The sequence below is a fragment of the Micromonospora tarensis genome (assembly GCF_016803395.1).
In the GTDB taxonomy this organism is placed as follows: Bacteria; Actinomycetota; Actinomycetes; order Mycobacteriales; family Micromonosporaceae; genus Micromonospora; species Micromonospora tarensis.
In genome coordinates, this window is record NZ_JAEVHL010000027.1 from 1 (window position 1) to 45,993 (window position 45,993).

Genomic DNA, 45,993 nt, shown 5'->3' on the forward strand with positions numbered 1-45,993 from the left:
CGCGTGCTGCTCGGCGTGGGGACCGTCGCCGCGCTGTTCAGCCGACGCAGCCGGGTCCTGGCCGCGGTCGCCGGGGCCGCGCTCGTCGCGTCGTCCGTCGCCACCCGCTTCGGCGTCTTCGAGGCCGGCATGGTGTCGGCGCGCGACCCGAAGTACACGGTCGTGCCGCAACGGACGCGACGCGAGCGCAGGGAGGGCCGGTCGCCGGCCGAGAGGGCGACGTGACTCGACCAGCAGGCGCCAGCCAGTGAGCCGGCAGACGGGGGACTCAGCTCATGGCACACACCGCAACTGATCCAGGACGATCCACACCGACGCGGGGGCGATGGAACCTCGTCGTCGCCGCCGTGCTCGTGCAACTCGCGCTCGGCGCGGTGTACGCGTGGAGCGTGTTCAACACGCCGTTGCAGCAGGAGTTCGGCTGGGCCAAGTGGCAGGCGGTCCTGCCGTTCGAGGTGGCGATCGGGACGATCTTCATCGGCAGCCTGATCGGCGGTCGCATCCAGGACCGGCGCGGGCCACGCCCGGTCGCGTTGGGCGGCGGTGTGCTCTACGCGGTCGGCAACATGCTGGCCGCGCTCACCTCGTCCAAGGACGACCTCTGGCTGCTCGTGCTCACCTACGGCGTGCTCGGGGGAATCGGCCTCGGGGCCGCCTACATCACCCCGATCGCGATGCTCTCCAAGTGGTTCCCGGACCGGCGTGGACTGATCACCGGCATCGCGGTGGCCGGGTTCGGCTTCGGCGCCGTGATCGTGGCGCCGGTGGCGAAGCGGCTGCTCAGCGGCACCGACGACCCGACGCACGTGTTCTTCCCGCTGGGCGTCGCCTACCTGATCGCGATCCTGCTCGGGGCGTCGCTGTTCCGGAACCCGCCGGCCGGCTACCAGGTGCCCGGGTTCACCCCGAAGACCGCCGGCCGGGCTCTCGCCGGCACCCGGGTCTACACGCTGCGGGAGGCGCTGCGGACCCGGCAGTGGTACATGCTCACCGGCATCCTCGCGCTCAACGTCGCCTGCGGCATCGCGCTGATCTCCCAGGCGTCGGACGCCACCCAGGTCATCACCGGGGCCAGCGCGGCGAGCGCGGCCACCCTGGTCGGCGTCCTCGGCCTGTTCAACGGCGCCGGGCGGGTGGCGTGGGCGTGGTTGTCCGACCGCACCGGGCGAATGCCCGCGTTCTTCGGGATGCTGCTGTTGCAGGCGATCTGCTTCTTCATCCTGCCGCACGCCGCGTCACTCGCCCTCTTCGCGATCCTCGCCGCGCTGGTCTACCTCGCCTACGGCGGTGGTTTCGGCACCATGCCCGCCACCGCGGCCGACTACTTCGGCACCCCCAACGGCGGTGCGATCTACGGCGCCATGATCGTGGCGTGGAGCATCGGGGGAGTGGTCGGCCCGCTGGTCACGGCGCTGCTCTACGAGGCGAGCGGGAAGAGTTACACGCTGCCGTTCACGGTCATCGCGATCGTCGCCCTGGTCGCCCTGGTGCTGCCGCCGATCACCCGGATGCCGTCCGAGCCGGGTCTGCCCCAGTCACAGGGCGGCGGCTCCGGCCGCTGAGCCGTCGACCGGTGCGGCGTGGGGTGCGGCCGGAGACCGGCACGCACCCCACGTCGACCGGACCAACTCACTTGTCGCGGGCGAAGCCACCCTTCGGCGCGATGATCTCCAGGTTCGTCCCGTGCCGTCAGGCGCGTTCGACCCGCGCGTTCTGGTGATCGGTCAGCCGCAGCCCGACACCGCGTACGACGTCGATGGCGGCGCCGGTGCCCAGGTCGTGCAGCTTGCGGCGTAGCCGCTTCACCAGCGACTGCACGTCCGCCTTGCGTTCGCGCCGCTCGTCACCCCAGACCGACCGGTGCAGCTCGGCGTAGCTCCACACCCGGGCCGGCTCGGTGATCAGACAGGTCAGCAGGTCGTGTTCCAGGCGGGTGAGGTCGACCTCCCGGTCCCCGCAGCGGGCGCTGGACCGGGTCGAGTCGATCACCAGGGTGGCCACCGGGGCCGTCTCGGGCGCGTTGGCGGCGACCTGCTGGGGGACGGCGATCAGCCGGCGTAGCTCGTCCAGGTCGGCCACCAGCAGCAGCGGGGCGATGCCGTCGAGGCGCTCCGCGAGGCGGATCCGCTCGGCCGGCGACGGGGTCACCGCGATCAGCAGCGGGAACGGCTCGTCGGCCGGATCACCGCCGTTCAACGTCGCCTCGTCAGCCTCGGCCACAGCCCCGCCCGGGATCGATGGACATCCCTGCCCAACTCTCGTCATGCTATTGACAATGATTGGCAAGCGCGCCGCCAGCAGGGCAACTCTTAGCGACAAGTTGCTCACGGCAAGTTCTTGATCGTCCGTTCTTCTCGATCATAGTGTCCACTCGGGCAACCGGCGTGACCCGCGCGGTGCATGGGGGAGGCAGAGGGTTCGTCCGCTCGTTCCGTCGAGGCGAACCTTCCACACCTTCACCATGGCCCATTACACCCTGGGTCGTTCTGAGGGAGGCGGCACCAATGTTCAGACGTCCACAATGGCGGCGCGCAGCCAGATCGCTGGTGAGCGCCGGAGCGGCGACGATCCTCGCCGCGACATGCTTGGCCACCATCGGCTCGGGCGCGCAGGCCGCGCCGAACGGCGCGATCGGGGCGGGCGCCCCGAGTGGGGACAAGATCCGACCGGAGCTCGCCAAGCAGCTCCAGGCCAAGAGTGAAGCGGACTTCTGGATCCGGTTCAAGGACCGGGCGGACTTCAGCAAGGCCAGCGCCATCAAGGACTGGTCGAAGCGCGGCACGGCGGTCGCGGACGCCCTGCGCCAGACCGCCGCGGCGAGCCAGGGCAAGATCCGAGCCGATCTCGACAGCTCGGGCGCGAAGTACCAGACCTTCTGGGCCACCAACGCGATCAAGGTGAGCAGCGGCTCGCTGGAGATGGCGCAGAAGTTCGCCGGGCACTCGGAGGTCGAGGGCCTGTACGCTCCGGTCGCCTACAAGGTGCCGGAGACCACCAAGGGCACCGACGAGAAGACGGTGAACGCCCTGGAGTGGGGCATCGCCAACATCAACGCCGACGACGTCTGGTCCCAGTACGGCGTCAAGGGCGAGGGCATCACCATCGCCAACATCGACACCGGCGTCCAGTTCGACCACCCGGCGCTGGTCAACTCGTACCGGGGCAACAACGGCGACGGGACGTTCGACCACAACTACAACTGGTTCAACGCGGCCGGCTCCACCGGCGCCTGCGCGACCGCCCCCTGTGACGGCGACGGCCACGGCACGCACACGATGGGCACCATGGCCGGCTCCGACGGGGCGAACCAGATCGGTGTCGCCCCCGGCGTCAAGTGGATCGCCGCGAACGGCTGCTGCCCCAGCGACGCCGCCCTGATCGAATCCGGTCAGTGGATGCTCGAACCGCTGGACCTCAACGGTCAGAACGCGGACGCGAGCAAGCGGCCGAACATCATCAACAACTCGTGGGGCACCCGGGACCCGTCCAACGAGCCGTTCATGGAGGACGTGACGAACGCCTGGGCCGCCTCCGGCATCTTCGGCACCTGGTCCAACGGCAACAGCGGACCGGCGTGCCAGACCAGTGGCTCACCGGGCAGCCTCGCCAGCAACTACTCGACCGGGGCGTACGACGTCAACAACAACGTCGCCGGCTTCTCCGCCCGTGGCGTCGGCCAGAACGGCGAGATCAAGCCCAACATCTCGGCGCCGGGCGTGAACGTCCGGTCGAGCATCCCGGGCAGCGCCTACGGCAGCATCAGCGGCACCTCGATGGCCGCACCGCACCTCGCGGGTGTGATCGCGCTGCTGTACTCGGCGGCCCCGTCCCTGGTCGGTGACGTCAACGCGACCCGGGCGCTGCTCAACGGCGCCGCCGTCGACAAGGCCGACGACCAGTGTGGTGGCACCGCGGCCGACAACAACGTCTACGGCGAAGGCCGACTGGACGCCCTCGCGTTGCTCAACGCCGCCCCGACCGGCGACATCGGCACGCTGACCGGCACGGTCACCGACGCGACCAGCGGCGCCCCGATCGCCGGCGCGACGGTGACGCTCACCGGGCCGTCCGAGCGTGAGCTGACCACCGGTGCCGACGGCAAGTTCTCGACCCAACTCCCCACCGGCGAGTACCAGGTCGTCGTCGCGGCGTTCGGCTACGGCAGCGTCACCAGGACGGCGACCGTCGCCAAGGGCGCCACCACGACGCTCAACGTCGCCCTCACCGCGGTGCCGAGTGTCAACGTCACCGGAGCGGTCACCGACGGCTCCGGCCACGGCTGGCCGTTGTACGCGAAGGTGACCGTGACGGGGGTGTCCGGCGTCTACGACTACACCACGCCGACGAACGGCCGCTACAGCATCAAGCTGCCGGCCGGGCAGACCTACACCCTGAAGTACGAGTCGCAGTACCCGGGTTACCAGACCGTCACCAAGGAGGTCGTGGTCGGCTCGGGCAACGCCACCGCCAACGTCGCCGTGCCGGTGGAGAGCACCACCTGCACCACCGCTCCCGGCTACACGTTCGGCTCGGACGGCGAGTACGAGACCTTCGACGGCACGACCACGCCGGCTGGGTGGACCGTGGTGGACAACGCGGGCAGCGGCCAGGTCTGGAAGTTCACCGACGACGGCGACCGGGGCAACCTGACCGGCGGCAGCGGCAACTTCGCGATGATCGACAGCGACGCCTACGGAGCGGGCGCCACCCAGGACACCGCCCTGGTCAGCCCGGTGGTCAACCTGACCAGCGTCACCGCCCCGGTCATCCGGTTCAACCAGGACTTCAACCAGCTCGACGAGGACAAAGCCGACGTCGACCTGAGCATCGACGGCGGCGCCACCTGGACCAACGTGCTCCGACAGGAGACCGACGTCCGGGGACCGAAGCTGACCGAGATCCCGATCCCGCAGGCGGCCGGCAAGGCACAGGTGCAGGTCCGCTTCCGCTACTACGACGCCTCGTACGAGTGGTGGTGGGAGGTCGACAACGTCCTCATCGGCAGCAAGGTCACCTGCGTGCCGGTCGACGGCGGTCTGGTCGTCGGTAACGTCCGCGACAAGAACGACGACAGCTACGTCAACGGCGCGACCGTCACCAGCAAGGACCGGCCCGCCGAGAAGGCGGTCACCGTGGCCACTCCGGACGACCCGGACTTGGCCGACGGCTTCTACTGGATCTACTCGTCGCTGACCGGTACGCACCCGTTCACCGCGACCGCCGGCAACTACGTCAGCCAGACCAAGCAGGTCGACGTCGAGGCCGACTGGGCCACCCCGGCGAACTTCCAGCTCGCGGCCGGCCGGCTGTCGGTGACCCCGACGCAGCTGGGCGCGACGCTCCAGATGCCCAACGGCAGGACCAGCAAGACGTTCACTGTCACCAACACCGGCGGCGCGCCGGTCGAGGTCAAGTTCAGTGAGCGGGACAACGGGTTCGAACTCCTGCGGGCGGACGGATCCACACTCACCCGGCAGCAGGTGCTCGGGGCCAGCGGCGCGCCGGAGCAGCGGCTCACCGTCCCGACGTCGTTCGCCGCCAGGGCGTCCGGCAAGGAGGTCAAGGCGGCAGCCGCCGCTGCCGGCCCGCAGGCGGCACCGTGGACGGACATCGCCAACTACCCGGCCAACATCATGGACAACCGGGTGGTGAACCTGGACGGCAAGGTGTATTCGCTCGGCGGCGGCGACGGTAGCGCCTCCACCGCCAAGAACTACGCCTACGACCCGGCCGCGCAGACCTGGACGGCGATCGCCGACCTCCCCGGCGCCCGTAACGCGGTGACGGCGGGCGTCGTGGGCGGGAAGATCATCGTCACCGGTGGCTGGGGCGACGAGGGCCCGGACGCGGCCACCTGGTCGTACGACCCCGGGGCCAACACCTGGACGGAGCTGGCCGACAACCCGACGCCACGGGCCGCGGCCGGCCAGGGCGTGGTCGACGGCAAGCTGTACGCGGTCGGTGGCTGCACCACGGCCAACTGCACGCCGATGTCGAACAGCGTCGTCCGGTTCGACCCGGCCACCAACAAGTGGGAGACGTTGGCCAACTACCCGAAGTCGGTGGCCTTCGCCTCCTGCGGCGGGATCGACGGCGTCCTCTACTGCACCGGCGGCAACGACGGCTCCGCCGCGCAGAAGTCCAGCTACGCCTTCGACCCGGGCAGCAACACCTGGACGGCGATCGCCGACGCCCCCGCCGACAACTGGGCCAGCTCGTACGCGGTCGCCAGCGGCAAGCTGCTCGTCGTCGGTGGCTCGCAGGGTGGGGCCATCAGCAACGCCGGCTTCGCCTTCGACCCGGCGGCCGGTTCGTGGTCCAACCTGCCGAACGCCAACACCGCCCGGTACCGGGGCGGCGCGGCGTGCGGTTTCTACAAGATCGGCGGCTCGTCCGGCAGCTTCAACGCGGCCGCCAACAGCGAGGTGCTGCCGGGCTTCGAGGGTTGCGCCGAGGCGGCGGCCGACGTCAGCTGGATGACCATCGACAAGTCGGCGGTCACCCTCGCGCCGGGCGCGAAGGTCACCGTCACCGTCGGCATGACGGCGAACGTGGACCAGCCGGGGACCTACTCCGGCGCGGTCGGGATCACCGAGAACACCCCGTACTCGGTGCCGCCGGTCGCGGTGACCATGACCGCGAACCCCCCGAAGACCTGGGGCAAGCTCATGGGTACGGTCACCGGCACCACCTGCCAGGGCGCGACCTCGCCGCTCACCGGCGCGGTCGTGCAGGTCGACTCGTGGGCGGCGTCCTACACCTTCGCCACCGACGCCAACGGCAGGTACGCCTACTGGGTGGACCGCCGCAACAACCCGCTCACCATGATCGTCGCCAAGGACGGCTGGAAGCCGCAGACCCGTCAGACGAGGATCAACACCACCGCTGCCACGGTGGAGGACTTCGGGTTGGCACCGATCAAGTGCTGACGCGACAGCGGTAGCGGCAGAGTCCGGCCCGCCTGGTCCCCGACCAGGCGGCGGACCACGTCCGGGTGGGTCAGACCGGGGCGAGCCGGAAGCCGACGCCGCGTACCGAGTGGATCGTCGGCGCGGCGTTCAGCCGGGCGAGCTTGCCGCGCACCCGACGGATCACCGAGTGCATGTCGGAGTTGCGGCCGAGGTGCCGGTTGCCCCAGACCTCCAGGTGCAGCCGTTCGTAGGTCCAGATCTGCCCGGGCTCGTGCACCAGGCAACGCAGGACGTCGTGTTCCAGCCGGGTCAGGTCGACCTCCTGGTCGCGCCAGCGCAGCACCCGGCGGTCGGAGTCGACGGCCAGGTCCGGCGGCGGTGGAGGACTCGGCGCCGGCGCGGCACCCGTGGCCCCGGGTGGGGGAGTCGTGGCGGGCGGCGGCTCGACCACCCCGAGAAACTCTCGGGCCTGGTCGACGTTCGAGACGATCAGGAAGGCGTCGCTGCCGCCGAGCAGCCGGGCCAGCTGTCGGCGTTCGGCCGGCGAGGACGCGATGCCGATGACCAGGCTGCCGACTGGAATTTCCTGCATTCCCCCACACCTTCCGGTTCCCCAACGTACGCCGGATGGATTTTTCGCACCGCCGATCGAGACATCGATCAACGTCCTGACCCTAGTGGTGGCTGATCTCGGCTGGGTTAAACCCGCTCGCATACCGGCAGCCAGATTCCCCGGCCGGGTCCGGCGCGCCGGCCCTACCGCCGACGATCCGCTCTCCGGGGGCGGTGGAGGTGGTTGTGACAGAACCAAGACAATCCGAGTACGCCGTCCGCACCTGCCGGAGCGAGCATGGTCGCCATGTCCATCGGATCGTCGTACCCCGTCGGTCGGTCGACGCCCGGCCCGCCGCCGGCGCGACCGCTGCGGCCCGCCCCCACGGCGTGCCGCTGAGGCTCCGGCTGCTCGCGGCGGCCCTGTGCGGTCTGCTCGGGCTGACCCTCACCGCCGCCGTCTTCGTGCGCACGCAGGTCGGTCAGCGGCTGGACGGCGTGCTCCTGCCGCGCGCCGAGCGGGGCGGAGGGTACGAGCAACAGACGGTCCTGGTGGGGCCGGCCAAGACCGTGCTGGCCGCCTTCCGCCGCCCGACGCTCATCGCCGCCCTGCTCGGCGCGGTGCTGCTGGTGGGGGTCCTCCGCCGGCGATCGGTGGCGGGGGTCGTCGGGGTGGGCATGGTCCTCTGCACCGTGCTGGTGGCCGGCGCGCTGAAGGCGGCGATGCCCCGCCCGGATCTGCGGATCGAGAGCTCGACCACGCACAACAGCTTCCCCAGCGGTCACGTCGCGGCGGCGACCGCCCTGCTGCTGGCGTTCATGCTGGTGCTGCCCGGCTGGGCCCGGCGCTGGCTGGCCGTGCCGGGCGCGGCGGGGGTCTCGGTGATCGCCGCCGCCACGATGATCGCGGGTTGGCACCGGTTCAGTGACGCGCTCGGTGGCGTACTGCTGGGTGTGACGGTGTTCTGCCTGGCCGCGGCCGCGTTGCCGGACCGGCCGGGAGGCCGCGCGGCGACCGGCGGGTCCGGCGGCGGCAGTCGGAACCGTCGGCTGGCCGAGGCGGGAACCGGGCTGGTCGTGCTCGGCTGGGCGGTGCTGGTGGTCGTGCCCAATCTGGCCGCGTCGGTGCGGCTCGGGGCGCTGGTCGCCATCGTGGCGGCCGGCGCGTCGACGATGGTGCTGGTGGCTTCGGTGGTGTTCCTGGTGCGGTCGGCGGAATTCGTGGTGCCGCTCGGCGCCCGGCAGCCCGCGCGGCCATCGATCGAACGGTAAACCCCCTCATGATGGGATACTTGGCGACATGTCCCAGGTGCTGTTGATCGAAGACCACCAGACGGTGCGCGACGGACTGCAGTTGGCGCTCACCCGGCAGGGCCACACCGTGCATGCGGTGGAGACCGGTGAGCAGGGGTTGGAGCGGCTGCGCAAGGGCCTGTCGGACGTCGTGGTCCTCGACCTCATGCTGCCCGGGATGGACGGGTTCGAGGTCTGCCGTCGGATTCGGCAGCTCGGCGACCTGCCGATCATCATGCTCACCGCCCGCAACGACGACATGGACGTGGTGGCAGGCCTGGAGGCCGGAGCCGACGACTACGTGGTCAAGCCCGTCCAGGCCCGGGTGCTGGAGGCCCGCATCCGGGCGGTGCTCCGACGCACCGGTGCCGAGTCGCGGCGTGCCGGTGGTGCGCGCGCCGGCCTGGAACAACACGGCTCGTTGACGATCGACCGGGCCGCGCTGGTGGTCAGCAAGGACGGGACACCGGTCAGCCTCGCCCCGACCGAGCTGCGACTGCTGCTCGAACTCTCGCAGACACCAGGCCAGGTGCTCAGTCGCCAGCAACTGTTGGCCGCCGTGTGGGAGCACGGCTATCTCGGTGACTCGCGACTCGTGGACGCCTGCGTCCAGCGGGTGCGCGCCAAGATCGAAGTCGACTCCTCGGCGCCGGTCTTCATCCAGACCGTGCGCGGCTTCGGATACCGGTTCGGGCCGCTGTGACGTTCTGGCGCTGGGCGGGCGCCCGGGTCTCCGGTCTGCGGGTCCGGCTGCTGCTGGCGTTCGCGTTGCTGGGGGTGACCAGCACGGCGGTCGTGGCCAGCGGCAGCTACTTCCTGGCCCGGACCGTCATCCTCCAGCAGGCGCAGGACGCCGCCGTGATGGCGCTTACCGACCAGCTCAGCAAGGTCTACCCGATCACCCAGCTGCCGCCGAGCCAGGACCAACTCAACCTGTTGGCCCAGCGACTCTCCGACCGTGAGGGGTTCGCGGTCGTCATCTACCGGGACATGCGCTCGCAGGGCGCCGAGGCACCCGACCCGCTCACCCCCGCGCTGCGGCAGGAGGTCGACGACGGTCGCATCGCCTGGCAACGTGTCACGGTGGACGGACAACCCGCGCTGCTCATCGGCACCCAGCTGAATCTCGAACGGCCCGGCGGCGCGTCCCGTCCGTCCGGGCTCGAGGTCTACTCGGTGCGCAGCCTCGTGCCCGAGCAGCAGAGCATCGACCGGCTGGCCACCCTGGCCTGGTTGACCGGTGGGCTGTCCCTGGTCCTCGCCGTCCTGCTGGCCCTGCTGGCCGCCCGGGGTGTGCTGCGACCCGTACGCGAGCTGGGCCGAGCGGCGCGCCGGCTCGGCCAGGGCGACCTGAGCACCCGGCTGACCATCCGGGGCGTCGACGAACTGGCCGATGTGGCCCGGACGTTCAACGACACCGCGGGCACGCTGGAGCGGCAGGTCGGTGAGCTGCGCCGGATGGAGGCTGACGCGCGCCGCTTCGTGGCCGACGTCTCGCACGAGCTCCGTACCCCGCTGGCCGCGATGACGGCGGTCACCGACGTGCTGGACGAGGAGGCCGAGCACCTGCCCGGAGACGCGGGCCGGGCCGCCCGGCTGGTCAGCCAGGAGACGCAGAACCTCACCCAGTTGGTCAACGACCTGATCGAGGTGAGCAGGTTCGACTCCGGCACCGCGCGACTCGCGCTCGACGATGTGGACGTCGCCGCGGCGGTGGCCGCGACCCTGCGGATCCGGGGCTGGAACGAGCGGGTACGCGCGGAGCTGCCGCCCGGGGTGGTGGCCCGGCTCGATCCCCGTCGACTGGACGTCATCGTCGCCAACCTGGTCGGTAACGCCTTCCGCCACGGCGCCGAGCCGGTGTCCGTACGGCTGAGCGCGACCCGGACTGGGTCACCATCGAGGTGGCCGACCACGGGCCGGGCCTGGACCCGGAAGTGTTGCCACACGTCTTCGACCGCTTCTACAAGGCCGACACCGCGCGCACCCGCTCCGAGGGCAGCGGCCTCGGCCTCGCCATCGCCTGGGAGAACGCGCGCCTGCACCGTGCTGGCGAGCGCCGGGGAGCCCTCGTCGCCGGCAACCGGCTCGGCGCCGGCGCGGTGTTCACGCTCCGCCTGCCCCGCGGCACGACGGACCCCGGAGGTGCCGGGTGACCGGCCGGCGGACCGGCCGTGCCCTGCTCGCCGGCACCCTGCTGCTCACAGTGCCCGCTGCGGGTTGCGGGGTGCGGCCCAGCGACGTCATCACCGGTCGCCCCGCGGTCAGCGGCCCGTCCCGGGGCATCGGGCTCTACCTGCTCGCGCGGGACGAACTCGTGCTGGTCCTCCGCCCGACGACGAAGGGCATGCCCGCGCCGGAGCAGGCGCTTGCCCTGCTCGCCGCCGGCCCCGAGCAGAACGAACGCAGCCAGGGCCTGACCAGCGAGGTGCCCGCCGGTCTGGTCCCGGTCGTCGCGGTGACGCCCGGGGCCGGGCAGTCCGCTGGCCTCACGGTGCGAACGACCGGGGTGGCCGGACCGTTGTCGACGAACGCGACCGACCAGATCATCTGCACCGTGGTCGACGCCGCCGTCCAGGCTGGCCAGGTGGATTCGTCGGCCCCGGTCACCGTCGTCGGGCCCGACGGCGCCCAACCGCCCCGGCGGTGTCCCGCCAGGTGACCGGGCGCCGGCCAGGGCTCACACCAGGTCGACCGCTCGGGCCTGCCGAGGCAGCCCGCCGTGGCGGCCCCGGTCCTGGTCGGCCAACGCACCGGAGATCAGGATCTCGATCAGAGTCGCGAACCCGATGCCGGCCTGCTGCCAGATCTGCGGGAACTGCGACGCGGCGGTGAAACCGGGGAACGTGTTGACCTCGTTCACGATGGGCTCGGTCGACCCCTCGGTGGGCAGGAAGAAGTCGACCCGCAGCAGCCCGCGACAGTCGAGCGCGCGGAACGCCCGGATCGCGCGGTCCTGGAGCACCTCGGTGGTCGCCGCGTCGAGCTGGGCGGGAATCTGGAAGATCGCCCCGCCGTCGTACTTCGCGTCGTAGTCGAAGAAACCGGCGCCGGTCACCCGGATCTCCAGCGGCGGACCGGCCTGCACCCGGCCGTCCGGGTGTTGCAGGACGGCCACGTCGATCTCACGTCCCCGCGCGCCCTGCTCGACGAGCACCTTCGGGTCGACCTGGCGGGCCTGCTCCAGAGCGGCCGGAACCCCGGCCCAGTCGTTCACCTTGACCACGCCCAGGCTGGACCCGGCCCGCGCCGGCTTGACGAAGACCGGCAGGTCCAGTCGTGCCTGGTCGGCGGGGGACAGGTCCTCGCCGGGGCGCAGCGTCACCCCCGGGCTGACCCGCAGACCCTCGGCGGCGAGCAGGCGCTTGGTGACACCCTTGTCCATGCCGGCGGCACTGGCGAAGACCCCGTTGCCGACGTACGGCACGCCGAGCCATTCCAGCAGCGACGACACGGTGCCGTCCTCGCCGTACGGGCCGTGCAGGGCCGGGAACACCACGTCCTGGGCGCGCAGCACCCGCAACGCCGCAGGCAGCGGCGTCGGACGACCGCCGACGTGCCACCCGCCGTCGCGGTCGATGAGCACCTCGGTGACCTGGTACCGCTGACGGTCCAGGTGGGCGAGGATGCTCGCCGCCGAGCGGCAGGACACCTCGTGCTCGCCGCTCTGCCCGCCGTACAGCACTGCCAGTCGGGTTGTCATGAATTCCGTGCCCTTCATTGGAGGTGGTCGCGGGCCACCCGGGCCCCGATGCCGGTCAAGATCTCGTGGGGGTTGGTGCCGGCCCAGCGGGCCCACTCGACGACAGTCGGTGGACTCTGGTCACCCTCGGCGGGGCCGAACACCACGACCGGGTCGCCGATCGCCACGGGCAGGTCCCCGGCGTCGACCACGCACTGGTCCATGGCGACGCGCCCGACGATCGGGCAGCGCCGGCCGGCGAGCCACACCGAGGCGTGACCGCCCGCGGCCCGGGGCAGCCCGTCGGCGTAGCCGAGCGGCAGCAGCGCCAGCGTGGTCGGTGCGCTGGTCACGTGCTCGGGCCCGTAGGAGACGCCGGTGCCGGCCGGCACCCGCTTGACGTTCACCACGCTGGTGCGCAGGGTCATCGCGGCGTGCAGGCCGTACGCGCCGGGGCCACTCGCGCCGAACGGATCCACCCCGTACAGCGCGATTCCGATCCGGCAGAGGTCGAATCGGGTCGCCGGCGCGGACAGCGCGGCGGCCGAGTTGGCCAGGTGGACGAGATCGGGGTCGAGGCCGGCCGAGCGCGCGGCCCGCAGCGCCTCGTCGAACATCGCCACCTGCCGGTTCAGCCGGGGTGCACCGGGCAGGTCGGCGTCGATGAGGTGGGACCACACGCCGCGCACCCGAATCCCGCCCTCCCGTTCGTACTTGCGGGCCCAACCGACCAACTCGGGCCAGTCGTCCCCGGCGGCCCCGTTGCGGGACAACCCGGTGTCCGCCTTCAGCTGCACCATCGCCGGCACGCCGAGCAGACGGGCCGCGTCGGCGACGGCGTGCAGGTGCGTCGTCGTCGACACGCCCACGTCGACGCCGGCGTTGATCAACGTACCGAAGTCGTCGTTCGGGCCGTGCAGCCAGCTCAACGTGGGCGCTGTCACACCGGCCCCGCGCAGGGCCAACGCCTCGGCCGCCGAGGTCACCCCCAACCAGGTCGCGCCGGCGCGCAGTGCGGCACGGGCCACCTGCACCGCGCCGTGACCGAACCCGTCGGCCTTCACCACCGCCATCAGCTCCCCGCCGGTGACCGACGCGATCGCCCGTACGTTGCTGGCGATCGCGGTGAGGTCGACCACCGCCTCGGCCAGGGTGTTCATCCGGTCGCCTCCCCCCGGCGCGGGCCGGGCAGCGCGAACAGCCAGCCGGCCCGGGCCGCCAGCAGGCCACGGTGCACGGCCAGGCTCAGGCCGATCACCACGCCGGTCAGCAGAACCGGATAACCGAGCACGATCAGGCCCTGAGCGGACCGACCCAACTCGGAAACCGGTACGAGCAACAGCCGGTGCAGCAGAGCCAGGACCGGCATGTGGATGACGTAGATCGGCAGCGTGATGCGGCCGAGCCTAGCCAGCGGTTCGCCGAGCGCCGACCACCGGGCCAGCTGGGCGGCGGCGGCTATGCCGAAGATCACTGCCAGGACGGAGACCGCCGGCCACACGCCGAACCAGCGCTGGGCGCCGGCCGCCGCCATCGCGGCCAGCGCGAGGGCGTACCCGGCAGTGGTCAGCACCAGACGGCGGCGGTTGGCGGTTGTCGCCCAGCGGTGGATCCGCGGCCGCAGGAACAGGCCGGCGAGGAAGAAGACCAGGTTCTGGTAGAGGCCGGCGCGGTTGCCCGGGGTGTCGAGCAGGCCGGCGGCGGCGACGGCGGACAACGCGGCGGCGGGTGCCAGGAGCAGCGCCCGGGGCGCCCGGCGGGTCGCCTTGGCGATCGTGAAGTACAGCGCCAGGGCGTACAGGTACCACAGGTTCGACGGGGTGATGGTGAGCTGCTCCAGCAGACCGAGGGCCGAGCTGGCGCGGTCGGTCGGCAGCTGCGGCACGGCAGCGAGGACCGCGGTGTGGATCAGCAGCCAGAGGGCGTACAGGTAGAGGAATCCGGCGATCCGAGCGCGCGCGACGACCCGCCACGGCCGGTGGACGGCGTTCGCCGCGAAGACGCCCGAGATGGTGAAGAACAGCGGCATCCGCAGCGGGAGGAACTGTTCACCCAACGTCCCCCACAGGCCCGGCACCGGTACGCCGATGTGCCAGTCGACCTGGAGGTAGTTCTTCATCACGACGTGCCACAGGACGACGAGGATGATGCAGACGCCCTTCGCGGCATCGGCCCACTGCGCCCGCTGGGCGGGTCCGCCGGGGGTGGGCGTGGTCCGGGGCCGGTGCCGGAACCGGACGCGGGTGGCGTCGGGCTCCATCTCGGCGGGCGTGGGCTCGGTGGCGGACAGCTGCTGGATCACTCATCGAAAGCTGCCAGCCGGATATCCGCGCCTGATCCACGAATTGTCATGATCTGGTACCGAGCAGGGCAGGCCGGGCGGGGCTCGCCGGCGGTTCCGAGCCGCCCCGGCGGACACGAGGCGGCACTAGGCTCGTCGTGGAGGTGCCGAACATGAAGCTCGGGCTGCACTACTGGAACTACTCGACCCCGGCAGACCCGGCCGCGATCGCACCGACCCTGGCGGAGACGGCGACCACCGCCGAGCAGGCCGGCGTCGCGTCGTTCACGGTGATGGACCACTTCTTCCAGATGGACGGCGTGTTCGCGGCCGAGGAGCCGATGCTGGAGGCGTACACCACGCTGGGCTACGTCGCGGCGAAGACGCGGCGGATGACGCTGGGTGTGCTGGTCACCGGCGTGATGTACCGCTATCCGGGGCTGCTCGCCAAGACCGTGACGACTCTCGACGTGCTCTCCGGCGGCCGGGCCCGCCTCGGCATCGGCGCCTCCTGGTACGAGCGGGAGCAGCTCGGCCTGGGCGTGCCGGTGGTTCCGGTGGCCGAGCGGTTCGAGCGGCTGGAAGAGACGCTGCGCATCTGCCGACAGATGTGGAGTGACGACGACGGCCCGTTCCACGGCCGGCACTACCAGCTCGCCGAGACCATCAACTCGCCGCAGCCGTTGAGCCGCCCGCACCCGCCCATCATGATCGGCGGCGGGGGCGAGAAGAAGACCCTGCTGCTGGTGGCCCGGTACGCCGACGCCTGCAACCTGTTCGGCCGGGGCGGCATCGACGACGTGGCGCGCAAGCTGGACGTGCTGCGCGGGCACTGCGCCGCCGAGGGCCGCGACTACGACACCATCGAAAAGACGGTGGTCGCCTCCCGGTCACCGCTGGACGACACCGACGCCTTCCTCGCCGAGGTGTCCGAGTACGCCGCGCTCGGTGTGGGCGAGGTGCAGGTGACCCCGATCGGCACCCGGTCGAGTTCGCGCGGCGGCTCGGCGACGAGGTGCTGCCCCGGCTGGCCGACCTCGGCTGATCGGCGCTGACGACGAGGGCTGCCCTCCCGCTCGGGGAGGGCAGCCCTCGTCATCTTTCGGTCGGGTCAGCCGACCGAGGCGGGGAACCGCTCCCACACCCGGTGCGCGGCAGCGACCGCTGCACCGCCGTCAGGGCATCGGTGCCGGAGTCCGCCGCGACGATGCCGGGCGTGCCGGCCACGCCGGCCTGCTCCAGGACGGTGACGCCGGCGCCCCAGGCGCCGACCGCCTTCGAGTGCCGCCAGCACTCTCGACGAGGAGCAGCACGCGGGGGTCCACGGCGGCCGGTCCCGGCCGGCCGCCTTGTCGTCGCGGGCCGGGAGCGCGTCCGGCGCGGGCACCGGCGCGCCGGCCAGCAGGAGCGCGTCGAACTCGACGGACCGGCCGGTGGCGAAGGTGCGCTGCACCGGCAGGCCGCCCACCACGCCGCCGTGCGGGGCGATCAGCAGCGGCACCATGCCGGCGTCGAAGACGGCCCGGCGGACCTCGTCGACACCGTCCAGGTCGCCGTCAGGGTCGACGACGATGCCGATGGTACGACCGTCGCCCGGCCACTCCCGACCGACCTGCGACAGGGCGGGGCTGGGCGTGACGTCGGCGAGCGGCACGCTCGGCTGCGGTGCGGGCAGGCCCAACCCGGTCGCGACCTGTTCGCACAGCACCGGGTCGATGTTGGCCAGGCTCCGTAGCTGACGCTCCTTGATCTCCTGGTGGTAGCACTTGCCGAGTTCGAAGGTGTACGCCCGGATGATGTGTTCCCGCTCGACCGGCGACATGCTCAGCCAGAACAGGCGAACCTGGCTGTAGTGGTCGTCGAAGGAGGCCGGGTTCGCCCGTACCTTCGGGGCCTCGGCGACAGTGACCGGTACGTCGACGAACGCCTGCTCGGCGTCGCCGGCGGGGAACGGGTTGCCGCCGTCGAGCGAGTTCGGCCGGTACGGGGCCACGCCCGCGTGCACCGCGTGCTGGTGGAAGCCGTCGCGCAGCATGTCGTTCACCGCCGCGTGCGGGCGGTTGATCGGGATCTGCGCGAAGTTGGGCCCACCCAGGCGGGTGAGCTGCGTGTCGAGGTAGGAGAAGAGCCGGCCCTGCAACAGCGGGTCGTTCGTGACGTCGATGCCCGGTGGCAGGTGGCCGAGGTGGAAGGCGACCTGCTCGGTCTCGGCGAAGAAGTTCGTCGGCGTCCGGTTGAGCACCAGCTTGCCGATCGGCTGCACCTGCGCCAGCTCCTCCGGCACGATCTTCGTCGGGTCCAGCAGGTCGATGCCGGCGAAGGTCTCCTCGGGACTGTCCGGGAAGACCTGGATGCCCAGCTCCCACTCGGGGTACGCGCCGGCCTCGATGGCGTCGTAGAGGTCGCGGCGGTGGAAGTCCGGGTCCATGCCGCCGAGCAGCTGCGCCTCCTCCCAGGTCAGCGAGTGCACGCCCAGCTTCGGCTTCCAGTGGAACTTGACCAGCACCGTCTCCCCGGCCTCGTTGACCAGGCGGAAGGTGTGTACGCCGAAGCCCTCCATCGTCCGGTACGAACGCGGAATGCCCCGGTCGGACATGTTCCAGATGGTGTGGTGCTGGGCCTCGGTGTGCAGCGACACGAAGTCCCAGAAGGTGTCGTGGGCGCTCTGTGCCTGCGGGATCTCCCGGTCCGGGTGCGGCTTGCCGGCGTGGATGATGTCGGGGAACTTGATGGCGTCCTGGATGAAGAAGACCGGCATGTTGTTGCCGACCAGGTCGAAGGTGCCCTCGTCGGTGTAGAACTTCGTCGCGAAGCCGCGGGTGTCGCGGACCGTGTCGGCCGAACCACGCGAGCCGAGCACTGTGGAGAACCGGACGAAGACCTCGGTCTCGCGGCCCTTCTTCAGGAAGCCGGCCCGGGTGACCGCCTCGGCGGTCCCGTAGGCGGTGAAGACGCCGTGCGCACCGGCGCCCCGGGCGTGTACCACCCGCTCCGGGATGCGTTCGTGATCGAAGTGCGTGATCTTCTCGCGGAAGTGGTGGTCCTGGAGTAGCACCGGGCCGCGGGGGCCGGCCTTGAGCGAGTGGTCGGTGTCGCGCAGCCGTGCCCCCTGAGCGGTGGTGAGGTACGCGCCCTGCTGGCCCTTCGCGGTCGCTGGCGCGCCGGTCTCCGCGCCGGTCGGCGTGCGCGTCTGCGGTGCCCCCTGTTCCGGCTTCGGCGGCAGCGGGTCGTGCGGCGTGGTGGGCTCCTCGACGGTCGGCGGCGCGCTTCCGGGCGCACCGGGAACCTCCGGGCCGAGGGCGTCGGCGATCTTTCCGGAGGCTGCCTTCACGGCGTTCTTGACCGCCTCGGCGGGCTTGCTTGAATCCACTTGACGAACCTCTCCGTGGCGCTTGTGTGGGCCGGCGCCTGCCCTGCTACCCCTGGTCAGAGGGTCGAAACACGACTGATCACGGCAACGGCCGCCGGGACTGGTGATTTCGCCGATGCCGCGATCGGCGGAGCGGCCAAAACTGACACACGTCGATATCCCTCGACCCTAGGGAGTGCCCGACGTGTCCTCACCAACCACCACCCGTCCCCGTTCCATGGCGGCCCGGCTCGGTCTGGCCGCCGCTCTGGTCGCCGGTGCCGTCCTGGCCGGACCGTCCGGTGTCGCGCAGGCCGCCGGCCCGTACGAGCGGGGCCCCGACCCGACCACCGCGATCCTGGAGGCCAGCCGCGGCCCGTTCGCCACGGCGTCGCAGAGCGTGTCCTCGCTGAGCGTCACCGGCTTCGGCGGCGGCGTCATCTACTACCCGACCAGCACCAGCGAGGGCACCTTCGGCGCCATCGCCATCTCGCCCGGCTACACCGCCGCCTGGTCCAGCATCAGCTGCTCGGACCGCGGATCGCCTCGCACGGGTTCGTGGTCATCGGCATCGAGACCAACACCCGGCTGGACCAGCCGGACAGCCGGGGCCGGCAGCTGCTCGCCGCACTGGACTACCTCACCCAGCGCAGCTCGGTCCGGAGCCGGATCGACAGCAGTCGACTGGCGGTGGCCGGCCACTCGATGGGTGGCGGGGGCAGTCTGGAGGCGGCCTCGTCCCGGCCGTCGTTGCAGGCCGCGGTGCCGCTCGCGCCCTGGAACACGGACAAGAGCTGGTCCGAGCTGCGGGTGCCCACGCTGATCATCGGTGGCGAGAGCGACACCGTCGCGCCGGTCGCGACGCACTCGGTGCCGTTCTACAACAGCATCCCGTCCTCGGCCGAGAAGGCGTACCTGGAGCTGAACGGGGCGAGCCACTTCTTCCCGCAGACCACGAACACGCCGACCGCGCGGCAGATGGTGGCCTGGCTGAAGCGGTTCGTCGATGACGACACCCGCTACGAGCAGTTCCTCTGCCCCGGCCCGAGCGGCTCGCAGATCGAGGAGTACCGCAACACCTGCCCGAGCGCCTGACGGCGGATCCGCGGGGCGGTCGCCGGTGGCGGCCGCCCCGTCCGCGCGTGCGGCGGGCATCGAAGGTCTTGACGCGATACCCGGGAAACGTACACTGCGAGTGTAAATAACACCCGCCACGACCGAGGGATGGGTGATGGAGCGCGGCCTGGAACTGCACCACATCGGCGTCCGTTTCGGCGGCCTCACCGCCCTCGACGACGTCTCCCTGCGGGTGCCACCCAACCGGGTGGTGGGCGTGATCGGGCCCAACGGCGCCGGCAAGACCACGCTCTTCAACGTGATCTGCGGATTCGTCGCACCGGAGTCGGGATCGCTCACCCTCGACGGCCGGCCGCTGCGGCCACGACCGCACCGGCTGACCCGGCTCGGCATCGCCCGGACCCTCCAGGGCACCGGCCTCTTCGCCGGGCTCAGCGTGGTGGAGAACGTGATGACCGGCGCCTCCCACACCGCCCGCGCGGGCTTCGCGTCGGCGCTGCTCGGGCTGCCGGCCAGCGACCGCGACGAACGCCGGCTCCGTGAGCACGCCCTGGCCATCCTCGACGACCTGGGCATCGCCGCACACGCCGACGCCGCACCGAGCACACTGCCCTTCGCGGTACGCCAGCGGGTCGCCCTGGCCCGCGCGCTCGCCGCCCGACCCCGGCTGCTCCTGCTCGACGAGCCCGCCGGCGGCCTCGGCGCCGACGACATCGCCGAGCTGGCGGAGCTGGTCCGGCAGCTGCCCCGCCGCGATGCCGACCCGTGCGCCGTGCTCCTGGTCGAGCACCACATGGACCTGGTGATGGCCGTCTGCGACGAGCTGGTGGTGCTCGACTTCGGCCGGGTGATCGCCACCGGCACCCCGGACCAGGTCCGCGACGATCCGGCGGTCACCGACGCCTACCTCGGTGCCACCGTCGAGGAGGTGTCGCCGTGAGCGCGAGGAGTGAACCGGGCCCGCGAGCCCCGCAGTCGCGAACAGAAGGTAACCCTGCGGGCGCGTCCGACCTGCTCGTCGTGCGAGGACTGGAGGCCGGTTACGGTGCCGCGCCCGTGCTGCGGGCCGTCGACCTCACCGTTGCGGCCGGCACGATCGCCGCGGTCGTCGGCGCCAACGGCGCCGGCAAGACCACCCTGCTACGCGCGCTCTCCGGCATGATCCGCCCGGCCGCCGGCCAGGTGCTCCTCGCCGGGGAGGAGCTGCGCGGCACGCCCGTGGAGCAGCTCGTCCGGCGCGGCATGGCACACGTCCCGGAGGGCCGAGGCGTGATCAGCGAGCTGACGGTCGACGAGAACCTCCGGCTCGGCGGGCTCTGGCGGCGCGACCGGGCGGACGCGGCGCGGGCCCTCGACGAGGTCTACGACCTCTTCGAACCCCTGGCCAGACGCCGCCGGCACCTCGGCCACCAGCTCTCCGGCGGCGAGCGGCAGATGCTCGCGCTCGGCCGGGCCCTGGTCGGTCGACCTCGGCTGCTGCTGCTGGACGAGCCGTCACTCGGTCTGGCGCCCCGGGTGGTCGCCCGGATCATGGCGCTGCTCCGCCAGCTGCGCGACCGGACCGGCCTGACCGTCCTGCTGGTCGAGCAGAACGTGCGCAGCGCGCTCGCCGTCGCCGACCAGGGCGTCGTGATGTCCCTCGGTCAGGTGGTGATCGCCGCCCCGGCGGCGACGCTGCGCGACGACGTCGACCTGCGCCACGCGTACCTCGGTTTCTGACCACCACCCCGTCACCCGGAGGGAGGACTGTTGGACCGCTTCGTCTTCCTCACCATCGACGGCCTGTCCCGAGGCGCGGTGTACGCCGCGTTCGCGCTGGCCCTGGTGCTCATCTGGCGGGCGGCGCGGGTCGTCAACTTCGCCCAGGGCGCGATGGCCGTCGCCGCCGCGTACGTCGCCTACACCGTCGCCACCGCGACCGGCTCCTACTGGCTCGGTTTCCTGGTCGCGATCGGCGCCGGTCTGCTGCTCGGCGCGCTGGTGGACCGGGTGGTGATGCGGCACGTCGACCACGCCTCGCCGCTCAACCCGGTGATCGTCGCGCTCGGGCTGGTGCTGTTGATCCAGGCGGTGCTGGGCATGGTGTACGGCAACGAGTTCCGCCCCGCCGAGGCCCCGTTCAGCCGGTCCGCCCTCACCGTGGCCGGAGTCGCCGTGCTGTCGCCGTACGACCTGTTCGTCTTCGCCGCGATCGGGGTGGTGGTCAGCGGCCTGGCCTGGATGTTCGCGCGTACCCCGGTGGGGTTGCGGATGCGCGCGGCGGCCTTCGCCCCGGAGGTGTCCCGGCTGCTCGGGGTCAACGTCGGCGGCATGTTGACCCTCGGCTGGGCGCTCGCCTCGGGGGTGGGCGCGCTGGCCGCCATGCTGGTCCTGCCGACCGAGCTGGGCCTGCACCCGCACGCGATGGACCTGGTGTTCGTCTCGGCGTTCACCGGGGCGGTGGTCGGTGGGCTGGACAGTCCGCCCGGGGCGGTGGTCGGCGGCCTCGTGGTGGGCCTGCTGCTGTCCTACGTGAGCGGTTACGCCGGCAGTGATCTCACCCCGCTCGCGGTGCTGGTGCTGCTGCTGGCGGTGCTGCTGGTCCGCCCCGGTGGGCTGTTCGCCCCGGTCGCGGCGAGGCGGGTGTGAGCGCCACCAGGGCGGCGCTGCCGCCGAAGCACCAGCCGGCCGACCCGGGCCACCGCCCGGTCGCCCGCCGGCGTGGTTCCACCCTGCTGCGCACCTGGCGGTGGTGCTCGCCGCCGGCGTGCTGCTGGTGGGGGTCAGCTACGCCGTCGAGCCGTTCCGCAACTTCCAGCTCGCCACAGTGGCCGCCTACCTCTGCGCGACCGCCGGGCTGACCGTCCTCACCGGGCTCAACGGTCAACTGTCGCTCGGGCACGGCGCGTTGATGGCCACCGGGGCGTACACCGTGGCGCTGTGCCAGAACGCGTTCGCCGACCGGGGAATGACCGGCGGCTGGCTGTTGCCGATCTCGCTGACCGCGGCGATCGTCAGCACTGTCGCGGTCGGCGCGGTGGTCGGGGTGGCCGCGGCCCGGCTGCGCGGGCCCTACCTGGCCGGGGTCACGCTCGCGGTGGCCGTGGTGGTGCCGGCGCTGGCCGTCACCTTCGACGGCGTGTTCAACGGCGAGCAGGGGTTGTCGGTGCCGGTGGAGCCGCCGCCGTTGGCGCTCGGCCCGTACTTCCCCTACGAGCGGTGGCAACTCTGGCTCACCGGCGCGGCCACCCTGCTGGTCCTGTTGCTGCTGGCGAACCTGATCCGCAGCCGGTACGGGCGTACCTTCCGGGCGGTCCGCGACGACGAGGTGGCCGCCCGCCTGGCCGGCATCCACGTGGCCCGTACCCAGGTTCTCGCCTTCGTGGTCAGCGCCGCCACCGCCGGGCTCGGCGGCGCGTTGCTGGCGGTCCTCGCGCAGAGCGTGTCTCCGGGGGCGTTCTCGTTGACCCTGTCGCTGTTCCTGCTGATGGCCGTGGTGATCGGGGGTCTGGGCCGGCTCGCCGGCGCGGTGTGGGGGGCCGTCCTGCTGGTCGCCCTGCCCGATCTCACCCACTCGGTGACCGAGCTGCTCACGCTCTCGCCCGCGGTGGCCCAGCGGCTGGAGGGGAACCTGCCGCTGGCGATCTTCGGGCTCACCCTGATCGTCGTCATGATCGCCGCACCCGGCGGCATCCAGGGCCTGTTGTCAGGTCTTGGTCGGCGCCTGCGGGCCCGGCGTTCCTGAGCTGTGCCAGGTCCGGCCCCGGCCGGGCGTCCCACCACCACACCGTTCCCTGACAACCGGACCGAGAAAGGTCGGTGTTCTCCATGCGCCGTATGGCACAACGTGGTCTCGCGCTCGCCAGCACCATCGCCCTGCTGGCCACCGCCGCTGCCTGCAGTGGTGACGACGGCTCCGGTCCCGGCGGAGCGTCGGTGCCGGGCGTCACCGACACCGAGATCACCGTCGGCACCCACATGCCGCTCACCGGGCCCGCTTCGGCCGGCTACTCGAAGATCGCCCCGGCGACCAAGGCGTACTTCGACTACGTCAACGCCAACGGCGGAGTGCACGGCCGGAAGATCACCTACAAGATCATGGACGACGGCTACAACCCGGCGAACACCCAGCAGGTGGTCCGTCAGCTCGTCCTACAGGACAAGGTCTTCGCCATCCTCAACGGCCTCGGGACGCCGACCCACACCGGCGTGCTCGACTTCCTCAAGAGCAACCGGGTGCCCGACCTCTTCGTCGCCTCCGGCAGCCGCAGCTGGGACCAGCCGGACAAGTATCCGGGCACGTTCGGGTTCAACCCGGACTACACGGTCGAGGGCAAGATCCTCGCCAACTACGCGAAGGCGAACCTGGCCGGCCAGAAGGTCTGCTTCCTCGGCCAGGACGACGACTTCGGCCGGGACAGCCTGGCCGGCGTGGAGAAGGTGCTCGGCAGCACGGCGGTGGCGGTCAAGCAGACCTACGTCACCAGCAACACCAACGTCGCGCCGCAGATCGGCGCGTTCAAGGCGGCCGGTTGCCAGGTCGTCGTGCTCGCCACCGTGCCCGGCTTCACCGCGCTCTCCATCGGCACCGCGGCCCGGTTGGGCTTCAAGCCGCAGTGGCTGGTCTCCAACGTGGGCGCCGACCACCCGACCCTGGCCAAGCAGCTCGGCGCCGCCGCCCCGCTGCTGGAGGGCATGGTCGGCACCAACTACCTGCCGATGCAGAACGACACGGCGAACCCGTGGATCCAGCTCTTCACGAAGGTCAACAAGGAGCACAACGGGGACGCCCCGTTCGACGGCAACACCGTCTACGGCATGTCCGTCGGCTACCTCTTCGTGCAGACGTTGCTCGCCGCCGGCAAGGACCTCACTCGGGAGAAGGTGCTGGAGGCGGTGCGCAAGGGCGGCTTCCAGGGCCCCGGTCTGGTGCCGCTGCGCTTCTCCGAGAAGGACCACTCCGGGTACGGCGGACAGCGGCTGAGCCGGGTGAGCGGGGGAGTGCAGAGCTACTTCGGGCCGGCGTACGAGACCGACGAGGCGGACGGGCCGGTCAACGAGTACACGGCCACGCCGGCCGCGCCCCCGGCGAACGGGGTGCCGAGCGGCTCCTGAGGACCGGCACCTGACGCCCGACCGGGCGTGGTCCGACCGGACCACGTCCGGTCGGACGGCTGTGCGCGCCGCGGCGCGCGGCCCGCCGTCAGCTGGTCCGAGACGTTGACCGACCCCGATCGGCGCTTCTACTATCTGCACCGTGACTGCATATTCAGTCCGACTGGTCGCCGCCCGGTACCCGCTCGGTCGCCTCGGTCTGCCGCAGGGCGTGGCGGGTGCGGTCGCCCTCCTCGCCTCCGCCGACGCCAGCTGGATCACCGGGCAGACCGTGGTCTGCGACGGTGGCGTCGCACTGTCCGGTCGGGCCGGATGACCAGCCCTGCGCTCGGCCGGACCTCCCTGATCATCGGCTGTCTAGACTCGGCGACATGGCAGGGGACGTCGTGGCGGTGAAGGGGCGGGGGCAGGGGCGGATGGACGGGGTCGAGGTCGCGGGCCGGGTCGACGGGCGCACCGCCCGCGCCGAGCGCACCCGCGCGGCCATCGTCGAGGCGCACCTTGCGCTCATCTCCGAGGGCGACCTGCGCCCGACCGGAGAACGCATCGCCGAGCGGGCCGGCATCTCGCTGCGGACCCTCTGGACCAACTTCAGGGACATGGAGACGCTCTTCGAGGCCAGCGGCGCGGAGGTGCTGCGTCAGCAGGACGCCGCCTACCGGCCGATCTCCACCGCGTTGCCGCTGGCGAAGCGGGTCGACGCGTACTGCCGGCAGCGGGCCCGACTGCTCCAGCTGATCACGCCGTCGGCGCGGGCCGCCCAGATGCGCGAGCCGGTCTCCGAGCAGCTGCACCGCAACCGTCTCAAGCACATCGACCGGGTTCGCGACGAGGTCGAGGAGCTCTTCGCCGCCGAGCTGGCCCGGGCGGGGCGGGATCGGGAGCAGCTGCTCAACGCCCTGGTCGCGGCGAGCATGTGGCCGGCCTGGTCGATGCTGCGCCACGGGCTCGGTCTGGGCGTGGACCAGGCCCGCGCGGTGATGGCCCGGACGGTGGGCGCCCTGCTGGCCGAGGTGGCGCCCGACTGATTCCGGCCCGGCCCGATATCGCCCCCTCTTTCCATTCGGTTTCCGATGGGTAACACTGGCAGGCATGGTTACTGCATCAAGAGTGCAACTAACCGTGCTGCGCGGCCGGGACGACGAGTGCCGGGCTGTCCGGGGTCTGCTCGACGGCGTGACCGACGCTGACGGTGCCCTGCTGATCCGCGGCGAGCCCGGATCGGGCCGTACCGCGCTGGTTCGCTACGCCCACCGGCACGCCGAGGGCCGCACCGTGCTCGCCGGGAGCGGGCTCGCCGAGGAGGCCGCCCTGCCGTACGCCGGCCTGCAACGCCTGGTCGACCCGGTTCTCGATCGGCTCGCCGCGCTGCCAAACGAGCAGCGCGAGCTGCTGCGCCGCGCGCTGGCGGGGGAGGGCTGCCCGCCCGGGCGGCAGCTGACGCTGTCGATGGCGGTGCTCGGGTTGCTCGCCGCCGCCGCCCGGGACCGCCCGCTGCTCACCACGATGGACGACGTCGACCGGGGCGACCCGCAGACCGCGCAGGTGCTCGCCTTCGTGGCCCGCCGACTGCGGCACCTGCCCGTCGCCGTGCTGCTCACCGGCGACGTCGCCACCACTGTCGACGGGATACCGGCACACCGGCTCCGCGCCCTGACCGAGCGCGAGAGCGCCGGTGTGCTCACCGACCGGCTCCGCCAGCTCACCGAGCGCGAGGGCGCCGACCGGCTGCCCGAGCAGCCCGCCGCGTCGGCCCTGATCGCGCTGGCCGCGATCGGCGGCGGCAACCCCCAGGCGCTGGTGGACCTCGCCGAGGTGCTCACACCGGGGCAGTGGCGGGGGGAGGAGCCGCTGCCCGCCGCGCCACCCGCCGACGGCGCGCTGGGCCGCGCGTACCGGGACCGGCTGGACCGGCTGCCACCGGAAACCCGGCGGATGCTGCTGCTCGCCGCGCTCGACGAGGACGGTGAGCCGGGCACCCTCATCCGGGCCGCGGGAGTCGCCGCGCCGACGTCGACGCGCTCACCCCGGCGGAGGTCGCCGGTCTGGTCCGGGTGGAGCCACGGGGTGTCACCTTCCCGCAGCCGTTGGTCCGCACGATGATCGCGGCCGGCGCGCCGCTCGGGGAGCGCCGCGCGGCGCACCGACTGCTCGCCGAGGTGCTGGTCGGGGACGGGCACCGGCTGCGTCGGGCCATGCACCTCGCCGCCGCGTCGGCGGGTGCCGATCCGGCGCTGGCCGCCGAGCTGGAACAGGCGGCGGCGGCGGAACCGGCGGCTGGTCCGCCGCCTCGGCGGCCCTGCGGTGGGCCGCCGAGCTCAGCGACTGTCCGGTCCAGACCAGCGCCCGGCTGCTGACCGCCGCCCGGTACGCCTGGGCCGGGGGTCAGCCCCAACTGGCCCGGCTGCTGCTCGACCGTCTTCGCGCGGTGTCCACCGACCCGATCGTCAGGGGCCGCGCCGACCTGCTGCGTGGCGAGGTGGAGCTGCGGTGCGGCACCGCGTCGAGTGCGACGGTCACGCTGCTGGGGTCCGCCACGGCGGTGGACCGCACCGACCGCGCGCTGGCCCTGGTCGGGCTGGTGCGAGCCGGCGAGGCCGTCTGCTTCGCCGGTGACCAGTACCGGTACGCCGAGGTGGGCCGCCGGGCGCTGGCGTTGCGAGGCCCGGGCGACCCGCCAGCCATGGAACTCATGAGCTGTCTGATCGCCGGGGTGGCGGCCACCCTGCGCGGCGACCACGAGCGAGCCGGGCCGCGCTGCGCCGCGCCGTGGTGTTGGGCGGCCGGTTGACCGGGTGGGCGCTGACTCCGACCACGCTCACCTGTGCCGCCGCGGCCGGCCTGCTGGTGGCGGTGGACGGCGCGGCGCACCGCCTCGCCGAGCGTGCGGTCGGGCTGGCCCGGGAGCGGGGCGAGTTGTCCATGCTGCCCCGGGCGTTGGAGCTGCGGGCGATCGCCGAGTACTGGTTGGGTCGGCACGAGGCGGCCGCGGAGACCTCCCGCGACGGGCTGCGCGTGGCGCGTGCCACGGGTCAGGTCAACTGTGCCAACGTCCACCTGGGCATGCTCGCGGTGCTCGCCGCGATCCGGGCCGACCGCGACACCAGCCTGCGGCGAGTCCGCGAGATCGGCGAGTCGCCCACGCCGGGCAGTCGACCGCACGCGCTCGCCGGCTGGGCGCTGGCGGTGCTCGACCTGGTCGACGGCCGACCCGCCGAGGCCGCGGACCGCCTGGCGTCACTGGCTCGGCTCGGCACCGGTCGAGGTCAGGTTCTCGTGCAGGTGATGGCCACCCCGTACCTGGTGGAGGCGGCGGCGCACCTGGCGCACCGACCGGCGGCGACGGCCGCGCTCGCGGTTTTCGACAGGTGGGCCAGCAGCACCGCGAGCCCGCTGCGCCGGGCCCTGTCCGCGCGGTGTCACGCACTGCTCGCACCCCGGGGCGGCGCCGACGCGGAGCGGGCTTTCCAGGCGGCTCTGCGGCTGCACCCGACGGAGGCCGGCATGTTCGAGCGGGCCCGCACCGAGCTGCTCTTCGGCCAGGAGTTGCGCCGCAGCCGACGCCCTCGCGACGCGCGTACGCACCTGCACCAGGCTCGTGAGATGTTCAGCCTGCTCGGCGTGGAGCGCTGGGCCGAGCAGGCCACCACGGAGCTGCGCGCGGCGGGTGAGTCGATCGGTCCGCCGGACCTGCCGGCGGCGCGGTTGCTGACCGGCCAGCAGCTGCGGATCGCCGAGCTGGTCGCCGAGGGAGCCACCAACCGGGAGATCGCCGCCCGGATGTTCCTCTCCACCCGCACTGTCGACCACCACCTGCGCAACGTGTTCCATCGGCTGGGCATCCGCTCGCGCACCGAACTGGCCCGCGCCTTCACCGCCGAACGGCACGTCGGTCTGGCCTCCGACCGCTGACCGTCCGGTCTGGACGCGGAAAACTATCACCGCTAGTTTAGGGGCCATGGACCTCACCCTCTCCGCCGAGCAGGCGGCGGTCCGCCAGCTGGCCGCCGAGTTCGCCGACCGGGAGCTGGTGCCGAACGCGGCCGCCTGGGATCGGTGTGAATCGGTCGATCCCGCCATCGTCGGCATGCTCGGTGAGCTGGGCTTCCTGGGGTTGACCATTGCCGAGGCCGACGGCGGTTCCGGTGGCGACCACCTCGCGTACTGCCTGGTCCTGGAGGAGCTCGGCCGGGGCGACTCCGCGGTGCGCGGCATCGTCTCGGTCTCCCTCGGCCTGGTCGCCAAGTCGATCGCCGCACACGGGAGCGCCGCGCAGCGGGCCGAGTGGCTGCCGCGACTCTGCGCCGGCAGCGCACTTGGCTGCTTCGCGCTGACCGAGCCCGACAGTGGCTCCGACGCCGCAGCGCTGCGGACCCGCGCGGTCCGCGACGGCACCGACTGGCTGCTCACCGGCGCGAAGACGTTCATCACCAACGGCACCACCGCCGACGTCGCGCTGGTCTTCGCCCGCACCGGCGACCCCGGGCACCGAGGGATCACCGCGTTCCTGGTCCCCACCGGCAGCGCCGGGCTGACCCGACGGGAGATCCACGGCAAGCTGGGCCTGCGCGGTCAGGCCACCGGCGAGCTGCGCTTCGACGAGGTACGCGTGCCCGACACCGCCCGCCTCGGCGCCGAGGGCGGCGGCTTCCGGCTGGCCCTGGCCACCCTGGCCAAGGGCCGGATGTCGGTGGCCGCCGGGTGCGTCGGCATCGCCCAGGGCTGCCTGGACGCGGCGGTCGGTTACGCCGGCCAACGGACCCAGTTCGGCAAGCCGATCGCCGGGCACCAGCTCGTCCAGCAACTGCTCGCCGCCATCGCGGTGGACACCGCCGCCGCCCGGCTGCTGGTGTGGCAGGTGGCCGATCTGATCGACCGCGACCAGCCGTTCGCCACCGAGGCGTCGATGGCCAAGCTCTTCGCCAGCGAGGCCGCCGTCCGCGCGGCCAACAACGCGGTCCAGGTGTTCGGTGGGTACGGGTACATCGACGAATATCCGGTCGGCAAGTACCTGCGGGACGCCCGGGTCGCCACGCTCTACGAGGGCACCAGCCAGATCCAGCAACTCCTGGTCGGACGTGCGCTCACCGGCGTCAACGCCTTCTAACCGTAGGGAGATCAGGCATGAGAGTCTTCACCTCGTTCGAGGAGTTGGCCGCCGCGACCGGCGAGAGCATCGGGCCCGGTCCGTGGCACCGCATCGAGCAGAGCCGGGTCGACCTCTTCGCCGACGCCACCGACGACCACCAGTGGATCCACCTCGACCCGGCCCGAGCCGCGGCGGGGCCGTTCGGCGGGACGATCGCCCACGGATACCTGACCCTGTCACTGCTGCCCGCGCTGGCCGGTCGGCTCTACCGGGTCGAGGGGGGTGGCGATGGGGGTCAACTACGGGCTGAACCGGGTGCGTTTCCCGGCGCCGGTCCGGGTTGGCGCCGCGGTACGCGCGACCGCCACGATCGCCGAGGTGTCGCCGGTGAGTGGCGGTGTCCAACTCGTCGCGGCGGTCACCGTGGAGAGCGACAGCGGCGGCAAGCCCGTCTGCGTGGCCGAGACCGTGAGCCGGCTCTACCAGGCCGCGGACTGGTGATCGCCTAGCTGCTGTGCGGGTGCGGCAAGGGGTGGCTCCGAACGATGCCGAACAAACCCGAACAGGGCGAACACGGTGACAGTGTCAATCGATGTGCTTCTCTTCGAGCGTCGTACTCCAGCTCGAGGAAGGAGACCTCATGCATCGGCTTCTCCGGCCCGCGGTGACCCTGGTGGTGATCCTGGCGGGTGCTCTCGTGGTGGCCGAACCGGCTGCCGCCGCCCTGCCCGCCACGGTCCGGGCCATGACCTGGAACATCTGCGGCGCCTCCGCTGCCGCCTGCGAGGGCAAGGGTTCCGCCAGTCAAAAGATCAACTCGATCGTGCAGCAGGTCCGGTCGGATCCCGGAATCGGCGTCATCATGATCCAGGAGACCTGTGCCCACCTGCACAGCAACCCGCTGGCCACGGCACTGACCAACGCGACCGGTGCGACCTGGCACGTCTCGCACCGTACCGCCCGCTCCATCTCCAGCGGCCAGGCGATCGAGTGCACCTTCGACGGCGCCGGACAGCGGGACGCGGGTGTCGCCGTGCTGATGCGCAGCCAGGCCGACGAACAGATCGAAACCTTCACCCAGACCTTCGCCAGCTCTCCCAACCCGAGCGCGAGCCAGGGTTGGGCCTGCATCAAGGATCGCGGCAACAAGATCGTCGCCTGCTCGGTGCACCTGCTGCGCCCCGAGGACGATCCGGATGACGCGATCAAACGCGCCTCGCTGCGGGACATGTTGTCCGAACTCAAGCAGTGGCAGGACTTCTACGGCTACCGCACCATCGTCGGCGGTGACTTCAACATCGACGACGGCGGGGCCGCGCTGGACCCAATCCAGGCGTTCGCCCACGAGGTGGACGAGGACGACAACTGCAACACCACCGGCCTGTCCTGTGGTCTCCTCGGCAACAAGTACGACCACATCTTCTACGGCCGGCGGGCCTGGCTTCAGTCGACCGGAGACGCCGGTTCCGACGGCGGCGGGCTCAGCGACCACCGGCGGCTGATCGGCCAGGCCGCGCCGCGCAACCAGAACGAGGTGAACGCGGCCGTGGCCGGCACGCCACCGAGCGGTCTGCCCTGCGTCTCCAACACCTACGTCACGGTCTGTTGGGAGAACTCCGGAGACCGCATCTGGGTTCGCGATGACGAGTCCGACGGTAAGCGGGCGGTGGCCGAGTGGTTCGCCGGTGCGAACCGGAGCGACTACTGGCGCAACGGCATCTGCAACAACTCGCTCGGCTCCGGCGTCTGGGGGCAGTGCAACAAGGACATGGTGGAAGGCTCCGAGATAGGGCTGCGGGGCACCCGGCTCAACGGCGGCGCCTTCACCGACTCGACAAGCATGCTCTACACCATCGTCTGACCGACACCCCACCGGAACCGGCCGCCCCGAACCACCGAGGGCGGCCGGTTCCGACCCGGCCCGGGCAGGTGCGAGGTGGGTGCGCTCAGGCGAGCGCGCAGGCGGTGCCGTTGAGGGTGCACGGGGACGGTCGAACTGTGGATCCGCCCGGGTCGATGGTGCGGGTGGGCTGCGGGCTTCACCGCCCGGCGCGGGCGGGGTGCAGCACCGAGTCCAGCCAGCGCAGCTGCCGCCGGACGTGGACCGCTTCGCCGCCCTCGTGACCGTTGAACGGGTAGACGTGCATCTCCCGCTCCGGCGGAACCGGCCGCCCGTTCGCGGCGCCGTAGTGGTTGTAGGCGGCGAAGGCGGTTCGCGGCGGGCAGACGGTGTCACGTCGGCCGACTCCGAACTGCGCCGGTGCCGTGGCCCGGCGGGCGAAGCTCACCGCCTCGACATAGGACAGGGTGCGCCACACCGCCTCCTCGGCCTGCCGGTGCACCGCCAGGTACCGGGCGATCTCGCCGTACGGCGCGGGTTCGGTGGACTGGACGGCCCGGCGCATGTCGCAGAGGAACGGGGCGGTGCTCAACACCGCGCTGAGGTCGTCGACCAGACCGGCGACGGCCAGGGCGATGCCGCCGCCCTGGCTGTTGCCGACCACGCTGATCCGGTCAGCCGCGACCCCCGGCAGCGCGCGGGCCGCCTCGACCGCCCGGACCGCGTCGGTGATCAGCCGGCGGTAGTGGTAGTTGCGCGGGTCGAGGATCCCCCAGGTGACCGGCCAGGGCCCGCCGGGCGCGCCGTGTGGGTCGGGAGTGTCCCCGGCGCCGTACTGCCCCGCCTGGCCCCGGTTGTCCATCAGCAGGTGCGCGTACCCGGCCACCGGCCAGGTCAGCCGCTCGTGGGGCAACCCCCGGCCACGGCCGTAGCCGGCGTACTCGACCACCGCCGGCAGCGGCTCACGCACTCCGGCCGGACGGGTGTACCAGGCCCGGACCGGTTCACCGCCAAAGCCGGCGAACGTGACGTCCCACGAGTCGAGCAGCCGCAGGTCGGTGGGCTCCGGACGGACATCGGCGAGCACCGGCACGGCGCTCGCCTCGGCGAGCGTGTCCCGCCAGAACTCGTCGAAGTCGTCGGGCTCGTCGACCTCGGGCGCGTACCGATGGAGTTCGTCGACGGTGCTGGTGAAGTGGGGCACGGGTCCTCGCAGGGGCCGGGTCAGTGCGGGTTGGCGGGGGGTGCGGTGCTCTCCCGGACGACCAGCTCGGTGACCAGGTCGATCCGGCTGGTCGCTGGCGCGTTGCCCCTGGTCAGGTCGAGCAGCATCTGGGTGGCGATGCCAGCCATGTCGCGCAGCGGCTGGTTGATCGTGGTGAGGGCCGGGTCGGTCCACGCCGAGACCGGCAGGTTGTCGTACCCGATCACCGAGAGGTCCTCGGGCACTCGCAGGCCGCACTGGCGGGCGGCCCGGAGCACCCCCATGGCCTGGATGTCCGAACCGGCGAAGATCGCCGTGGGCCGGTCCGGTCGGCTCAGCAGTTGCAGGGCGTGGGCGTGTCCGGTGCCCGCGGCGAAACTGCCGTAGCGGACCAGCTCGCGGTCGACAGCGATTCCGGCCTCCTCGTGGGCGGACTGGAAGCCGGCGGCCCGGGCGCGGCTGCACAGCACATCGGGTGGACCGGAGATGACGGCGATCCGCCGGTGCCCCAGCTCCAGCAGGTGCCGTGCGGCGAGCAGGCCGCCGTTCCAGTTGTTCGAACCGACAGTCGGTACGGAGGCCGAGGTCGCGCTGTCGGTGTCGACGACGACGAACGGGATGCCCTGGCGTCGCAGGTGCTGCTGTTGGGCCTCGGCCAGGTGGGAGAGGACGAAGACCACCCCCAACGGACGGTCGGCGATCAACGCCTCCAGCCAACGGGTCGGCGGGCGGTGCGCGCCGTCGAGTTGGGCGACCGACAAGCCGATGCCGGCCGCGCTGGTCACCGCCTCGACGCCGCGCAGGATCTCCATCGCCCACCCGGTGTCGAACTCGTGGAACACCAGGTCGATCCGTCCGCCGACGGTCGACGGTCGGCGGGCGCGGCGCTGGTACTGGTGGCGGTCGAGGCTCGCCTCCACCCGGGCTCTGGTGCCGGGAGCGACGTCGCCACGGCCGTTGAGGACTTTGGACACCGTCGCGACCGAGACGCCGACCTCGTTGGCGATGGTCGCGATGGTGGTCGAGGCGGGTGGGGCGAGCGGGTGGTGCTCTGTCATCGCGGCCTCATACAACATCCGAAAGTTTCGGCAGACCTTAACACGATCGGACATCCACGCCAGTCGGTCCGGCAACCGGTCCGGCCGGTGCCAGCCCGATCCGCGCCGACGTTGGCGACGAGTGGCGACGATGGAGTCACCGGGTGCTGGGACCTACCCCTTCGTGGTCCGACTGAGACCCTTGACACACATCGATGCGCCACTTAGGTTGCCGAAAAGGTTGCGTAGGTTTCCGGAAAGTTTCGGATCGTGAGAAACGTCCGCCACGGAGCTGGTTCCACCAGGGCACGGGGATGTGGCCGGAGCTAAGGGGTCATGGCATGGGAAGTCAGTTGCCCGCAGACAGCGACACCGCGCCCTGGCGCGATCAGCGGCTGTCGCCGACCGAGCGGGCCGAGGCGCTCCTGCCGTTGATGTCGATCGAAGAGAAGATCGCCCAGCTCGTCGGGGTCTGGGTCGGCGCCGAGGCCACCGGCGAGGGGGTGGCACCGCACCAGACCGACATGATCAAAGAGCCGCCACAGTGGAGCCGCGCCATCCAGCACGGGTTGGGCCAGCTCACCCGCCCGTTCGGCACCGCGCCGGTCGACCCGGTGCTCGGCGCGCGGTCGCTGGCGGCCTCGCAGGCGCAGATCGTGGCCGCCAGCCGGTTCGGCATCCCGGCCCAGGTGCACGAGGAGTGCCTGACCGGGTTCGCGGCGTGGCGGGCCACCGTCTACCCGACCCCGCTCAGCTGGGGCGCGGCCTTCGACCCCGAACTGGTCGAGGCGATGGCGGACCGGATCGGGCGTTCGATGCGCGCCGCCGGTGTGCACCAGGGGCTCGCCCCCGTCCTGGACGTCACCCGCGACTACCGGTGGGGGCGCACCGAGGAGACCATCGGTGAGGATCCCTACCTGGTGGGGACGACCGGCGCCGCGTACGTGCGCGGCCTGGAACGGGCCGGCGTGGTGGCCACGCTGAAGCACTTCGCCGGCTACTCGGCCTCCCGGGGCGGGCGCAACCTCGCGCCGGTGCCGATGGGCCACCGGGAGTTGACCGACGTCATCCTGCCGCCGTTCGAGATGGCGCTGCGCCACGGTGGCGCCCGATCGGTGATGAATTCCTACGCCGAGATCGACGGTCTGCCCGTCGCCGCCGACCGCGGGTTGCTGACCGGGTTGCTGCGCGACGAGTGGGGCTTCACCGGCACGGTGGTGGCCGACTACTTCTCCGTTCGCTTCCTGCAGACCCTGCACGGCGTCGCCGAAGGGCCGGCCGACGCGGCCCGGCTCGCCCTGCACGCCGGGATCGACGTCGAGTTGCCCACTGTGGACGCGTTCGGCGCCCCGCTGGTGGACGCGGTGCGCCGCGGTGAGGTCGACGAGGCGCTGATCGACTGCGCGCTGCGCCGGGTGCTGGTCCAGAAGATCGAGCTGGGCCTGCTCGACGAGGGCTGGCGGGAGCTGCCCGACGACGTGGCGTCGCTACGCTTCGACGACGAGGCCAGCCAGGACATCGCCGTACGCCTGGCCCGGGAGTCCGTTGTGCTGCTGCGCAACACCGGAGTCCTGCCACTGCCCACCGGCGGCCGGGTCGCCCTGGTCGGTCCGGTCGCCGACGACCCGATGGCGATGCTCGGCTGCTACTCCTTCCCCAACCACGTCGGCGTCAACCACGACGTCCCCGTCGGGGTGGACATCCCCTCGCTGCGCGACGAGTTGGCCCGACACGTTCCGACGCTCGTTCACGAGCAGGGCTGCGCCATCACCGGCGAGGACACCTCGGGCATCCCGGCCGCGGTGGCCGCCGCCGCCGACGCCGACGTGTGCGTGCTCGCCGTCGGCGACCGGGCGGGCATGTTCGGCCGGGGCACCTCCGGCGAGGGCTGCGACGCGGCCGACCTGCGGTTGCCCGGCGTGCAGGCCGACCTCGTCCGGGCCGTGCTGGCCACCGGCACCCCGGTGGTCCTGGTGCTGATGACCGGGCGCCCGTACGCGCTCGGCCCGGAGTTCGACAGCGCGGCGGCCGTGGTGCAGGCGTTCTTCCTCGGCCAACTCGGTGGGCAGGCGCTCGCCGAGGTGCTCACCGGCGTGGTCAACCCCTCCGGGCGGCTGCCGGTAAGCGTCCCCCGGGACGCCGGCGGGCTGCCGAGCACCTACCTGGCCCCGCCGCTCGGGCAGCGCAACAAGGTCTCCTCGGTCGACCCGACCCCGGCCTACCCGTTCGGCCACGGGCTGAGCTACACCACCTTCGAGTGGTCCGACGCCGAGGTGGTGGACGCGGCGGACGCGCCGGCGACCTGGCCGGTCGACGGCGAGGTGCGGGTGCGGATCACCGTCACCAACACCGGTGACCGGGCCGGCACCGAGGTCGTGCAGCTCTACCTGCACGACCCGGTCGCGCAGACCACCCGCCCGGTGGTCCGGCTGGTCGGCTACACCCGACTGCCGCTGGCGGCCGGCGAGGCGGCGCAGGTGACCTTCGGCGTACCGGCCGACGTGGCGTCCTTCACCGGCCGGTCCGGCCAGCGGATCGTCGAGCCCGGCGCGGTCGAGCTGCGGTTCGGCCGGTCCAGCGGCGAGCAGGCGGCGGCAGTGCCGCTGCGACTGGTCGGGGCCGAGCGCCAGGTCGGCCACCAGCGGGAACTGCTCACCTCGGTGCGGGTCGAACCCCTCGTGGCCGTTCCCCAGTCGGCATAGGAGGCCGAGGATGACATCCACCTTGCGGCCACCACCGCCGGCGCGCCACGTCCTCCGGCGGAGGCCCGCAGCCCCGCCCCGCGCTCGCCGCGCCGGCGCCGGAGTTGGCGGCAGGCGTTGCGTCGGGACTGGCAGCTCTACTCGCTCGCCATCCTGCCGCTGCTGTTCTTCCTGGTCTTCCGGTACCTGCCGATGATCGGGAACGTCATCGCCTTCCGCCGGTTCAGGCCGGGCGGCAGCATCTTCGGTGAGTACTGGGTCGGGCTGCGGTATTTTCGGATGTTCTTCACCGACCCGACGTTCTGGGAGGTGTTCACCAACACCCTGGTGCTCGGGACGTTGACACTGCTGTTCTGTTTCCCGTTGCCGATCGTGCTGGCGCTGTTGCTCAACGAGGTGCGGGCCCGCCGCTTCAAGCGGTTCGTCCAGTCCGTCTCCTACCTGCCGCACTTCCTGTCGATCGTGATCGTGGCGGCGATGGTCATGCAGTTCACCTCGATCGACGGCACCGCCAACCAACTCGTCCGGCTGGTGGGCGGTGAACCGGTGGCCTTCCTGCAACAGGCGGAGTGGTTCCGCACCATCTACGTCTCCTCCGAGGTCTGGCAGACCGTCGGCTGGGGGACCATCCTCTACCTGGCCGCCCTGACCACCATCGACGAGGACCTGTACGAGGCGGCCCGGATCGACGGCGCGAGCCGGCTGCGGCAGACCTGGCACGTCACGTTGCCCGGTATCCGGCCCACGATGGTGACGCTGCTGATCCTCAACATCGGCAGCTTCCTGGCGGTCGGGTTCGAGAAGATCCTGCTGCTCTACAACCCGCTGACCTACCCGACCGCGGACGTGGTCTCCACCTATCTGTTCCGAATGGGCTTCCAGTCCAGCAACTTCAGCTACGCGGCCGCCATCGGCCTCTTCGAGGCGGTGATCGGGCTGGTCCTGGTCCTGTCGGCGAACCTCATCTCCCGGCGCACGGTGGGGACGAGCCTGTGGTGATTCTCGGCACGAGACGCGACGCCCCGAAGACCCGCGGACCGGAGGACAGTCGGGGCTATCGGATCTTCCGGGTCGTCAACACGATCGTCCTGATCGGCGTCGTGGTCGTGACGTTGTACCCGTTCCTGAACATCGTGGCCCGCTCGCTGAGCGAAGAGGCGTACATCATCGCCGGGAAGGTGAGCATCGTTCCACGCGGCTTCGACCTGACCGCGTACAAGCTGGTGACGTCCGACTCGATGTTCTGGACGAACTACCGCAACACCGTGGTGTACACGGTGGTCGCCACGCTCATCTCGATCGTGCTGACCACGTGTTACGCGTACGTGCTGTCGAAGCTGCGGCTCAAGGGGCGTGGTTTCCTGATCGGTGTCGCGCTGTTCACCATGTTCTTCTCCGGTGGCCTGATCCCCAACTACGTGCTGGTCACCAGCCTGGGGATGAAGAACACCATCTGGGCCGTGGTGATCCCGAACGCGATCAGCGTGTTCAACCTGCTGGTCATGAAGGCGTTCTTCGAGAGCCTGCCGAGCGAGTTGGAGGAGGCCGCGGCGGTCGACGGGCTGAACACGTACGGCATCCTGCTGCGGATCGTGCTGCCGCTGTCCAAGGCGATCATCGCCACGATGGTGCTCTTCTACGCGGTCAGCTTCTGGAACTCGTGGTTCACCGCGTTCCTCTACATCGACCGGCAGGACCTGCTGCCGGTCACCGTGTACCTGCGCAACCTGATCGCGGGTGCCACCAGCGCCGAGTCGTCCGGCGCCGCCGACGCCGACAAGATCCAGGCGGCGGCCACCCTCCAGGCCGTGACGATCGTGCTCACCACCCTGCCCATCCTGGCGGTCTACCCCTTCGTCCAGCGGTACTTCGTCCGCGGCGTGATGCTCGGAGCGGTCAAGGGGTGATCGCCCGACCCGCACCATCCCCCCACTCCGAATTCCCACCGAAAGGACGAGCCATGCTCCACAAGACGTGGCGCCGGGTGGCGATAGCCACCGCGGGTCTGCTCGCGCTCACAGTCACCACCGCCTGTTCCGACGACCCGGGTGAGTCGACGGACCTCGCCGAGAACCGGGTCGGCGCGATGGCCAACTACGGCGTCGGCGACCAGTTCAAGGCCACCGAGGCGCTCTCCTTCTCCACGCTCTACAACAACCACACGTTCTACCCGCTGAAGGAGGACTGGCTCTTCTGGTCTGAGCTGACCAAGCGGACGAACGTCAAGATCGAGCCGGTCGCGGTGCCGCTGAGCGACTACGAGCAGAAGCGCAGCCTGCTGATCGGCGCCGGGGACGCTCCGCTGATCATTCCGAAGACGTACCACCCGCAGGAGGACGCCTTCGTCTCCTCCGGGGCGATCCTCCCGGTGAGCGACTACCTGGATCTGATGCCCAACCTCAAGGACAAGATCGCCAAGTGGAACCTCAAGCCGGAGATCGACAACCTGCGGCAGGCCGACGGTAAGTTCTACCTGCTGCCCGGCCTGCACGAGAAGCCCACCCAGGACTACACGGTGCTGGTGCGCACCGACATCATGCAGGAGCTGAACCTGCCGACCCCGAAGACCTGGGACGACCTGTACGCGGTGCTCAAGGCCATGAAGGCGAAGTACCCGAACATCTACCCGTACTCCGACCTGTTCAGCAAGCCGAACCCGACCGGCGCCCTGCTGAACCTCCTCGGCTCGGCCCACGGCACCTACGCGGGCTGGGACTACCAGCACGCCACCTGGGACCCGGCCGCGAAGAAGTACACCTACACCGGCTCGTCCGAGCAGTACAAGCAGATGGTCACGTTCCTGCACAAGCTCGTCGCCGAGGGCCTGCTCGACCCGGAGAGCTTCACCCAGACCGACGACCAGGCGCGCCAGAAGCTCGCCAACGGCAAGTCCTTCGTGGTCACCGGCAACGCGCAGACGCTTGTCAACAACCACCGGCCCGACCTGGCCAAGACCCTGCCGAACGCCAAGATGGCCAAGATCCCGCTGCCGGTCGGCCCGGCCGGTGAGATCAACCCGTTCCCCCGGCTGGAGAACGGCATCATGATCTCCACGAAGGCCCGGGAGAGCAAGAACTTCGTGGCCATGATGCAGTTCATCGACTGGTTGTGGTATTCGGACGCAGGCCTTGAGTTCGCCCGCTGGGGCATCGAGGGCACCACCTTCACCAAGGACGCCTCCGGCAAACGGTCGCTCGTTCCGGGGGTGGACTTCCTCGGCCTCCACCCGACGGCGCCCAAGCACCTGCAGAAGGACTTCGGCTTCCAGAACGGCGTCTTCGCCTACGGCGGCAGCCCCGACCTGGTCCGCGGGTTCTTCTCCCCGGAGGAGCTGGAGTTCCAGAAGGTGATGGACGCCCGCAAGCCGAGGGAGGTGCCCCCGCCGCGCCCGTTCACCGACGAGGAGCGCGAGCAGGTGTCGCTCTGGGAGACCCCGCTGAAGGACTTCGTCACCCAGAACACGCTGAAGTTCGCTCTCGGCCAGCGACCCCTCACCGAGTGGGACGCCTACGTGGCGGAGCTGAAGGCCAAGAACTCCGAGCAGTACATCGACGTGGTCAACAAGGCGTACGAGCGGTTCCAGAAGAAGAACGGCTGAGTAGCGGGGGAGTCCGGTCGGGCGGTCCAGCGCGGCCCGACCGGGCACCCCGGCAGGACGACCAGAGGACAGCGATGCGGATCAGCGTTCCCGACCGGCCCACCGGCCGCCTCACCGACGCCTGGCGGCGCTGCGTCGGCACCGGCCGGTTGGAGCTGGCGTTGCGTCGCGACTACCAGGACTCGCTCGCCCTCATCCAACGCGACATCGGGTTCCACCACATCCGCGGCCATGGGCTGCTCAGCGACGGCGTCGGCGTGCACCGCCCGTACGACTACCAGGGCGAGCGCCGGGTGCAGCACTCGTTCAGCTACCTGGACCAGATCGTCGACGCCTACCTTGAGCTGGGCATCCGCCCCTTCGTCGAGCTGGGGTTCATGCCCTCGGGCCTGGCCTCCGGCGACCAGACCGTGTTCTGGTGGCAGGGCAACGTGACGCCACCCGAGTCCTTTCCGGAATGGGCGGACCTGGTTCGCGCCACTGTCGCCCACCTGGTCGACCGCTACGGCGTCGACGAGGTCCGGGGCTGGCCGATCGAGGTGTGGAACGAGCCGAACCTGGCGCCGTTCTGGCCGGGGGCCGACCGCGACGCGTACCACCGGCTGTACGAGGTGAGCGCGCACGCGGTCAAGGAGGTCGACGCGTCCCTGCTGGTCGGCGGCCCGGCGATCTCCCCGGGGGCGGACGACTGGCTGCTGCCCTTCGCGACGTTCGTCACCGACCGACAGGTGCCCGTCGACTTCGTCAGCCGGCACGCGTACACCTCCGGGCCGGCCCAGCACGTGCCGTTCGGCACCCACCAGACCCTCGCCCCGGCGGCGGACCTGCTCACCCAGTTCGCCGCACCGCGCCGGCACCTGGCCGGCACCGCGCTGGCCGACCTGCCGGTGCACGTCACCGAGTTCAACTCCTCCTACCGGCCGGACAACCCGATCCACGACACCGCGTTCCACGCCGCCTACCTCGCACCCGTGCTGGCCGGCGGCGGCGACCTGGTCGACTCGTTCTCGTACTGGACGTTCAGCGACATGTTCGAGGAGGGGGGGATCCCGACCGCCCTGTTCCACGGCGGGTTCGGCCTGCTCACCCACCGCCAGATCAAGAAACCCACCTACCACCTGTACGCCTTCATGGCACGCCTCGGCGACGAGGTGCTGGCGCGCGGCGACGACCACCTGGTCACCCGCCACCCCGACGGCCGGATAGCGGTACTGGCCTGGGCGCCGGTGGACGTCACCGGGTTGGCGCCGCCGCCGGAGCGACACCCGCTGGCCCTGTCGATCCCACTCGGCGCGCCGCCACCACGTCGGCGTTCCTGCTCCGCTCGTCGGTCGGCGAGGAGGCCGGCAACGCCTGGGCGGCCTGGGGTGAGATGGGCCGTCCCCGGTCACCCCGCGCCGCCAGCTCGACGCGCTGCGGGAGGCCGCCGAGCCGGCCCGGACTCACGGTGCCCTGCCGGTCACCGCCGGCCGGGTGGACGTGGACGTCACCCTCAATCGGCACGAGGTCACAGTGCTGGAGCTGAGCCCGGTGGTGGACGAGACGCCGCCGTGGTGGGACGCCGGCCGCCTGCTCGGGCTGCCAACCGGGGCGGACCGGAAGGAGCGACAGTGAGCGGCGGCACCCAGACCTGGCGGCAGTTCGGCGACGGGCCACTGTCGCGGATCACCGCCCGGGTGCACATCCTGCTCGTGGTCGAGCTGCTGCTCCTGCTCAGTACCCTGCCCGGCCTGCTCCCGGTGCTGTTGTTGAGCCGAGACCCCAGCAACCTGCCAGTGGTCGCGCTCTTCCTGGTGCCGGTCGGCCCGGCGGTCTCCGCCGCCCTGTACGCCCTGCGCCACCAACGTCCCGACGTGACCGACCTGCGGCCCGCCCGCTGGTTCTGGCGCGGCTACCGGGCGAACGCGGTCGGCGTCCTGCGCGTCTGGGTGCCGACGCTGCTGTGGCTGACCGTGCTCGCGGTCAACCTCGCCCACCTGGACGCGGTCGGCCTGCCGGGCTGGTGGGTGGTGCCGCTGGTGCTGATCGCCGCGGGGGTGACGCTCTGCGCGGCCAACGCCCTGGTGATCACCTCGCTGTTCGACTTCCGCACCCGGGACGTGCTCCGGCTGGCCGTGCACTTCCTCGTGCGTACCCCCGGTGTCACCGTCGGCAACGCCCTGCTGCTGGCCGCGGCGGCCGCGATCACCGCGGTCTCCTCCGAGGCGGTGCTGGCGTTGTTCGCCTCGATCGCGGTCCTGGCGTTCCTGCGGATCAGCGACCCGATGATCCACCTGATCCGGAAGGAGTTCACCGCATGAGCCTTCCCCTCACCGACGCCGCCCGGATCGACCTGGTCACCCTCGGCGTGTTCGACTGGGCGCTGACCCAGCCCGCCGAGGACGTGTACGACTTCACGCTGCTGGTGATGGACGTGCCGGGTCCGCTCGGGCAGCTGATGGGTGTCCGGGTCGACGAGTGGGACGCGCGCGGCCCGGAGGTGGTCAATCCGGTCCGCCTGGGCGACGGCCCGGATCGGGTCGAGGTCGAGGCGCGGCTGCTGTTCGAGGTGGTGATCCCGCAGGGCGCGGAGGTGATCGGCACCTACCGGGCCGACTTCTACGCGGGCACCCCGGCGGTGACCCGCAACGGCTTCGGCGCCGGCGACGGCTGGTACGTGGCCGCCGGCCTCGACCAGGCCGGCGTGTCCTGGGTGGTCCGGCAGGTGCTCGCCCGGCACGACGTGCTCGGGCCCTGTCCGGACGTGTCGGACCTGGAGTCCGCCGTCCGGGTCGCACCGGACGGCTCCCGGCTGCTGTTCCTGCTCAACCACCGCGCCGAGCCGGTCCAGGTGGTCGCCCGGACCGCTGGCGTGGACCTGCTCACCGGTGACCGATTCGCGACCGGCGCCCAGCTGCGGCTGCCGGCGTACGGCGTTGTGGTGTTGCGGGAGGACCGATGAACGCCGAAGAGTCGATGGAGCTGGACCGACTGCTCTTCGTCGAGGAACCGTCGGAACCCGACGAGCCGCGCGTACACGCCGCCTGGCTGCCGCCGGAGGCGTTCCGGGCGCTCGGCGCGCGCCGCGTCCTCATCCACGGTGACGGGTTGCTCGTCGACACCGTCCTGGACGAGGTGTCGCGTGCCTGCGCGCGCTACGGCGGGCGGGTGTGGCACTCCCCGTCCTGGGACGTCGACGTCGACCTGGTGTTCGCCCTGCGCGGGGCCGACGAGCTGCCCAGCCTGTCGGTGCGGGCGGCCCGGGCGGCGGGGGAGGCGGCGCTGGCCGAGACCGGCGACGGCGCGCCCCTGGGCGACGAGGGGTTCCTGTTGGCGCGCGACGGCGACGTGACGGTGGTGCTGGCCGACGCGCCCGCCGGCCTGCTGTACGGGCTCTTCCACGTGGTGCGGCTCTGCGCGGCGGCCTTCGATCCGGCCCGTCCGGCGGAGCGGCACCGACCGGCGTTGCGGCGGCGGATGCTGAACCACTGGGACAACGTGGCCGTGCACCCGGTGATGGGCCAGGTGGAGCGGGGGTACGCGGGTGGCTCGATCTTCTGGCAGGAGGGCCGTCCACGCGGCGACCGGGCCCGGTTGCGGGAGTACGCTCGGCTGCTGGCCTGCACCGGCGTCAACGCGGTCTCGGTGAACAACGTCAACGTGGGCCGTACCGAGGCGCTGCTGCTCACCGACCGGCTCGGGGACGTCGCCGAGATCGCGGACGTGCTGCGCCCGTACGGCATCCGGGTGCACCTGTCGGTCAGCTTCGCCGCGCCGATGATCCTCGGCGGTCTGCCCACCGCCGACCCGCTGGACGACGCCGTGCGGGCCTGGTGGGCCGCGACCACCCGGCGGGTGTACGAGCGCATCCCGGACTTCGGCGGCTACCTGGTGAAGGCCGACTCGGAGGGGCAACCCGGCCCGTTCAGCTACGGGCGGGACCACGCCGACGGGGCGAACCTCCTCGCCGAGGCGCTCGCCCCGCACGGGGGAGTGGTGCACTGGCGGGCGTTCGTCTACAACCACCACCAGGACTGGCGGGACCGGTCCACCGACCGGGCGCGGGCCGCCTACGACCACTTCGCCCCGCTCGACGGACGCTTCCGCACCAACGTGGTGCTCCAGGTGAAGTACGGCCCGGTGGACTTCCAGACCCGCGAGCCGGTCTCACCGGTGCTCGCCGCGATGCCGGCCACCCGGCTGGCGGTGGAGTTGCAGGTCACCCAGGAGTACACCGGCCAGCAGCGGCACGTCTGCCACCTCGGCCCGTGGTGGAGCGAGGTGCTGCGCTTCGCGCCCTGGGGGCCGGGCGGACGGACGATCGCCGACGTGGTCACCGGCGAGGCGGCGGCGGGCGGGGGTCTCGTCGCGGTCGCCAACGTCGGCGACGACCGCTTCTGGACCGGGCATCCGTTGGCGCAGGCCAACCTGTACACGTTCGGTCGGCTCGCCTGGGATCCCCGCCGGGACCCGGCGGAGGTCCTCGACGAGTGGATCACGCTGACCTTCCCGCCGTCGGCGACCGCCGATCCGGACCTGGTCCGGCAGACGCTGCACGAGATCATGGACGATTCGTGGCGCAGCTACGAGCGCTACACCGCCCCGCTGGGCGTCGGCTTCATGGTCAATCCCGGTGACCACTACGGGCCCGGCGTCGACGGGTACGAGTACACCCGCTGGGGCACCTACCACTTCGCCGACCGTGACGGCGTCGGCGTGGACCGCAGTCGCGCGTCGGGCACCGGCTTCGCCGCCCAGTACCCGCCGTACTGGGCGAAGGTCTACGAGTCACCCGAGAGCTGCCCGGACGAGCTGCTGCTCTTCTTCCACCACGTGCCGTACGGGCACGTGTTGCACAGCGGGTCGACAGTCATCCAGCACATCTACGACACCCACTTCGCCGGTGTCGAGGAGGTGGTCGCGATGCGACGGAGGTGGCAGACGTTGAACGGGATGATCGACCCGAGCGTGTACGAGCGGGTCGCGGAACGCCTCGACGAGCAGGTGCGGTGTGCCACCGAGTGGCGCGACCAGGTCAACACGTACTTCTTGCGCAAGTCAGGGGTGCCGGACGAGCGCGGGCGCGAGATCCACTGATCGCCGACACGTTCCGGGAAGGTTCCGATAATATCTCGGCACCTACCGGCCCCGATCACGTTCGCTGATGGTGGGTGATGTGCAGGTCGTCGCCAGAACCGTGGCGCCGAAAGGCTTCCGGAAGTCTTGACAATCGAGCGCGCTCGATTGAAGCTGACATGGTCACGCGAGCCGCGGTCAAGGTCGGGCGAAGGGCAGTCCTCGACTTGAGTCCCCTTCCACGCGCCTTTTTCGCAAGGGATCGCGACGATGACACTGAAGACACGAGTGCTTGGCGTCGTCATGGCGGCGGTGGCAGTGGCCGCTGCGGCGTTGACGGTCGCCACGCCGGCGTCGGCGGCGACGCTCACCCAGGTGACCAACTTCGGCAACAACCCGACAAACCTACAGATGCACCTGTACGTGCCGGACCGGGTGGCGACCCGACCGGCGATCCTGCTGGCGATGCACTACTGCACCGGCACGGGCCCGGCGTTCCACTCGGGCACGCAGTACGCGTCGCTCGCGGACCGCTACGGGTTCATCGTGATCTACCCGTCGGCCACCCGCAGCAGCAAGTGCTGGGACGTCTACTCGCCGCAGGCGCTGCGCCGTGGCGGCGGCAGCGACCCGGTCGGGCTGATGTCGATGGTCGACTACGTGAAGCAGCGCTACTCCGCCGACCCCGCCCGGATCTTCGCCACCGGCACCTCGTCGGGCGCGATGATGACCAACGTCATGCTGGGTGACTACCCGGACGTGTTCGCGGCGGGCGCCTCGTTCGCCGGGGTGCCGTTCGCCTGTTTCGCCACCGGTGGCACCTCGGAGTGGAACAGCCAGTGCGCTAACGGGCAACTCACCCGGACCGCCCAGCAGTGGGGCGACCTGGTCCGCGAGGCGTATCCCGGCTACACCGGTCAGCGGCCACGGATGCAGATCTGGCACGGCACCAACGACGAGACGCTGCGTTACCCGAATTTCGGCGAGCAGGTCAAGCAGTGGACGAACGTGCACGGGCTGAGCCAGACCCCGACGTACACCGACACCCCGCAGTCCGGCTACACCCGTACCCGCTACGGCGGCCGCGGCCCGATGGCCCCGGTCGAGGCGATCAGCATGCAGGGTGTCACGCACAACCTGCCGGTCGACGCCGCGCAGGCGATCCGCTTCTTCGGGCTGGACGGACCACCCCGCCGCCGACCACCCCGCCGCCGACCACCCCACCCCCG

Annotated in this window: 34 protein-coding genes and 6 pseudogenes; 32 read left to right on the forward strand and 8 right to left on the reverse strand. The window is 71.5% G+C overall.

Annotated features, from left to right (window positions below; all coding sequences use genetic code 11):
• Together JM949_RS08900 and JM949_RS08905 are read left to right on the forward strand one after the other, a co-directional pair.
• Positions 1–225: pseudogene (locus tag JM949_RS08900) on the forward strand (NrfD/PsrC family molybdoenzyme membrane anchor subunit); the annotation flags it as partial.
• 50 nt (positions 226–275) lie between these two features.
• Positions 276–1,562, forward strand: a complete 1,287-nt coding sequence (locus JM949_RS08905; RefSeq protein WP_238432824.1) for an L-lactate MFS transporter — start codon at positions 276–278, stop codon at positions 1,560–1,562.
• A gap of 127 nt (positions 1,563–1,689) precedes the next feature.
• Here the strand turns inward: JM949_RS08905 and JM949_RS08910 are convergent, their stop codons facing one another.
• Complete coding sequence (locus tag JM949_RS08910) at positions 1,690–2,220, reverse strand: winged helix-turn-helix domain-containing protein (RefSeq protein WP_309232070.1); 531 nt, start codon at positions 2,218–2,220, stop codon at positions 1,690–1,692.
• Positions 2,221–2,546: 326 nt separating this feature from the next.
• On the opposite strand from JM949_RS08910, the gene JM949_RS08915 reads away from it, so the two are divergent.
• Positions 2,547–6,929 (forward strand): S8 family serine peptidase, encoded by a 4,383-nt coding sequence (locus JM949_RS08915; RefSeq protein ID WP_309232071.1) that lies wholly within the window; start codon positions 2,547–2,549, stop codon positions 6,927–6,929.
• Between the two features lie 70 nt (positions 6,930–6,999).
• On the opposite strand, the gene JM949_RS08920 is transcribed toward JM949_RS08915, so the two are convergent.
• Positions 7,000–7,503, reverse strand: coding sequence for a winged helix-turn-helix domain-containing protein (locus JM949_RS08920; RefSeq protein ID WP_203147959.1), 504 nt, complete (start codon positions 7,501–7,503; stop codon positions 7,000–7,002).
• Positions 7,504–7,853: 350 nt separating this feature from the next.
• Here JM949_RS08920 and JM949_RS08925 point away from each other — a divergent pair, with 350 nt between their 5' ends.
• The 5 genes and pseudogenes from JM949_RS08925 (at position 7,854) to JM949_RS08940 (ending at position 11,418) form a co-directional block, all read left to right on the forward strand.
• Entirely contained in the window at positions 7,854–8,735 is an 882-nt protein-coding gene (locus JM949_RS08925) for a phosphatase PAP2 family protein (protein WP_203147960.1), read from the forward strand.
• 28 nt (positions 8,736–8,763) lie between these two features.
• Complete coding sequence (locus tag JM949_RS08930) at positions 8,764–9,459, forward strand: response regulator transcription factor (protein WP_203147961.1); 696 nt, start codon at positions 8,764–8,766, stop codon at positions 9,457–9,459.
• 287 nt (positions 9,460–9,746) lie between these two features.
• Positions 9,747–10,367 (forward strand): annotated as a pseudogene (locus tag JM949_RS36685) (HAMP domain-containing protein); the annotation flags it as partial.
• 293 nt (positions 10,368–10,660) lie between these two features.
• Entirely contained in the window at positions 10,661–10,912 is a 252-nt protein-coding gene (locus tag JM949_RS36690) for an ATP-binding protein (protein WP_309232072.1), read from the forward strand.
• On the forward strand, positions 10,909–11,418 hold the full coding sequence (locus tag JM949_RS08940; protein ID WP_309232073.1) for a hypothetical protein: 510 nt from the start codon (positions 10,909–10,911) through the stop codon (positions 11,416–11,418). Before JM949_RS36690 ends, JM949_RS08940 begins: the two co-directional genes overlap by 4 nt.
• An 18-nt stretch (positions 11,419–11,436) precedes the next feature.
• Here JM949_RS08940 and JM949_RS08945 read toward each other — a convergent pair whose 3' ends face one another.
• Genes JM949_RS08945 through JM949_RS08955 form a run of 3 tightly spaced genes read right to left on the reverse strand, consistent with a single transcriptional unit; the run spans position 11,437 to position 14,740 of the window.
• Positions 11,437–12,459 (reverse strand): D-alanine--D-alanine ligase family protein, encoded by a 1,023-nt coding sequence (locus JM949_RS08945; protein WP_203147962.1) that lies wholly within the window; start codon positions 12,457–12,459, stop codon positions 11,437–11,439.
• A gap of 14 nt (positions 12,460–12,473) precedes the next feature.
• Positions 12,474–13,598 carry an alanine racemase gene (alr, locus tag JM949_RS08950; protein ID WP_203147963.1) on the reverse strand — a complete coding sequence of 375 codons (1,125 nt, stop codon included), beginning with the start codon at positions 13,596–13,598 and terminating at the stop codon, positions 12,474–12,476.
• Positions 13,595–14,740 carry an acyltransferase gene (locus JM949_RS08955; protein WP_309232074.1) on the reverse strand — a complete coding sequence of 382 codons (1,146 nt, stop codon included), beginning with the start codon at positions 14,738–14,740 and terminating at the stop codon, positions 13,595–13,597. The genes alr and JM949_RS08955 overlap by 4 nt, the downstream gene beginning before the upstream one ends.
• A 152-nt stretch (positions 14,741–14,892) precedes the next feature.
• Between JM949_RS08955 and JM949_RS08960 the strand changes: the two genes are divergently transcribed.
• On the forward strand, positions 14,893–15,774 hold the full coding sequence (locus JM949_RS08960) for an LLM class F420-dependent oxidoreductase (protein ID WP_238432825.1): 882 nt from the start codon (positions 14,893–14,895) through the stop codon (positions 15,772–15,774).
• Positions 15,775–15,830: 56 nt separating this feature from the next.
• On the opposite strand, the pseudogene JM949_RS08965 reads toward JM949_RS08960, so the two are convergent.
• Positions 15,831–18,089 (reverse strand): annotated as a pseudogene (locus JM949_RS08965) (catalase).
• A gap of 217 nt (positions 18,090–18,306) precedes the next feature.
• On the opposite strand from JM949_RS08965, the pseudogene JM949_RS08970 reads away from it, so the two are divergent.
• The 15 genes and pseudogenes from JM949_RS08970 to JM949_RS09025 all read left to right on the forward strand — a co-directional run bounded on the left by JM949_RS08970 (position 18,307) and on the right by JM949_RS09025 (position 31,189).
• Positions 18,307–19,163: pseudogene (locus JM949_RS08970) on the forward strand (alpha/beta hydrolase family protein).
• 136 nt (positions 19,164–19,299) lie between these two features.
• Positions 19,300–20,085 (forward strand): ABC transporter ATP-binding protein, encoded by a 786-nt coding sequence (locus tag JM949_RS08975; protein ID WP_203147964.1) that lies wholly within the window; start codon positions 19,300–19,302, stop codon positions 20,083–20,085.
• 71 nt (positions 20,086–20,156) lie between these two features.
• A complete protein-coding gene (locus tag JM949_RS08980) occupies positions 20,157–20,864 on the forward strand; it encodes an ABC transporter ATP-binding protein (protein ID WP_203147979.1) in 708 nt (235 codons plus the stop codon).
• A gap of 30 nt (positions 20,865–20,894) precedes the next feature.
• Positions 20,895–21,773, forward strand: coding sequence for a branched-chain amino acid ABC transporter permease (locus tag JM949_RS08985; RefSeq protein ID WP_203147965.1), 879 nt, complete (start codon positions 20,895–20,897; stop codon positions 21,771–21,773).
• A 100-nt stretch (positions 21,774–21,873) separates the two neighbouring features.
• Complete coding sequence (locus JM949_RS08990) at positions 21,874–22,869, forward strand: branched-chain amino acid ABC transporter permease (RefSeq protein WP_309232076.1); 996 nt, start codon at positions 21,874–21,876, stop codon at positions 22,867–22,869.
• Positions 22,870–22,952: 83 nt separating this feature from the next.
• Positions 22,953–24,239 (forward strand): ABC transporter substrate-binding protein, encoded by a 1,287-nt coding sequence (locus JM949_RS08995; RefSeq protein WP_203147966.1) that lies wholly within the window; start codon positions 22,953–22,955, stop codon positions 24,237–24,239.
• A gap of 142 nt (positions 24,240–24,381) precedes the next feature.
• On the forward strand, positions 24,382–24,555 hold the full coding sequence (locus JM949_RS36695; protein WP_309232077.1) for an SDR family oxidoreductase: 174 nt from the start codon (positions 24,382–24,384) through the stop codon (positions 24,553–24,555).
• A 100-nt stretch (positions 24,556–24,655) separates the two neighbouring features.
• A complete protein-coding gene (locus tag JM949_RS09005; RefSeq protein WP_203147982.1) occupies positions 24,656–25,267 on the forward strand; it encodes a TetR/AcrR family transcriptional regulator in 612 nt (203 codons plus the stop codon).
• A gap of 82 nt (positions 25,268–25,349) precedes the next feature.
• Positions 25,350–26,342, forward strand: a complete 993-nt coding sequence (locus JM949_RS36700) for an ATP-binding protein (RefSeq protein WP_309232078.1) — start codon at positions 25,350–25,352, stop codon at positions 26,340–26,342.
• A complete protein-coding gene (locus tag JM949_RS36705) occupies positions 26,339–26,596 on the forward strand; it encodes a hypothetical protein (RefSeq protein WP_238432837.1) in 258 nt (85 codons plus the stop codon). The genes JM949_RS36700 and JM949_RS36705 overlap by 4 nt, the downstream gene beginning before the upstream one ends.
• A gap of 71 nt (positions 26,597–26,667) precedes the next feature.
• Entirely contained in the window at positions 26,668–27,030 is a 363-nt protein-coding gene (locus tag JM949_RS36710) for a hypothetical protein (protein ID WP_238432838.1), read from the forward strand.
• Positions 27,027–28,151: a helix-turn-helix transcriptional regulator gene (locus tag JM949_RS36715; protein WP_238432835.1), complete on the forward strand. Its 1,125-nt coding sequence runs from the start codon at positions 27,027–27,029 to the stop codon at positions 28,149–28,151. Before JM949_RS36710 ends, JM949_RS36715 begins: the two co-directional genes overlap by 4 nt.
• A 46-nt stretch (positions 28,152–28,197) precedes the next feature.
• Positions 28,198–29,346 (forward strand): acyl-CoA dehydrogenase family protein, encoded by a 1,149-nt coding sequence (locus tag JM949_RS09015; RefSeq protein ID WP_203147967.1) that lies wholly within the window; start codon positions 28,198–28,200, stop codon positions 29,344–29,346.
• Positions 29,347–29,363: 17 nt separating this feature from the next.
• Positions 29,364–29,829: pseudogene (locus tag JM949_RS09020) on the forward strand (MaoC family dehydratase).
• A gap of 139 nt (positions 29,830–29,968) precedes the next feature.
• Positions 29,969–31,189, forward strand: coding sequence for an endonuclease/exonuclease/phosphatase family protein (locus tag JM949_RS09025; protein ID WP_203147968.1), 1,221 nt, complete (start codon positions 29,969–29,971; stop codon positions 31,187–31,189).
• A gap of 178 nt (positions 31,190–31,367) precedes the next feature.
• Here JM949_RS09025 and JM949_RS09030 read toward each other — a convergent pair whose 3' ends face one another.
• Positions 31,368–32,372, reverse strand: a complete 1,005-nt coding sequence (locus tag JM949_RS09030) for an acetylxylan esterase (protein ID WP_203147969.1) — start codon at positions 32,370–32,372, stop codon at positions 31,368–31,370.
• A gap of 20 nt (positions 32,373–32,392) precedes the next feature.
• Complete coding sequence (locus tag JM949_RS09035) at positions 32,393–33,430, reverse strand: LacI family DNA-binding transcriptional regulator (RefSeq protein WP_203147970.1); 1,038 nt, start codon at positions 33,428–33,430, stop codon at positions 32,393–32,395.
• Positions 33,431–33,762: 332 nt separating this feature from the next.
• On the opposite strand from JM949_RS09035, the gene JM949_RS09040 reads away from it, so the two are divergent.
• From JM949_RS09040 to JM949_RS09080, 8 genes and pseudogenes are all read left to right on the forward strand, one after another.
• Entirely contained in the window at positions 33,763–36,111 is a 2,349-nt protein-coding gene (locus JM949_RS09040) for a beta-xylosidase/alpha-l-arabinosidase (protein WP_238432827.1), read from the forward strand.
• Positions 36,112–36,228: 117 nt separating this feature from the next.
• Positions 36,229–37,110: an ABC transporter permease gene (locus JM949_RS09045; RefSeq protein WP_238432828.1), complete on the forward strand. Its 882-nt coding sequence runs from the start codon at positions 36,229–36,231 to the stop codon at positions 37,108–37,110.
• A complete protein-coding gene (locus tag JM949_RS09050) occupies positions 37,107–38,018 on the forward strand; it encodes a carbohydrate ABC transporter permease (protein ID WP_309232079.1) in 912 nt (303 codons plus the stop codon). Before JM949_RS09045 ends, JM949_RS09050 begins: the two co-directional genes overlap by 4 nt.
• Positions 38,019–38,071: 53 nt before the next feature.
• The gene (locus JM949_RS09055; RefSeq protein ID WP_203147973.1) at positions 38,072–39,709 is read left to right on the forward strand and encodes an ABC transporter substrate-binding protein; all 1,638 of its coding nucleotides are present in this window, start codon (positions 38,072–38,074) and stop codon (positions 39,707–39,709) included.
• Between the two features lie 74 nt (positions 39,710–39,783).
• On the forward strand, positions 39,784–42,009 hold the full coding sequence (locus tag JM949_RS09060; RefSeq protein ID WP_238432829.1) for a GH39 family glycosyl hydrolase: 2,226 nt from the start codon (positions 39,784–39,786) through the stop codon (positions 42,007–42,009).
• A complete protein-coding gene (locus JM949_RS09070; protein WP_238432830.1) occupies positions 42,006–42,650 on the forward strand; it encodes a beta-galactosidase trimerization domain-containing protein in 645 nt (214 codons plus the stop codon). The genes JM949_RS09060 and JM949_RS09070 overlap by 4 nt, the downstream gene beginning before the upstream one ends.
• The gene (locus JM949_RS09075; RefSeq protein WP_203147975.1) at positions 42,647–44,785 is read left to right on the forward strand and encodes an alpha-glucuronidase; all 2,139 of its coding nucleotides are present in this window, start codon (positions 42,647–42,649) and stop codon (positions 44,783–44,785) included. Before JM949_RS09070 ends, JM949_RS09075 begins: the two co-directional genes overlap by 4 nt.
• Before the next feature lie 249 nt (positions 44,786–45,034).
• Positions 45,035–45,993: pseudogene (locus JM949_RS09080) on the forward strand (extracellular catalytic domain type 1 short-chain-length polyhydroxyalkanoate depolymerase); the annotation flags it as partial.

Coding starts and splice junctions, on each gene's coding strand:
- JM949_RS08905 (WP_238432824.1), top strand. CDS start 276: ATGGCACACACCGCAACTGATCCAGGACGATCCACACCGACGCGGGGG.
- JM949_RS08920 (WP_203147959.1), bottom strand. CDS start 7,503: ATGCAGGAAATTCCAGTCGGCAGCCTGGTCATCGGCATCGCGTCCTCG.
- JM949_RS08930 (WP_203147961.1), top strand. CDS start 8,764: ATGTCCCAGGTGCTGTTGATCGAAGACCACCAGACGGTGCGCGACGGA.
- JM949_RS08945 (WP_203147962.1), bottom strand. CDS start 12,459: ATGACAACCCGACTGGCAGTGCTGTACGGCGGGCAGAGCGGCGAGCAC.
- alr (WP_203147963.1), bottom strand. CDS start 13,598: ATGAACACCCTGGCCGAGGCGGTGGTCGACCTCACCGCGATCGCCAGC.
- JM949_RS08960 (WP_238432825.1), top strand. CDS start 14,893: ATGAAGCTCGGGCTGCACTACTGGAACTACTCGACCCCGGCAGACCCG.
- JM949_RS08975 (WP_203147964.1), top strand. CDS start 19,300: ATGGAGCGCGGCCTGGAACTGCACCACATCGGCGTCCGTTTCGGCGGC.
- JM949_RS08995 (WP_203147966.1), top strand. CDS start 22,953: ATGCGCCGTATGGCACAACGTGGTCTCGCGCTCGCCAGCACCATCGCC.
- JM949_RS09005 (WP_203147982.1), top strand. CDS start 24,656: ATGGACGGGGTCGAGGTCGCGGGCCGGGTCGACGGGCGCACCGCCCGC.
- JM949_RS36705 (WP_238432837.1), top strand. CDS start 26,339: ATGATCGCGGCCGGCGCGCCGCTCGGGGAGCGCCGCGCGGCGCACCGA.
- JM949_RS09015 (WP_203147967.1), top strand. CDS start 28,198: ATGGACCTCACCCTCTCCGCCGAGCAGGCGGCGGTCCGCCAGCTGGCC.
- JM949_RS09025 (WP_203147968.1), top strand. CDS start 29,969: ATGCATCGGCTTCTCCGGCCCGCGGTGACCCTGGTGGTGATCCTGGCG.
- JM949_RS09035 (WP_203147970.1), bottom strand. CDS start 33,430: ATGACAGAGCACCACCCGCTCGCCCCACCCGCCTCGACCACCATCGCG.
- JM949_RS09055 (WP_203147973.1), top strand. CDS start 38,072: ATGCTCCACAAGACGTGGCGCCGGGTGGCGATAGCCACCGCGGGTCTG.
- JM949_RS09060 (WP_238432829.1), top strand. CDS start 39,784: ATGCGGATCAGCGTTCCCGACCGGCCCACCGGCCGCCTCACCGACGCC.
- JM949_RS09070 (WP_238432830.1), top strand. CDS start 42,006: ATGAGCCTTCCCCTCACCGACGCCGCCCGGATCGACCTGGTCACCCTC.
- JM949_RS09075 (WP_203147975.1), top strand. CDS start 42,647: ATGAACGCCGAAGAGTCGATGGAGCTGGACCGACTGCTCTTCGTCGAG.